A 50160-nucleotide genomic window follows, 5' to 3' on the forward strand; every position below is an offset into this window, starting at 1 on the left:
TTCGCTGACGTCCGTACTCACTTAAGGAAAGTTTTGAATATGTCTTTATCTTCAATCTAAGCATTTTCAAATCTGAAAATGCTTTTCATTCTAACTAACCTGTTGCTGAGCTGTCTGCATCTTGTAGTACACACCTTGCGCTTGCATTAGCTCTTCATGAGTGCCATGCTCAACAATATCGCCATCCACCATGACAAGAATCATATCAGCATTTTGAATGGTCGATAAGCGGTGAGCAATGATAAAGCTGGTCCGTCCCTTCATGAGCTGATTAAAGGCATCTTGAATCAAGACCTCAGTCCGAGTATCGATGGAGGATGTCGCCTCATCCAAGATTAAAATCTTAGGAACTGAAAGGAAAACCCGCGCAATCGTTAAGAGTTGGCGTTGTCCTTGAGACAAAGACTCTCCAGCATCTGAAAGATAGGTATCGTACCCTTGTGGCAACTGCCGAATGAAGAAATCTGCATTGGCTGCTTTGGCCGCTTCTATGACTTCTTCTCTAGTTGCATCTGGACGAGAAAAGGCGATATTTTCATGAATCGTCCCGACCTTAAGCCAAGTTTCTTGCAGGACCATACCAAACTGTTGGCGGTAAGAAGCACGGGTGTAGTCCGTAATTGGCACCCCATCAATCGTGATCTCTCCAGAATTAACAGGGTAGAAACGCATGAGCAAATTAATCAAGGTCGATTTTCCTGCTCCAGTAGGCCCTACAATGGCCACTTTACTGGCAGCTGGAACCTGAATGGTTAGATCTTTGATCAAGGTCCGACCCAAATCATATCCAAATGTGACGTGTTCAAAACCAATCGCACCTTTAACATCCTGACTTTCCAGGACCCGTTGCCCCGTCTCTTCGACCTCAGCTTGATCCAAGACGCTGTACAAGCGCTCTGCGCAGGCAAGGGCACTTTGGAGTTCTGACAAGACAGAGGAGATATCATTAAAGGGCTTGGTGTATTGGTTGACATAATTGAGGAAGGTCACCAATTGACCGACAGTGAAGTGAGATCCCGAAATAATGCGTACAGCACCAAATCCAGCCACTACTGCATAAATCAAGGCATTCACAAAGCGAGTGGCAGGGTTGACAGTTGAAGAATAAAAGACAGCGGATTGGGAATAATTGGCATAGCTTTCATTAGTCCCTTTAAAAGCCTTACGGAATTGATCCTGAGCGTTAAAGGACTGGATCAAGCTTTCCTGGGTCAAAGACTCTTCGATCAATTGAGTTTGAAGACCACGCGCCTGGGTCTGCTTTTGGAAAAGCGTATAAGAACGCTTGGCAATAAAACGAGCAATCACCAGGGATAAAGGGGTCAAGACCAGAACCGCCACCATCATAAAGAAATCCAATTCTGCCATGGTCACGATGGTCACAAGAATGGTTAAGAGACCAACAAAGAACTGGTTAAAGACCATCAGAAGACCACTGTTAAGTTGCTCTACATCGGTCGTGAGGCGACTGACGAAGTCCCCGCTCCCTTGTTTATCTAGATAAGACAAGGGCAATCGGTGTACTTTTTCCATCACTTCTGCTCTCAGGCTTTGGCTAAACCGATAGACCAATTGATTGTAGACAAGAGGATTGATCCATTGGATCAGGGTATTGGCCACAATGACCAGAACCATTTGGATCAAGACAGGCCATAAGACTGTCATCCCTTGAGGATTGATGACTAAATCAACTGCATGTCCGATCAGGATCGGTAACCAAACCGTTAAGGCCACTTGAGCGATGGTTCCGAGACTAGCTAGAATCAGAAGCCCGGGATGGTTGGCAAAATCTCTAAACAGACGTTTTAAATAACTAGAACGTTTTTGACTCATGCTTCCTCCCTCCCGTGTTGTGAATAATGAATTTCTTGATAAATCTCATTGGTAGACAAGAGGAAATCGTGATTTCCCAGTCCAACTTGATGTCCCTTGTTCAAGACCAAAATCTGATCAGCAGACTTGAGACTATTGGTTCGTTGTGATACTAAGATCAAACTCGTATCACTCAATTCTTCTTTAATCGATTTTAAGAGACGAGCTTCCGTCAAATAATCCAAGGCAGAAGTTGAATCATCCAAAATCAAGAAAGGAGCCTTCTTCAAAAGGGCTCGCGCAATGGTCAACCGTTGACGTTGGCCACCTGAGAAATTTCGACCAAAGGCTTCCACTGGCTCATCGAGTTGTCCTTCTTTTTCACGGACAAAATCAGCCGCCTGAGCTGTTTCTAGTGCCCACCACAAATCTTCATCCGATAGATTTTCTTCCATCCCAAGTAAGAGATTCGAGCGGATAGTCCCTCTAAAGAGCTCTGCCTTCTGTGGGACAACAGCTACCCACTCCCGCCACTCCTTAAGAGTTTTAGGAGAGTAGCCTTGATGATAGAGGGCTAATTTCCCCTGACTCACGGTATACAAGTGACTCAATAACTGGACCAGGGTGGACTTCCCAGATCCTGTACCACCGATAATTCCCAACATCTGTCCATGATCCAGATCAAAGGAAATATTTTCTAGAGCTGGGTTTGAAGCCGTTGGGTAAGTGAAAGAAACTTTCTCTGCGCTGATTGCTTCTTGCTCTGTTGCAGTTTCTACTGGCAAAGCTTCTAAGAGGTCTTCTTCCTTCAAATCGAAAATCTCTTGGACACGCTTGGCTGAAATATAGCTGACATTTAAAGACGTGACCAGCATAGCCAGTTTGATCAATTCTGTTAAAATTTGTAATAAATAATTGACCAAAGCGACCAACATCCCTTGGGTTAGAAGACCAGCAGAGATATTCAATTGTCCTTGCCAAATGACACAAACCAAGGTCGTATTGACCACAAGGAAGGTCAAGGGACTCACCAAACTAGACCAGATACCAGCACGAATTTGCCAGATCTTGTAGTCTTGATTGACCTCTCTAAAATCTTCTAATTCACCAGGCTGTTGTCCAAAGGCCCGAATCACCCGCATCCCTTGAAATTGCTGACGCGTCACCGTGACCATTCGGTCTGTAATTTTACGAATCTTAGCAAAGAGCGGATTGACAATCCGAGACATGATCACAATAATCAGGGTTAAAATCGCCACCATCCCCAAAAACCAAAGAGTGAGTTTAGGACTGATGGTGAAGGCCATGATGATAGAACCAAAGACAATAATCGGTGCTCTCAAAAAGAGGCGCAAGAATTGGTTGATCCCAACCTGGATTTGATAGGTATCAGAAGTAAGACGGGTTACCAAACTAGAAGTCCCGATCCTATCGCGCTTGTCCTTTGGAAGCGATAAGATCTTCTCATACAAATCCTTGGTCATCTCGCGGGTAAAGCCGACAGCTGCTTTAGAAGAAAAATACTGGGCCGTAATAGCTACGACAACACCAAAGCTCGCAAATAAAAACAAAACACCGACCGTCATCACCACTGCGCTCGTTTCCTTTTTCGGAATGACCTGATCGACTAAGTGGGCGATGATTAAGGGGACACACAATTCAAAAATAGCTTCTAAAAGCTTAAACACGGGCCCTAGAAAAGTTTCCCATAGATAGCCCTTAAAATACTTCAATAATGATTTCATACAACTCGATTCTTTTTAAATAGGATATACCTATTTTACCACAATTATAACTGACAAAAAAACTCTCCCTGCCAAGCAGAGAGTATGAGAACGTAGACAAACTGCTCTTTTATACAAATTAATTAACTTCTATAAAGATAAAATAATTTTATTTGTTAGAGCTATTCAATCATCTACTGAAACTTTCCGCTGTGAGAAAAGTGCTAGAAACACCATTGTTTCTAGCACTCGGAATTATTGAGACCTTAGGCTCAATAATTAGTCATGGAACTTCTTCGAAGTTCGCTGACGTCCGTCCTCGCCTAAGGAAAGTTTCTAAGATGACTTTGTCTTCAATCTTACTATTCCTACATAGCATAGAAGGATTGTTCAGTTTTTCTGCTATTTAAATCTTGTTAGACTCAAGAACCCTATAAGTTTTATTCAGTCTTTGTCACCTCGCTTAAGGTCTTGCCCATTCTCCCTAAACCAATCAGTAAGAGAGGGAAAGATAGGAATGTTATAAGGCCTAGCACAAGAAAGACTGCTACAAATCCACAAGTATCGATCAACCAACCAGTCAGTGGGAAAATCACGATCATAGATAGACTAAACATCATGGAATTGATACTCAGCATGGTTGCTCGTACACTAGATGGCAGATAAGCTTGTAAATCATTGTAGTAGATGGGTTGATAAACTGCATAAAGGGCATTGGTCAAGATATAGACACTCAAATAGGCGAATGGAGTCTTCACACCTACCAAAAACAAGGCCAACCCAGTCAGTGCAACCAGAATCGGAAAGACTTGATTACTATTCCATTTTTTCCCGATTTGACTGGCCAAATAAACCGCTAGTAGATTGAATCCACTACCAATCAACATGATAAGCGAAACTTGCCAACTAGTTAAGTCACTAATTTTCTGTTGGTAGTAAAAATAAAACATACACATGATGTTCCCTACCAACTGATAGGTGAGCATCCAGTAAAACAAGACTGGTTTTTCCTGCCATTCTTGTTTCACTACCTCCAATATCCGCTTTAAGGTCAAGTGACTTCTTTCATCACTCTTGCTCTCAGGCTCCTTCATTAGAAAGATCAAAAGAATGGAAAGCAAGGAAAGCCCAATAGCAATATAATAGGTCCAAGCCAATGCTCCGTGAATAAAGAAGCCTGCCACAACTGTACCTAAAGTTCGGGTGACTTCGGCCACACCAGACAAGAAGCTAGAAATCTGAAGATAACGGTCTTTTTGACCTGCTTCCACAGCTGAATCAAATAAGAAAGCTGTACTGGTCCCCGAGTCAAAATTATAAGACCAAGCATTGACCATCATGGCAATGGCATAGATCCAAAAATTCCCCTGACCAAATAAAATCAAGATCGAGGATCCAATACTGGACAAGCGAGCCAAGTAGAGATTAGTCTTGTAGCTAAAGCGATCGGCCAACATACCAGATGGGATCTCACACAAGAGACTTGTCCCATGAAAGATACTCTCTAATAAACCAATCTGAAGCAAAGAAAGACCATTTTGAATAAAAAAGAGAATCCAAAAACTGGTGATTCCAAAATAAGATGTAAATTCCAAACCTGCTAGGAGTGAAATATTGCGTTTGTAAGTTCTTTTAAACATTGTTTTTCCTCTTTCAATAGATTATTTGAGTGTTTCTAAAAGACTTACTTAGAGTTGCCTACATTTTCTCCACCTCTTTCATTCTTTCTTGATTTAGTTCTTGACGCAATTGGGTCACTTGATTAGACAAGGATACCAACAATTCGGTTTGCAACTTTTGAATTTCCAGCAAATCCGTCTGGTCTTGTTGCACCATATGGTCAATCTTCGTATGCAACAAGCGAATTTCTCGTTCCGACTCCATATTGACGTTAAAGTCATTTCGCGCTTGCAGGCGATCGTAATCTGCCGCCCGGTTTTGGCTCATCATGATCAAAGGAGCTTGAATCGCCGCAATAGTGGAAAGCGCAAGATTGAGCAAGATGAAAGGATAAGGATCAAAATTCCAGCCAAAGGGATGCAAGACATTAATCAACATCCAAATAGCCATCATCAGGATAAAACTAATGATAAAAGTCCATGAACCACCAAAGCGTGCGACAGAATCCGCCACCCGCTGGCCGAAGGTATAGCTGGCTGTCAAGCGGTCTTCAACGTTAAAGGGACGCTCGCTTTCAGGCATGACAGCTGTCACCTGCTGTTTAATCGCTTCGTTTTTATCATTGGCACGATCAATAATCTGACCTAGATAATCCATACAATATTGGCTCAAATTTTTATACGTGATAAAATCATCCATTTGACTTTCAGGATAGGAAGTCTTGAGCATCTGTTGAATGGAATGGTCCAGATCCGCAATCAAAGATCCTTGGCCTTCTTCGTATTCTTTCCCATCAATGATGTCTATTTTCAGCATTGAGTTTCCTTTCATAGTTTTTTGAAGCAGATAAAAGTGAAAAACGCCTAATGGCGTTTTTACGTCTATTAAGGTTTGATACGGTGCAACATACGTGGGAATGGAATAGCTTCACGGATGTGTTTAGTACCAGCTGCGAAGGTTACCATCCGTTCAATCCCAATACCAAATCCACCGTGTGGGACTGTACCGTATTTACGAAGATCAAGGTAGAATTCATACTCTGTACGATCCATGCCAAGTTCATCCATTTTTGCAACAAGGGCATCGTAGTCTTCCTCACGCATAGAGCCACCGATGATTTCTCCATAGCCTTCTGGGGCAAGCAAGTCTGCACAAAGCACACGGTCTGGGTTGCCAGGAACTGGCTTCATGTAGAAGGCCTTGATAGCTGCTGGGTAGTTCATGACAAAGGTTGGCACACCAAAGTGGTTTGAAATCCAAGTTTCATGTGGTGAACCAAAGTCATCTCCATGCTCAAGGTGCTCATAGTCCGCATCTTCATCATTTTCATGCTCTTGCAAGAGATCAATGGCTTCATCATAGGTGATCCGTTTGAATGGCTCAGCAATGTAGCGTTTCAAGAGCTCTGTATCACGTTCCAAGGTTTCCAAAGCTTGAGGAGCACGGTCAAGAACACCTTGAAGAAGAGCTTTGACATAAGCTTCTTGCAAGTCAAGTGACTCATCGTGTGTCAAGTATGAGTACTCAGCATCCATCATCCAGAACTCAGTCAAGTGACGACGAGTCTTAGATTTTTCAGCACGGAATACTGGACCAAAGTCAAAGACGCGACCAAGAGCCATAGCACCTGCTTCCAGATAAAGCTGACCTGATTGGCTCAAGTAAGCTGGTGTTCCGAAGTAATCTGTTTCAAACAGTTCAGTAGAATCTTCTGCCGCATTTCCTGAAAGAATTGGGCTATCAAACTTCATGAAGCCGTTCTTATCGAAGAACTCATAAGTTGCATAGATAATAGCATTACGGATTTGCATCACAGCGACTTGCTTGCGTGAACGAAGCCACAAATGGCGGTTGTCCATCAAGAAGTCTGTACCGTGTTCTTTTGGAGTGATTGGGTAATCTTGTGATTCACCGATCACTTCAATATCTGTGATATCGAGCTCATAACCAAATTTAGAACGCTCGTCTTCTTTAACAATCCCTGTCACATAGACAGATGTTTCTTGGCTCAAGCGTTTGATGGTGTCAAATTTTTCAAGACCTACTTCTTCTCCAAATTTTTCGATAAAGTTTGGTTTGAAAGCTACACCTTGGAAAAAGGCTGTTCCATCACGCAATTGCAAGAAGGCAATTTTTCCTTTTCCTGACTTGTTAGCAACCCAAGCACCGATAGTCACTTCTTGACCAACGTAGTCTTTTACTTCGATGATAGTAATCCGTTTTGTCATCATTCATCTTCCTTTTCTCGTTAAACTTGTCCGAAGACATTATCTTCTTAATTGTATCATAAAAAGGCTTTCAGTGCTACGTTCTACCTGTGAAAACCAAATTTTTTTTAAAGAAAAAGATCCTCAGCTCATTACTAAGGATCTTGTAATTTTATTTTTCCATAAAGGCCTTGAGTCGGCGAACAGCTTCTTTCAAGGTATCCAAATCTGTCGCATAAGACAAGCGAACATTTTCAGGGGCACCAAAGCCAGCTCCCGTTACTAAAGCAACCTCTGCTTCTTCTAAAATTGCTGTGGTAAATTCCGTCACATCTGTATAGCCCTTCATCTCCATGGCCTTCTTGACATTTGGGAAGAGATAGAAGGCTCCTTGAGGTTTGATGGCTTCAAAACCAGGTACTTCATTCAAGAGAGGATAAATAGTATTCAAGCGTTCTTCAAAAGCTTGACGCATGATCTCAATAGAAGACTGATCCCCTGTGAGAGCTTCGATTGCAGCATATTGGGAAACGGTTGTTAAGTTGGATGTTGTTTGGCTAATCACCTTGGCCATGGCTCCAATAATCTCTGGATCACCCACTGCAAAACCAACCCGCCAACCAGTCATAGCATAGGTTTTAGAAACTCCGTTAATCACGATGGTTTGCTTGCGAATTGCTTCTGATAAGCTAGAAATGGGCGTAAAGGTATTGCCATTATAGACCAAACGACCATAGATATCGTCTGCCAAAATCAAGATGTCATGTTCAACAGCCCAATTTCCAATTGCTTCTAGCTCTTCTTTACTGTAGATCATTCCTGTTGGATTGGATGGCGAATTCAGTAAGACCACCTTGGTCTTGTCTGTCCGTGCTGCTTCCAGTTGCTCTACCGTTGCCTTGAAGTGATTTTCTTCTGTTGTTTGGAAAGTAACAGGTGTGCCTTCTACCATCTTAACCTGGTCTACATAAGAAACCCAGCAAGGGGTTGGAATGATGACTTCATCACCTGGATTGATGACAGAAGTAAAGAAGGCATAGATGATAAACTTAGCACCAGTACCGACCACAACCTCATTTCGATTCACTGCATAGCCATAAAACTCTTTCATGTAGTCGCTAATGGCATCCTTCAATTCTGGAAGTCCAGATGCTACCGTATAAAAGCTAGCGCGACCATCCTCGATCGATGCGACTGCTGCTTCTTGAATATTTTTTGGAGTCGCAAAGTCAGGTTGACCCAGGGTCAAACTTAAGATATCACGACCTTCTGCTGCCAAAGCTTTGGCACGCGCATTTGCAGCCAAGGTCACACTTTCTTCAATTTCCAATACACGATTTGATAATTTCATATTTCCTCCTCAAATCTTAAAAAACACCGGTGACTTTTCCAGTCTTGAAATCCACCACATAATAAGAGCTCCCAGCCTTAACTTCCCAGATCGGTTTGCCTTTAAAGCGTCCAAAAATGACACGATCAATCGCGTCCTGACTCTTCTCTTTGACGACGGAAGCTGCCTCTTTGGAGCTAACTCCTTCTTTCAAAGGGTAGGTATAGACTGCTTCATCCGCCTGCGCCACCAAAACCGCTAGATCTTGCCCCTCTTGGTCCTTGCCAATAAAGGAAAGATAGGCTTCTTTGCCATGAAAGAAACTCTCCGTCTCAATGGTCGCAATCGAAGAGTGAGACAGAGCTATTTTTCTTGCTTGTGCCATTTGATCCTGCAAGCGATCAGAAGTTTTTTCAGCAAGAAATAGCCAAGAAAAAAGGACCGTCAACACTAAGATACAGATTCCTATTATATGTTGCCATATTATAAAAAGATTATTTTTCTGTTTCACTCCCTCATTATACACCAAAGCTACCTAGAATTCTATAGATTTTCAAGAAAGAATTGTTACTAATATTTCATACCTGTTACAATGTTTTAGTATAAAATTGTTTGATAAACAAAGTAAAATTAACATCTATGCTATCATTTGTTCATAGTTTAATAAATTTGTCACAATTTTGTAACTAATTTGAAAATAAAATTAAACGACAGAAATACTATTTATTGATAAAATATAGATATGGAAAATTTAAAGAGATTATTCAAAGAAGCAAACGTAGATTTAAAAACCATGATCGTCTTCCACAAGGCAGAACGATTGATCCGTGCGTCTGAGGCTCATATCTTTAAAAAGCACCAGTTGACACCAACTCAATTCTCTGTACTTGAAACCTTGTACAGCAAAGGCGATCTTCGCATTCAAGATCTGATTGATAGCATTCTTGCGACCTCTGGAAATATGACTGTGGTTATTCGTAATATGGTCCGCGATGGTTGGATTACACGCGAAACCGATCCAGAAGACCGCCGTGCTTATCTTGTATCTATTACAGATGCCGGTCGTAAAAAGATCGAAGAAGCTCTTCCAGATCATATCAAAAATATTCAACGCTTGATGCAAGTCTTTAATAGTGGTGAGCAAGCTGAGTTGACAGAACTCTTGAAGAAATTCAAACATATCGCCTAAGCCTACTGCTCAAGACGATTCTGACTCCAAAATCCTCTATTTTGGAGTTTTCATCGTGCATTCTCTTTATCTAATAGATCAAAAAAATATTCCTGACGCTTCTCAGGAATATTTTTATTTATTCTTTCACAAAGACCCATTCCTTCTCTTGCGATAAATCCTCACGATAAGAGAAACCTGCTACTTCTAATGATTTCAGATCTTCTAGATGGATGATTTCTTCCTTCATCATAGCTGTCACCATGGCCCCACGTGCTTTTTTTGAAATCGTCGAGTGAATCTTCAGGGTCCCACCACGATTCTCCATGAATTTGATCCGAATCATTCGCTCACGAATGGCTTTTGAAAAGACTTGTTCAAACTCAGAAGACAAAAGAGATAAGATCTGTTCTTCATCTTCTACTGCCCGATCATAGTCCTCTTTCCAGAGTACCTTTAGAGATTTTCCAGCTGGTTTTAGCTTCATCATAAAATCCAAGCGATGGGGAGCAATCCCTTCATAGGCTGGTAGCACACCATATAAAGCAGTCGTGATTAACAAATGCTCCTGCAGATAAGCCTGCTCTTTTTCGGATAAGTCTTGACGCTCGATACTACGGTACATAAGGCCATCAAACAGTTCCAAAGCAGGATAGGTTTTAGCACTCCCAGCTAACAAAGCCTCAATTCTTTCTTTTTCTACTTGAGCTCTTTCCTCTGAGATCCCGTAAAAGGTCGCTAATTCTTCTAGGGAGAATGCCTTCAAAGCTTGGAGGATGGTTTTTGTGTTCTCTGACAAGGGTTGGGGCTCGACGATACGAGCCTGTTCGTTCAGTTCTTTGGCGGATGGAATTAATAGTTTCATAGGTCTATTGTACCATATTTTTCAAATTTTCTTGACAGGAGTTTTTATAAATGTTATTATCTAGTTATGAAAACTAGATTAAAGAAAGGTGAAGATTTCGTGTCCACTTTTTCCTATCCAACGTGGGAGCAACTACCTGAGCTAGATCTCTATCTCGATCAGGTCCTTCTTTATGTCAATAAAACCTGTGCACCTGTTCTCTCTTCTTCTGACAAGGGCTTGACGGCTGCCATGATCAACAATTACGTAAAACATGGCTATGTCGAAAAACCAGATAAGAAGAAATACCAGCGTAGACAGGTGGCTCGCTTAATCGCTATTACAACCTTAAAAACGGTCTTTTCTATTCAGGAGATCGCTTCTACCTTAAATTTCTTGCAGGACCAGGCGAGTTCAGATCTTCTCTATAATAGCTTTGTCGCTTATCTCAATGAGCAAAAAGAGCCGATCGCTCCTATCATTCGCTCTGCCTGTCAGACAGTTCAACTCTATCTTGAAACCCTATCTTATATTCAACCAGTAAAAACGGAGGAAGAAACTGATGAATTATACCATGAAACTAAGTAAAAAATTATCCTTTGGAGAAGAGATCGCCAATAGCGTACCCCACGCTGTTGGCGCCCTCCTCATGTTGATCTTACTTCCGATCTCAGCAGTCTATAGCTTTGAGCAACACGGTCTGCTCAGTGCTTTTGGGACTTCTATCTTTGTGATCAGTCTCTTTTTGATGTTTCTGTCTTCGACCGTCTACCATGCCATGTCTTACGATTCACCTCAAAAGTATGTGCTTCGTATTATCGATCATTCCATGATCTACATTGCGATCGCAGGAAGTTATACACCGGTTGTCCTTACCTTGATGAACAACTGGATGGGCTACAGCATTATCTTGATCCAATGGGGGACCACCATCTTTGGTATTCTCTACAAAATCTTTGCCAAAAAAGTCAATGAAAAGTTCAGTCTCGCTCTTTACTTGATCATGGGCTGGTTGGTCATCTTTATTATTCCCCAAATCGTTAGCCAAACCAATCCGATCTTCTGGGGTCTCATGCTCATGGGCGGTCTGTGCTACACGGTTGGAGCTGGCTTTTATGCCAAGAAAAAACCATATTTCCATATGATTTGGCACCTTTTCATCCTTGCCGCTTCTGCCCTTCAGTATTTAGCCATTGTTTACTTTATGTAATACTGCCGCCACTCTTCGGAGTGGTTTTTTTGTGATTTTTTCTGTACAATAGAAAAAAACTGTATGGGGACAGTCAGGATGAAGACGAGCAAATACCAACAAATTATCGATTTCTTAAAAAAAGCTATTCAACAAGGCCAGCTCGAAACCGGACAGAAAATTCCTTCTGTTCGTCAGTTAGCTAGTCAATTTTCTTGTAGTAAGGACACGGTGCAACGAGCCTTGCTGGACTTGACTTACCAGCACTTCCTCTATGCTAAGCCTCAAAGTGGCTACTATGTTTTGGAGCAAGAACCTAATCGACATGAGGATCTTCCACTAAAATTAGAGAAAGACCGCAACCAGGCTTTCGAGGACTTCCGGACCTGTATCAATGAAACCTTGATTGGACGGGAGAATTATCTCTTCAATAACTTTTCGGACCAAGCAGGCTTACTAGAAGTACGCCAATCCATTCAAGGCTTATTAAAGGAGGAAGGTATTTATACGACTGCTGATCAGATTGTTTTGACTGCTGGTACTCAGCAGGCGCTTAATATCCTCAGCCAGATTGACTTTCCCAATAAAAAATCTCAGATCTTAATCGAGCAACCGACTTATCACCGGATGAACCAACTCCTTGATTCGCAGCAACTTGCTTACCGTACCATTCAACGAAATTTAACGGGGATTGATCTCGAGGAACTTGAAGAGATTTTCAAAAGTGGGCATATCAAATTCTTCTACACGATCCCTCGTTTTCACTATCCGCTCGGTCATAGCTATTCGACCAAGCAGAAAGAAGCGATCTTGCAACTAGCTGACCAATATGATGTCTACCTTGTTGAGGACGACTATTTGGGAGATCTTGATAGCAGCAATGCTCCTTCCTTTCATTATTTGGATCAAAAGGACCGAGTTATTTATATCAAGTCTTTTTCGACCAATCTTTTTTCTGCTCTTCGCATTACGTCCATGATCCTTCCCCAAGCCCTTCTTAAACCTGTCTTGACCTATAAGACAATTCTGGACTATGATAGCAATCTCATCATGCAAAAGGCCTTAAGTCTCTACATTGATAATGGTATGTATCTGACCAATAAAAAACGACTCCTAGCCAGAAAAAAAGAGGAAGAAGAAAGATTGAAGACCTTGATGGATCAGTCTTCTCTTCTCCCTCATCTGACCCTGACCCACGATGGGATCCTACTAGATCTTCATCAGGTCAAATCTCTTGCTGCCTTAAAACACAGTGGACTCCCGCTTGATTTCTTTGAAGCAGCCTACATCACTTCTTGTCCTTATCAACTCGTTAAGATCAAATCGGCAGATGTGGACAATGTTTTACCAAAGCTGACGACTTTTTTTGAAAGAGAAACCCTCGTATAGACTATACGAGGGTCTTTCTTATTTCTTCAATTGCTCATAAAGAAGTTTGGCATTTTGAAGGCCGATCCGATAATCGAGACGAATTAGGCGAATCGCTTCCATCTCTGGTTCTTTGAGGTATTTCTCTCTTTGTTCCTTAGAAATACTACCTGGTTTAAGAAGATAGTGAGTGAATTGATTTCTGACTTTATTGAGCTCAACTTGAAGAGTGAAATAAAGTCCAAATAAGACAATGACAACTCCCATCATGATCAGATCGTTTGACATGGTGTATGCTCCCTTTTTCTGTTCTTTTCTATATTTTACAGCTTTCAAAGAAGAAAAACAAGAGAGTGGGACAGAAATCGGTAATTCGTTAGAATTCGATTTCGTCGTCCCACCTCTGCACAGTTGAGTAGGGCTGTAAAAGCTGATGAAATCAGCGTAGTAGAGCCCGCTCAACCACTGCGTCTTGCTCGACAATCCAAAGATAATTGAGAGGCTAGGACTTTTGTCCCAGTCTCTTTTTTGTCCTTATTTCATCATACCAGCCTGGAGGTCATACATTTTCTTATACGTTCCTCCTAGAGCAATGAGTTGATCGTGGTTGCCTGATTCGATGATTTTTCCTTTATCGAGAACATAAATGCAATCGGCATCTTGGATGGTAGAAAGGCGATGGGCAATGGCAATGGTTGTCCGCCCTTGGCGCATCTTCTTCAGAGAATTTTGGATCATCTCTTCCGTCTCTTGGTCGATATTGGCAGTGGCCTCATCCAAAATGAGGAACTTAGGCTGGGCAGCAATGGTCCGGGCAAAAGCCAGAAGCTGACGCTGACCGGTCGATAAGGTAGAACCCCGCTCTGTTACCGGATGATCATAGCCACCAGGTAGACTCTCAATAAAGTCTGCTACATCCACAAATGCAGCTGCTTGTCGGATTTCCTCATCTGTCAGTTCTTCATGGTACATCCGGATATTAGAAGCAATGGTTCCATGATAGAGGAAGGGTTCCTGCAACACTAGACCAATGGACTTGCGCAAGGCTTCCTGGCTATAGTCCTTGATATCCTGTCCATCAATCAAGATCCGGCCACGATCAAATTCATAAAAGCGCATGAAGAGATTGATAATAGAGGATTTACCAGAACCAGTATGACCAACAAAGGCGATGGTTTGTCCGTTTTTGACCTCAAAGGAGATATCTTTTAGGACATCCCGTTTGCCATCATAAGAAAAAGATACATGCTCAAAACGAATATCTCCCCGCTCAATTTCTTTCAGGCTACCAGCTTGCTTAGGCTCATAGTCGTCTCGATCCATCATCTCAAAGACACGCCCTGCAGAAATGGTCGAGGTCTGCAAGGTTGCAAAATTTTGGGTGACATCAATCAAAGGCTGGAAAAGCTGGCTAACATACTGGATAAAGGCATAGATAAGACCGGCTGTAAAGCCAGAAAACTGCCAATTTAGGCCGAAAAAGGTCAGAATAACCGCATAAGCCAGGACCTGTAACAGGGTCATAGCTGGCCTCAAAAAGAGGGAATTGACATCCACAGATCTGTTGGCGTAATCCAAATGTTCCCCATTAATCTGTTCGAATTCATCCGTCAAGCGCTTTTCTTGACGAAAGGCCTGCACGATCCGCATTCCTTCGATAGATTCCGATAATTTCACATTGATATCTGATAATTTTTGTCGGGTCATCTTGACCAAGCGATTGGATAACTTGCGATAGAGACGGATGGAAAACCAAATGATGGGAAGAAAAGGCAGGATCCAAATGGTCAAATGCCAGTCCAAGCTAAACATGGTTACCAGGGTGACTAGAAAAAGTAAAAAGGATGAAACCAGGCTTGAAAAGACCGTAGAAAACATATCTGCGACTGCCTGTGTATCATTGGTCACCCGCGAAACAATCGAACCTGCTGCTGTCTGGTCATAAAAGGACATGCCCAGCCTTTGAAGATTTTGGAAAATATCTAGACGAATGTCTCTTACGATAGAATTGGATACACGCGCAAAGGTTAACTGGCTCAGGTAGGTCGCTAGCACGCGCCCAATGAATAACCCATAGTAGAGAATCAAAAACTGAAAAGCTGTCAGTACTGGAGAGCCGGTTTCTGTTGGATCCACTAGGTGGTCAATATACCAGCGAGCTGCAAGAGGGATCGCCGTCAATAAAAGACTCGTCAGGAAGGTAAAGGCCAAGGCTAGAGCTGTTAACCATTTATAACGCCACATGTAAGTTAAGAGCCGCTTCATCACATGAGCTTCAGATGTTTTCATTCAGCTTTCCCTCCATTTCTTCTGATAATTGTTGGGCTTGGTAGGTTTCATAGTACCAACCTTTTTGAGCCATTAATTCCTCGTGATTTCCTCGCTCCTTGATCTGTCCATTCTCCATTACCAGAATCAAACCCGCATGAACGATCGCTGATAGGCGATGGGCTGTGATGATGGTTGTTTTCCCCTTGCGTTCCTGCTTCATATTTTCAATGATTTGGTGCTCCGTTTTAGCATCTACTGCAGACAGGGAATCATCCAAGATTAAGATCTCAGGATTCATGACCAAAGCACGACTCATGGCAATCCGTTGCTTTTGCCCGCCAGAAAGAGAGACCCCTCGCTCTCCCAGCACTGTCTCCATCTGGTCTGGCATGGCCAGAATATCCTCATAGACTCCACAAGTTCTAAGAGCCTTCATCACCTCTTCTTCCTTGATCTGTGGATCTGAAAAAGCGACATTCTCGCGAATGGTCATGGCAAAGAGGATCTGATCTTGAGGGACATAGCCAATCAAGCTTCGAAGATCTTCTAAGCGATAATGTTTGATGGAGATCCCATTTAGCAAGATAGCTCCCTGCTCCAAGTCGTGCTCTCTAAGCAAGAGACGTAACAAGGTGGTCTTTCCAGATCCAGTTGGACCAACAATTCCAAGGGTTTGCCCTTTTTCTAAATGAAAGACAACCTTTTCAAGGACAGGCTCATTCTCATAGGCGAATTCTTCAATGTCATATTCCAAATCTCCGTTTTGAATGACTGTAACTGGTTGACTTGGATCTTGGATATCAGGTATTTCTGCTAAAAGTATCTCAATCCGATCATAGGAGACGCTAGCACGCTGACTAATATTAAACAAGAAGCCCATGGCTTGAAGGGGCCAGACGAGCATATTGAGATAGGTAATAAAGGTTACGATTTGTCCAATCGTCAGGCTCCCTTCCTGAACAAATAGCCCCCCGAAGTAGAGGGTCAGAACATAGGAGAGACCGACAAAAAGAAGAGTAGTCGGATCAAACAAAGCATTGTAACCGGCTGAAGTCATATTTTTTGAAAAGACCATTTGATTGGTTTTTTCAAAAGCACGAATCTCATCTGCCTGAAAGCCAAAGGATTTGGTCACTTTGACTCCTGATACTGATTCCTGGACAAAGTTGTTCAGCTCTGAGAAGCCTTCTTGGGCTTCTTTGAAGGCTTTGTGGTTTTTGCGTCCAATGGCGGAAGTCACTACCACCATAACCGGTAGAGGCAAAATAGCTAAGAGGGTTAAGCGCCAATCAATCATGAAAAACATGCTGACTAGGGTCACCAAGGCTGTCACAGAAGCATCTACAGCAGACATGACTCCACCACCAGCAAACATGGTTACCGCATTGATATCATTAGTGGCATGGGCCATGAGATCCCCTGTCCGATAACGCTGATAAAAAGACGGAGACATGAGCGTAAATTGCTTGAACAAACGGTAACGCAAGATCCGAGCCAACTTATTGGCCGTCCCAAAAATATAGCGTCTCCAAACAAAACGAAGGCCATACATAGCAAGAGCTGCGAGGACCAAAAGGGCAATATCCACAACTAACTGCCCCAATGTCAGCCTTCTTTTATCGATCAAATCGATCACAAGTCCCATGATTCTTGGAGGAATGAGATTTAAAAAACTAACCAAGATCAAGGACCCTATCCCGATCAAGTATCGCTTCTTCTCTATATTAAAAAACCAAGATAATTTCCTCAACAGATTCATCTTATTTCCCCTTTTTGGTGAGTTGCCAGCTACTATCCACTAGAGCAAACAACTCCTCATCAACAATTGTTCCATCTAAGGGGATACTCACCCAATATTTTTTATTCATATGAAAAGCTGGATAAATCCCCTTCTGCTGGATGAAACGGGCTACTTGATCAGACTTAACATTCAAAACTTCTATTTTCCCAGACTTGCCAGCATCTAGTTTTTTCCAATCAATGGTCATAAAGACACCATACCACTTGAGGGTGTCTCGGTGGCGAATGGCACCAGATTCTGGAGATCTCTCCCACAAATACTCAATCGTTCCCTGATAGTACAGAGAGATATAGGCCATGAGACGCTTGGCTTGAGGATAGAGAAATTTCTCTACCTCAAAACAAGCTTGGCGAATCCTTGCAAGACTTTCCTGACAAGCTTCTCTGACTTGGCCAACGAAATTTCCTTGTAGCTGTTCCTGATGGATCTGGATATACTCGTCCCCTGTATCCTGATCATAGACCTGAAAAGATATCTTCTGGTCGCAGACACGGACCTTTAAGAGAAAAGAGTCCGATAAGACGGGACACTGGTACTCATAGCCTGCCCCTCTCTTTTCAAATCCAAAAGCCAATCCCTTTTCTGGCTGAAAGGTGTATCGGTCAAAATAATGCTCTAAAAACATTTTCTCTCCCTTATTCATTTTTGCACTAGAAGAGGCTGGAAACAACGTCTCCAACCTTGATAACGGATCTTCAAAACTACTTCAGGCAGTGAGCGTTTCTTTTTTAAAACACGATGCGCGTGCCATGCAGTTGACAAACACCCAATTGCTCCAAAAAGAGCTGACGATTGTCAAGGGTCACACCTCCACCTGGTAGGATCTGAATCTTTCCCTTAGCCGCATCTAATAAACGATGATAGTGTGCAAAACGTTGCTCTAGTGGGTCACCTGGACTTCCAGCTCGTGTTAAAATGCGGGCTACACCCTGATCAGAAAGCCACTCAATCGCTTCTAGCTGATCTGTATGAGCTAACTCATCAAAGGCCATATGAAAGACCACCTCTGCCTCTCCACAGGCTGCAAGTAAAAGCTGCATGACCCTCTTGTCCAACTTTCGATCACTCGTCAGCGCACCCAGCACAAAACAAGTAATCCCTATTTCTTTCGCAGCACGAATATCCGTCAGCATAGCTTCGACTTCTGGATCAGTGTAGACAAAATCTCCACCACGGGGCCGAATGATCACACATAGATCCACGGACTTCTCTCTTGTCAGTTTGATTGCTTCATTGATCACACCTATACTCGGTGTGGTCCCGCCTACTGCCAGGTTGTCACACAGTTCAATGCGACCTGCCCCAGCAGCAATCGCCTTATCAATAAAAGTTAAATTCTCTGCACAAAATTCAAAGACAAGCATGACAACTCCAATTACAAAGACTTAAAACAAGGATATACTAACGGTTACCTTAGCATTGCCATTTTCCACTCTCGCTTTTGAGATACTATAGCCTGCTTGAGGGATCTCAAGGGTGATTTGATCACCATTAACCGTGAAGCCACTTCCATTTTGATTGGATTGATCCTTCAAATAGTTGAGAACCAAGAATTTTGGAATGGGCATTTTCCCTAATTTAGCACCGGTCACAGTCAAATTCATGACATTGTTTTCGACTTGACCGGTCATGGTTAAATCTAGATAGCTTTCGACTGGCCCTAAGGAAACCGGAACTTTGACGTGAAGGTCATTGCCATCCATTCCTAATGCCATCTTTTGAAAGTCAGAATTGTCAAGAGCAGATCCAGCACTTGTTTTTATGACCTGACTCAATTGCACAGAATTGAGACTCAACTCAGTTGAGAGCCCTTCAGTGCTTACAGAAGCATTTGAAACTGCATTTTGAGCCAGTACAATCAAAGAGCTCCCTGCCTGCACATTTCTCAGCTGCTCCCCTTCAGGGATGGATCCAGGAACCAACAAGATTACTAATAAAATAAATAAAACGATCACCATGCCAATCAGGCGTCTCATCCACTTAAACATCTGCTCCTCCAATACGTGAAAAGTTGTATTCTTATTGTACCTTAAATCCAAAGAAATTGCGACTAAGAGGGGCCTTTACAAAGCAAAAGAGAGCGTGGGACAGAAATCGGTAATTCGTTAGAATTCGATTTCGTCGTCCCACCTCTGCACAGTTGAGTAGGGCTGTAAAAGCTGATAAAATCAGCGTAGTAGAGCCCACTCAACCACTGCGTCTTGCTCGACAACCTAAAAATAATTGAGAGGCTAGGACTTTTGTCCCAACCTCTCTCTGTGCATTATTTCGATTTAATGTAGTTAACACCATCTGCTTTTGGTGCAACTGCTTGTCCGAAGAAGGCTGCCAAGACAACCATGGTCAAGACGTAAGGCGCAATTTGCAAGTAGATGGATGGGATACCTTTAAGCAAAGGCAATTGATTCCCGATAACTGCCAAACTTTGTGAAGCTCCAAAGAAGAGACTAGCCAACATGGCACCGATTGGGTTCCATTTCCCGAAAATCATGGCCGCAAGGGCGATAAATCCAGGACCTACAATAGTAGTTACCGCAAAGTTAACAGAAACTGACTGAGCGTATATGGCTCCTCCGATACCTGCTAGGGCACCTGAGATCATGACTCCTAAGTAGCGCATTTTATAAACATTGATTCCCAATGTATCTGCTGCTTGTGGGTGTTCACCAACTGAACGAAGACGCAAACCAAATTTTGTCTTGAACATGACGAACCAAGCAAAGAATGAGAAGAGAATTGCAACCCAGCCGATGATGCTGGCATTGTTGAAGAAAATATCCCCAATCACCGGAATTTTAGATAAGACCGGAATGGATGTTTTCCCGAAGGCAACTTTGATATTATCAGTTTGCCCCTTGTTGTACATAGCTTTAACTAGAAAGACGGCTAATGGTGGTGCCATCAAGTTCAATACCGTACCTGAGACGATATGGTCAGCGCGGAAATGAATAGTTGCTACCGCGTGGATCAAGGAAAAGAATACTCCAATCCCAGCAGCAACAATCAAGGACAACCATGGTGTCAAATTCCCTAAGCTAGGCTCAAAAGTCAAGTTAAAGACAATACCTGAGAAGGCTCCCATAACCATGATTCCTTCCAAACCAACGTTAACAACCCCAGCGTGTTCTGAGTATGCTCCTCCGATACTTGTGAAGATCAGCGGCGCCGCATACACAATCATAGAGGAAACAAGAATACTTAAAATCGTTACAATACTCATTAGTTTGCTCCTCCTTTTTTAGCTGATCGCATCGAGATCATCTTTTCGATGATGTAGTGGGCACATACGAAGAAGATAATCGATGCTGTCACAATTTGAACAACTTCTTCAGGGATGGCAGCTGGCTTCATACCAACTCCACCGATTTGAAGCGCTCCAAACAAGAAGGCAGCAAATGGAATACCAATTGGTGAATTCATCGCAAGAAGGGCAACGGCCATTCCGTTAAATCCAACACTCATTGAGCTAGTTTGAACATAGACATTTGAGTAAATACCCAGACCTTCTGCTACCCCACCGATACCAGCAAGAGCACCAGAAATGATCATAGAAAGGATAATGGTCCGTTTTGCAGACATCCCTGCGTATTCTGCCGCATTCGCATTGAGACCAACGGCACGGATTTCAAAACCAAGTGTTGTTTTCTTCATCAAGAACCAGATGACTACCACTGCGATGATGGCAAAGAAAATCCCGATGTTCATTTGAGATTTATCCGTCAAATTACGCAACCACTCCGTCTGGTAGACAGCATTGGCTCCCACATCAATAGTTGAGTCCTTGTTTTTCATCAAGGAAGCTGGGAAGCTATGGATCAGGGCATTCCCACCATAGAGAACAATGTAGTTCATCATAATGGTGATAATGACCTCACTGGTTCCGAGATAGGCACGAAGGAAACCTGGAATCGCTCCAATAAATCCACCGGCAATAGCCGCAATCAAAACGGTCATCGGAATCATCAGTAAGCGAGGCATATTTGGGAAGGAAAGGGCAAACCAAGTCGCCATGATCCATCCTGCAAAAGCCTGACCAGGAAGTCCAACGTTAAAGAAACCGGCCCGGCTAGCTACTGAAAATCCAAGAGCAACTAAAATCAATGGCCCCATAGCACGGGAAATATTACCCCAACTCTTAATCGAACCAAAGGCTTTCTTAAACAGCAATTCATATCCCCAAAGGGCATCATAGCTGAAGGCCCACATAATAATGGCACCCAAGACCAATCCTAAAAGGACAGACACCAATGGAACGGCAATTTGTTTTAAATTCTTATTCATTTGATGCTCCCTCCTTTACTTGTCCACCTGCCATGAGGATTCCAAGTTCTTGCTTATTCGTTGTTTCAGGGGTTACGATCCCTTGGATCTTCCCATCATGAATAACCGCAATACGGTCAGAAACATTCAAAATTTCATCCAATTCAAAGCTGACAACCAGAACGGCTTTTCCATTATCCCGTTCTTGAATCAAACGTTTGTGGATATATTCAATCGCTCCGACGTCCAAACCACGAGTTGGCTGGCTGACGATCAAGAGATCTGGATCGCGATCGATTTCCCGAGCGATAATGGCTTTTTGCTGGTTTCCTCCAGAAAGAGCCTTAGCTGGTACCACTTCACTAGCTGCACGAACGTCAAACTCTTCCATGAGCTTCTTGGCATAAGAGGTAATATTTGGATAATTCAAAATACCATTCTTGCTAAGAGGTTCTTTATAGTAAGTTTGAAGAGCAAAGTTTTCAGAGATCATCATATCAAGGACCAAACCATCCCGGTGACGGTCTTCAGGGACGTGTCCTACCTTCATTTCTGTGATTTGACGTGGGCGAAGTCCTACAACATCCTTGCCTTTAATCTTGATTGAACCGGATTTTACCTTCCGCAGACCTGTAATGGCTTGGATCAACTCAGATTGACCATTTCCATCAATCCCTGCGATCCCAACGATTTCACCAGCACGAAGTTCTAAGGAAAGATTCTTAACAGCTGGGACTCCCCGATTTTCATTCACGACCAAGTTTTCGATCGACAAGACCACTTCTTTTGGTTCAGAAGGACCTTTTTCAGTCTTAAAGGAAACAGAACGACCGACCATCATCTCGGCCAAATCTTGGTTGGTTGCTCCACCAATCTCGACTGTTTCAATAGATTTCCCACGACGGATAACCGTTACGCGGTCTGAAACAGCACGGATTTCATCCAACTTGTGCGTAATCAAGATGATTGATTTTCCTTCATTCGCCAAGTTCTTCATGATTGTCATCAATTCTTCGATTTCAGCTGGTGTCAATACTGCAGTTGGTTCATCGAAGATTAGGATGTCGGCTCCACGATAAAGCGTCTTTAAGATTTCCACACGTTGCTGCGCACCAACGGAAATATCCTCAACTTTAGCATTTGGATCTACTGCCAAGCCATATTTTTTAGACAATTCAAGGATATCTTGACTGGCTTTTTTAAGGTCCAAAATACCATGCTTCGTGGTTTCAGAACCAAGGATGATATTTTCAGCAACAGTGAAGGCTTCAACCAACATAAAGTGTTGGTGCACCATTCCAATTCCTAAAGAAGCTGCTTTTGAAGGTGAGTCTAGGTTAACAGTATTTCCATTTACCACGATGTCTCCGCTAGTTGGTTCCAACAAACCAGCCAGCATATTCATCAGGGTAGATTTTCCCGCACCATTTTCTCCAAGAAGTGCATGGATTTCACCTTTGCGCAACTGAAGATTAATCTTGTCATTTGCTACAAAGTCACCAAATTTTTTGGTAATCTCACGCATTTCGATGACATATTCATGTGTCATGTAGGTGTTTCCTTTCAAAAATTTTTTATTTCAATAAAATCTGTTAGACAACTAACAGATTTTATTGAGACAAAAATGTCTCACTTTAAAAGAAACGGCCCTTAAAGGGAGGGCCGCCCAATCAAATATTATTTTTCAGGAACTTTAAGAGATCCATCAAGGATTTTAGCTTTGGCATCTTCGACAGCTTTTTTAGCATCTGCAGAAAGGTTGTCAGTTGTCAAATCAACTCCACCATCTTTCAAGCTATAAGTAATCACTTCACCGCCAGGGAATTTACCGTCAGCAGCTTTTTTAGCCAAGTCTTTTACTGATTCTCCGACTTTCTTCAAGCTTGAAGCCAAGACAAAGTTAGATTTTTTACCATCTTTAGAAGTGTATTCACCTTCAGCTTTTTGGTCACGGTCAACACCAAGAACCCAAACTTTTTCGTCTTCATTTTTCTTCTCGTTCAAGTCTTTTGCTTCAGAGAAGACACCTGCTCCAGTACCACCAGCTACTTGGTAGATAACATCTGCACCTGCAGCGTATTGTGCAGCAGCAATTGTTTTACCTTTAGCAGAGTCACCGAATGAACCAGCGTAGTCTACTTGAACTTTGATAGATGGGTCAACAGATTTAACACCAGCTTCAAATCCAGCGCGGAAACGAGTGATAACTTCACTTTCCATACCACCTACAAAACCAACTTGTTTAGTTTTTGTAGTTTTCGCAGCAGCGATACCAGCAAGGTAACCAGCTTCGTTATCGGCATAAACAGCAGATGCTACGTTCTTTTGTCCTTCAATACGATCATCAATGATGACATAGTTAACATCTTCGTTGTCTTTTGCAGCTTTTTTAACTGAGTCGCTCAAGGCAAAACCAACACCAAAGATCAATTTGTAGTCGTTAGAAACAGCTTCATCAAGGTTTGTCGCATATTGAGATTCATCTGTTGATTGGAAGTAGTCGAATCCGTTCCCTTTAGAAAGACCGTTTTCTTTCCCCCAAGCTTGCAAACCTTCCCAAGCAGATTGGTTGAATGATTTGTCATCCACACCACCAGTATCGGTAATAATAGCAGCTTTCAAATCAGTTTTTGATTCTGAGTTTGCGCTATCTTTTTTAGACGCACGATTTCCACATGCTGCAAGTCCGATAGCAGCGACAGTTACTAGACCAAGGCCTAGCCATTGTTTCTTGTTCATTACTGAACCTCCTAAATTATTGTGCAACATTGTTGCGAAGTATTGAAAGGGTCAAAAGACCGCCTCACAGACCAACTAAGTCAAATCTGTAAAGGAATATGGAAGTAATTCCTTGACCGTCATCACGACCGTCGATTTATCTTTAGATACCAAAGTTACAGGCAGATCAGGCTCAAAAAATTCAGCCATGACCTGGCGACAAGCACCACACGGAGAGATGGGCTTTTCTGTTTGCCCATAGATAATCAGCTCTTTGAACTCGCGAGCTCCCTCAGAAACTGCTTTAAAAATAGCTGTCCGTTCCCCACAGTTGGTTAATCCAAAACTGGCATTTTCGATATTGACACCTGTATAGATCTGGTCATCCTTGGTCACAAGGACTGCACTAACTGGGAAATGAGAATAGGGCACATAAGCATGCTGGCTCACTTCTACTACCAAATTGATCAACTCAGTAGTCGCCATGAGCCACTTTTCCTTCCATGATAGCTACACCAGAGGAAGTTCCGATACGGGTCGCACCAGCTTCGATAAATGCAAGAGCATCTTCATAAGAGCGAGCTCCACCAGAAGCTTTAACACCCATGTCTGGTCCAACCGTTTGACGCATTAAGGCTACATCTTCTACCGTCGCTCCTCCAGTTGAGAAACCAGTTGAAGTCTTCACAAAGTCAGCTCCAGCTGACTTAGCAATCTGACAAGCAACGATCTTTTCATCGTCTGTTAAGAGACACGTCTCAATGATGACTTTGACCAGCTTATCACCGCTTGCTTCGACAACAGCTTGGATATCTTCTTCAACTAGTGCTAAATTCTTAGACTTCAAAGCACCGATATTAATGACCATGTCAATTTCATCGGCACCATTTTGAATAGCATTTTTTGTTTCACACGCTTTGACAAAAGGGGTATTTGCTCCCAAAGGAAAACCAATGACGGTACAAACTTTAACGTCTGAATCGCGCAAGCCCTCAGCCGCAAAATTCACCCATGTCGGGTTCACACAGACACTCGCAAAATCATATGCCTTAGCTTCTTCGATCAATTTTTCGATCTGTTCTTGTTGCGCATCTGGTTTTAAAAGAGTGTGATCGATATATTTATTTAACTTCATACAATCTCCTGAGCTACTTAAGATATTATTTCAATAATTTCTTTAACGCTTTCAGCCCCTTCTAGTATTTTAACATTTTTTTTGAATTCTGTAACGCTTTCTTGTGAATTTTTTTCATTCACGAAAATACGAGCAATGCGTTCCCCTTTTTTAACCTGCTCTCCCACTTTTTTGTCAAATACAATCCCAGTTTCATAATCAAGCGGATCCGATTTGACAGCACGACCAGCACCAAGTCGCATGGCTAACAGGCCAAATTCCATGGCAGGTAAAGCCGCAATGACGCCATCTTGATCTGCTGTTACTTCAAGGACCTGATCTACTTTGACGGGACGATGCAAATCCTCTAAGTCTCCACCTTGTGCCACGACCATTTCTTCAAACTTGGCTAAGGCTTGTCCATTGCTCAAGTGTTCATGAATGGCTTCAATCGATTGATCTACATTGGCCAATTTCAACATGATTTGTGCTAATTCACAAATAAACTCTGTGACATCAGCACGCCCCTGTCCTTTTAGAATATCCAGGGCTTCCAAAATCTCTAAACGATTGCCAATACTGGTTCCCAAAGGTTGGCTCATATCTGTAATGACAGCGATTGTCTTGCGCCCTACGGCATTACCGAGATCTACCATGGTACGAGCTAGTTCACGCGCCTCTTCAATGGTCTTCATAAAGGCCCCTTCGCCAACCGTCACGTCTAAGAGAATAGCGTCTGCACCAGCTGCAATTTTCTTACTCATGACGGAGCTAGCAATCAACGGAATGGTATCCACTGTCGCCGTCACGTCCCGAAGAGCATACAAGAGTTTATCTGCTTTCACAAGTTGATCAGATTGACCAATAACCGATAAGCCGATCTCCTGCACCTGCTGGATGAATTCTTCTTGAGTCCGCTCAATTTGGAAGCCTTTAATCGATTCCAATTTATCGATGGTTCCACCCGTGTGGCCTAATCCACGACCGCTCATTTTAGCAACTGGCACTCCGAAGCTTGCAACCAGAGGTACCAAGACTAAGGTTACCTTGTCTCCCACACCACCAGTTGAATGTTTGTCTACCTTGATTCCTGGAATAGCTGACAGGTCAAACTGTTGCCCTGTTTGGACCATCTTCATGGTCATATGGGAGATTTCTTCTGTCGTCATCCCTTTAAAATAAACGGCCATAGCAAAAGCGGACATTTGGTAATCTGGAACTGTTCCAGCCACATATCCCTCAATCAGCCATTCAATTTCTTCTTTGTTTAAGGCAAGACCATCTCTTTTTTTCTGAATGATATCTACAGCTCTCATGATTCTTTCTCACTTCTTAAAATATAATAGCCTTTGTCTTTTTTTACGATCTCACAATTGCCAAACGTCTCTTCCATCTTGGCCTTAGCACTTGGAGCACCTTGCTTTTTCTGAATGACAATGGTCAAGTCTCCACCTGGCTTCAAATGATCAAAACTACCCGTAATCACCTGATGCACCACTTTCTTACCGGCTCGGATCGGCGGATTACTGATCACATGGTCAAAGACCCCTTCAACCGCTTCATAGACATCCGAAGAAAAGATCTGAGCTTCCACGCCATTTCGGCTGGCATTTTTCTTAGCCAAGTCTAGCGCCCGCTCATTGACATCCACCATGGTCACGGCGACTCCCTGTGCTTTAGCTAGAGAGAGGCCAATTGGACCATAGCCACAACCGACATCAAGAACGCTTTCCCCTTCTTGGAAATCCAGGGCTGATAAGAGCACCTGGCTTCCATAATCAATCATTTTTTTACTAAAGACGCCCGCATCTGTATAGAAATTCATCTTTTGTCCCAATAAAACAACAGCCAGATCATGAATATCATGGGCTGCATCTGGGTTTACATCGAAATACATTTTACTCATAAGGTTATTTTATCATAATTCACTCCTTTTTTAAATCGTTTACATGACCTCTAAAAATTGGTATACTAAAGACTACAATAGGAGTGACATATGGACAAAGAATTTCTACATTTTGAAAAAATTAATCGGGAAACGTGGCAAAATTTGCACCGCAAAACCACCCCACCTCTCTCTCAAACAGAGCTCAATTCTATTAAAAGCTTTAACGACCGCATCAACCTCCAGGATGTACGTGACGTCTACCTGCCTTTGACAAACCTGATTGGAATCTACAAGCGTTCCAAAGAAGATTTGGCCTTCTCAAAAGGTATTTTTCTTCAAAAAACGAGTGAACGCCAACCCTTTATCATTGGGGTTTCAGGGAGCGTTGCGGTTGGAAAATCCACCACTAGCCGTCTCCTTCAAATCCTGCTGTCACGAACCTTTGAAGGCTCGACAGTAGAATTGGTGACAACGGATGGCTTCCTCTATCCAAATGCTATCTTAAAAGAACAAGAGATCCTCAATCGAAAAGGATTTCCGGAAAGCTATGATATGGAATTGCTCCTTGATTTTCTCAATCAAATTAAAAACAACAAGAGCGTAGAAATCCCTGTCTATTCCCACGAAATATACGATATTGTTCCAGATGAGAAGCAAACCATTTTACCAGCTGATTTTGTCATTGTCGAAGGGATCAATGTCTTTCAAAATCCACAAAATGACAGTCTCTATATGACCGATTTCTTTGATTTTTCGATCTATGTGGATGCTGCAGTGGATGATATCGAATCTTGGTATCTCGATCGCTTCCAAAAACTCCTTACATTAGCTCAGAATGATCCCAATAACTACTACTATCGATATACAGAGCAACCCCTAGAAGAAGTTTTAAGCATAGCCCATCAGGTCTGGGAATCCATTAATTTAGTCAACTTGCAACATTACATCCAACCAACCAGAAACCGGGCTGATCTGATTCTCCATAAAGCAACCAACCATGAAATCGACGAAATTTATCTCAAACGTTAGATAAAATGGCCTGTTAACGGTACTTTTTTAAGGAAAAGCTATTTTAGGCTTGTCAAATCTTAACTTTTCATATATAATGAGATAGTTAGATTATCAATGGAGGTGAATAACTTGGCAAACATTAAATCAGCTATCAAACGCGCTGAATTGAACGTTAAACAAAACGAAAAAAACTCAGCTCAAAAATCAGCTATGCGTACTGCAATCAAAGCTTTTGAAGCAAACCCATCTGAAGAACTTTACCGCGCTGCTAGCTCAGCTATCGATAAAGCAGAAACTAAAGGTTTGATCCACAAGAACAAAGCTAGCCGTGATAAAGCACGTCTTGCAGCGAAACTTGGTTAATCAAGAACAGCATAAAAATCAAGCTCTCCGGAGCTTTTTTTGTGCCTATTTTTTGAGAGGTGCTTATGAAAATTGTTATTATCGGCTATTCTGGATCTGGAAAGTCTACTTTGGCTGAAAACTTAGCCCGCCACTACTGCATTCCCAAGCTACATATGGACACCCTTCAATTTCAACCCGGTTGGATAGACAGTGACCGGGATTGGATGGAAGGTGAGATGAGACAGTTTCTCAGCGATCATAAAGACTGGGTCATTGATGGTAATTACTCTTGGTGCTGCTATGAGGAAAGAATGGAGCAAGCCGACCAGATTATCTTTCTCAACTTCTCTCGTTGGAACTGCCTCTTTAGAGCCTGGAAACGATACCGCCGTTATAAAGGCCAGGTCCGTGAGAGTATGGCGGCAGGTTGCCCCGAACGCTTTGACTGGGAATTCATCCGTTGGATCCTTTGGGACGGACGAACAAAAAGTGCCAGAGAAAGGTATCAAAACATCCACTCCACCTACCCCGAAAAATTTATCTCTCTCAAGAACCAAAAAGAGCTGGATGAGTTTCTAAAAAACATACAATAAAAAGGTTGGGATATCTATCCCAACCTTTTCTTATTTATCAACGTAATCGCCACCGGTAAAGCCATAGTATTCTTCCAGACTCAAGCCTGAATCTGCGATATCTTGTGCTTCTTTTCCGATATAGCGGAGATGCCAGCTTTCTGGCATGTAGCCTGTCACTTTTTCTTTTCCTTCTTGGTAACGAACCACAAAGCCATATTTAGCGGCGTTCTTGAGCAACCACTTACTTGGTCCAGGTTCTGTCACCAGATTCCCACTGGTATCGATCAAGTCAAAGGTCAAACCAGTTTGGTGTTCACTATAACCCGGTCTTGCAGAATAACGATCGGCGGCTTCCTGACCATCTTGATTGACATAGTTTTGATAGAGGCCAACTTGGGTATCGTAACTACGAAAACCACTATATTGGTCACTGATCGGATAACCTTCTGCCTGCATAGCTGCGATTAATTCATGAAGAGCTGAAACAGCTTCAGGATCTTCACCTGGATTAAAGTCAGGCGACAAGGGATAATGTTTGTTGGCGATCATGACCTCACCATATTTCCCTTTGACACTATAGTAAGAACCATTGTAGCTGACACCAGAGTCCACTTTCACATCTGACTTACCAGCTTTTGACGACTCTTCTTTGCCAGTCTCTTTTGACGTATCCTTTGCTGAAGACATTTCTTTGGAAGACTTGGTTTGCGTTTGTTTGGTTTCTTCTTTTGCAGAAGATTTAGAACTAGTGGATTGAGATTGGGAGCAAGCTGTCAGGGTTAACAAGGCAACTGTCACCAACGTTAATTTGGAAAATCTTGCTTTCATGGAAATCTCCTATGATTCTTTTGTTACGACAATATCCGTGATCACATAACTTGCACCTACTTTTTTCAAAGTATAAGTTTTGTACTTGCGGTTTTGTGAATCTGGATGACTATCTGTATAATGCACAGTAAAGTCTTCATAAGTCTTGATCGTCACCACACCATTTTCTTCAGTGACACTTTGAATATCCAAAGCTCCTGGAGTATAGTAGTCAATTTTAGCCTTTCGAACACCATCACCCGTTGTGAATTCAACCATGTCTTTGTAGGCTTGACTTTGTGTGTCATAGTATTTAGAGTAAGTGTTATTTCGATTTGAAACTGAGCTAAAGACAGCGTCGCGGTACTCTTTCAAGAACTCTTCTGCCAAGGTTCGATTTTGTTCTTCTTTGGCTGCTTGCGCTTTCTTAGCATCTTGAGCACTCTTGATGCGTTTTAAGGTATCTTTGGCTAGTTTGAGTTCGATCGGATCGTTCTCACCCTCTTCAATCGTCACCTTAGCCTTTTCAGTTGTATAGGTTTCCCCATTCATGTTGAAGACAGCATGTACTTCAATTTCTTGATAAGGGATGCTATCCACTTCAAAGGTTGTGCTGGTTCCGACTTCTTTGCCGTTGACCACAACCTTCACATCCGTTGGGTTTTCAACTTCATCTGGGAACTCAACTTCTAAATTGCGTTTCTCAGAATTCAACTGCAATTCTAAGTTATTCTTTGTTGCTTTTTTAGGATTGAGATGGATCTTAGAAGTAACATTTCCGACTTCAGTTTTAGCAGTCAATTCCATTTCTTTTGTATTGTAATGGAAAGAACCAAGGTCTGTCACTGCATCTTTCTTCAAGGTCACGGTTTTATTGGCAGCCACTTTGAGTTTGGCTTGGTCCAAATTGGTCTTGACCTTCACTTGCACTGGATAGCTGGCCACACGGTATTCTTGGAAGATTCCAAATTTCTTGTCCGCCTTTTCCAAACCAAAAATCTTGTTTCCAGATTTATCCGTATAGCTGCCTTCTCCACCATTATCGATGATCTTGTTCAACTCTGTACCGATATCGATCCCTTGATCTTCCATGCTGGTGATAAAGCTTTCGGCTTCATCCTTTGTCCATTTATCGTTATCGGTTGAAAGCAGATCTGCTGCTTCGCGATAATCCTTGGTGTCCACTGCCTTAATAAATTTATCTGCAGTCACTTCGACACGTGTTGTAGACTGGAAGTAAAAGAAGGATGCCACCAAAGCGATCACAAGGACTGCAATAGCAGAAATAATCCCAATTTTCTTCTTGGAAAGTTTCTTTCCACCCTTCGTTTTAGGGGCCTTTTGTTTTTTCTGAGCTGGACCTGCTTCTGTGACATTTGGACCAGCAAAGACCTGCGTTTGCTCAGCAGCAAGTGGAGTCGTAAACTCTTGAGTCGGCTGTTGAGGGACATATTCCTGTGTTTCTTCTGTTGCATCTGGGGTCGCAAATTCTGCTTCAGGCACAGGTCCTACAAAAAACTCGAAGTTTTGACTTTTAGCCGCGGTAAATTCTTCTGCACTTGGCTTGCGGCCATAGGTTTCTTCAAAATGTTGCAACCAAGCCTGACGAGCTGCTAGAAGTGGATCGACATTCTTCACTTCTTCAACTGGTTCAACCACTGGTTCCTCGACAGGAGCGACTTCCTCAGATTGTGCATTTCCTGCGATAGACTGAATTTGTTTCAAATCAAATCCACAAGCTTTCCCAGCCATAAACTCTTCTGGTGACGGTTTGCGACCGATCACTTTTTCAAATAATTCAACCCATTTCTTTTGCATGGATCTCTTCTCCCTCATTATAAAATAGGGAAAGTGGGTTCCCCCACCTTCCGTTTTGTGATATTGTTAGAATCCAAAGTTAGAGAAATTTGGAGCACTTGGAATAAATCCTACGGCTACTTGTTCTAAAATACGAGCATTCACATAAATGACAAAGATGGCAATGAGAAGCAAGACAACAGATGATGCTACTAGAAGCAAGAATTTATCTGCTTTAAAGCTTGTCTTATTCAATCCTTGATGAACGACATAGCATGTTCCAACAAAGAACAAGAAGAAAATAAGGAAGTTTACAAAGCCATAAAATTCATAAACTTTTACAAGACCTACTAAGAAAGCAAGAAGGGCAAGTGGCAAAGTGTAAACAGACAAACGTCCAAACTCTTCAAATGAACGACCGTAACTGTATTCCTTATCTTGAAGAACCACACGACGAACAAAGAATCCAGCTACTTGGAAGGCGTAAACGCTAAAGAATAGGGAAATCAATGTCAACATAAAGGCACGGAAATCCATTCCATAACCACCTGTAGCTCCACTAGCTGTGAAGAAAGTTGATAGGGTCAAGACAAAAGCAGTCAAGACATACTGTAAAATTCCGTTAAGAGCTTTTGGATTTTCTACAGCCGTTGGACGTTTCAAAGCTGAAAGGAACCAATTCCAGTAACCACCAACGGCTACACCAAATTGACTTGGTTGGACAGGATAAGGTTGCCCTGGTTGACCTTGGTAAGGAGCTTGTTGATAAGCTGCTTGAGTAGGTTGTTGGTAGGCTTGTTGTGGAGCTTGTTGGAAAGCAGGTCCATTCGCTGGAGCAGCTTGAGGGGCCGGTTCTTGAACTGGAGCTGCTACTGGTTCTTCAACAGGTGCAGTTGGTGCTGCGACAAACTCTGGAGCTTGAGGAGCTGCTACTGGTTCTTCTGTAGGTGCAGTTGGTGCTGCGACAAATTCTGAAGCTTGAGGAGCTGCTACTGGTTCTTCAATAGGTGCAGTTGGTGCTGCGACAAACTCTGGAGCTTGAGGAGCTGCTACTGGTTCTTCTGCAGGAGCTGCTGGTGCTGCAACAAACTCTGGAGCTTGAGGAGCTGCTGGCGCTGCAACAAACTCTGGGGCTTGTGGAGCAGCAACTGGTTCTTCCACAGGTGCAGTTGGTGCTGCGACAAATTCTGGGGCTTGTGGGGTTTCTGGAACCACTACTTCTTCTTGAAATTCTCCTGCAGCCAGTGCTTGAGCAATTTCTTCTGCACTAGCAGAACGACCATTTACGGCTTCGAAATAATCCAGCCAATCTTGTTTTGACATAATGAATCTCCTTAACTATTGTTTATACTAGGGTATTATACAAAATTTCTGAACCATTTTCAATGAAAGACTGGAAAATCCCTGTAATATCTTTTGAAAAACATACAAATTCTACTCATTTTTAGAAATTAGTAAAGAAAACGACCTCTTTTCAGAGGTCGTTTTTTAGGATTCAAATGCATCCATGCCACCTTGGACGTTGGTCACATCATAGCCTTGCTCTTCCAAAAATTGGCAAGCACGTGCTGATCGACGACCTGACTTGCAGATGACATAATAGGGATGATCCTTCTCTAATTCCTGGTAGCAATCTGCTAACTCAGATAAGGGAAGAAGGCGAACCCCATCTAAGTGAAGGGCATCATATTCCTCCTGCTCGCGTACATCAAGAACGTGTATGTTCCCTTTTTGATAAGCTTGGTAAAAGCTTGAAAATGGAATTTCTTTCATGATTTCTCCTTTGTTATGGAAGGGTTAGGATTTCATAGTTAAAGCCAATAGACTCTAAAAATCGGAACAAGTCTTGGGTTTTAATAAAGATCGTCTTTTCATTGGTATTGGGATGGAAGGTCATGATCTCCTCTGACACAATATCTTTATCGAAATAGACCCGAATATCTCTTTCTTCATTGTTCAATAAACCAAATGGAGAAACCGTTCCTGCTGGTAATTGCATTTTTTCAGCTAAAGAATCTGCTGAAGCCATGCGGATCCGGTTGGCTTCCACTTGCTCTTTGAAATCATCCATATCCAATGGCTTCTGGTCATCCATGATCAGCAAATAGTATTGAGTTTTCTTCTTGTTGGTCAAAAACATGGTCTTGGTCCGGACACCTTCTAGGCCTTCAATATAAGAATCCGCTTGCTCCGTCGTGAATGCAGGTGGGTGTTCCACCACGTCAAATGAAATTCCTAACTCGTCTAATTTTTCTTTAACTTGTTGATAAGGATCCATAACCTTTCTCCTTTATTTTTGAATGATCTTTTGAACCAATGCTTGCAATTCTGGGACCACTTCTGCCTCAAACCAAGGATTTTTAGCCATCCAGATTTGATTGCGAGGGGAAGGGTGAACAAGTGGAAAATAGGTTGGCAAATAATCTTTAAAATGGTGAACCCGTTCGGTTACCTTGCCACTAACCTTTTCATGAAGGTAGTATGCTTGGGCATATTGTCCAATTAAGAGGGTTAACTCAATATCCGGACACTCCTTGAGAAGTTGAGGGTGCCACTTTTCCGCAAAGCCTTTGCGAGGTGGAAGGTCACCAGATTTTCCATGCCCTGGGAAATAAAAGTCCATAGGAATGACCGCAAACAAACCAGAATTATAAAAGGTGTCTTCGTCAACTCCTAACCATTCGCGCAGGCGGTCACCACTCTTATCCTTCCAGTAAATCCCAGCTTCCTCCGTCTTCATTCCTGGAGCCTGTCCAATAATATTGATACGAGCAGTTTTTGGAGCTGCAAAGAGTGGCTCAATTCCTTTATCCGTATATGCTTTATTTTGAGGATCTGCCATAATGGCTTGTTTAATGCTTTCAATCGTTGACATAAGTCCTCCTTCGATGGAAAAACTCAGCCAGAAAAACTGGCCGAGTAGTGGATTATTTGATTAGTTCATAGATAGCTTCTGCGTAAATTGCAGCTGCACGATAGAGATCTTCGACATCTGCGAACTCATTAGCTTGGTGCATGGTATTGACATAGTCTGGGAACATAGCACCAAAGGCAACCCCACGTTTCAAGAGACGACCAAAGGTACCACCACCGATCACTTGTTCGTGTCCTTTGAGGCCAGTTTGTTTTTCGTAAACACGCAAGAGAGTGGATACCAATTCGTCATCCATCGGAACATAGTGAGGTGTGTGACCATGAGCGGACAAGCTTACTGTAGCTACTCCTTCAATCTTTTCAAGGGTGGACTTGATGGTTTCAGGATCTGTACCTTGAGGGTAACGGATATTGAGGGCAATAGTGTTGTCTGCTTGGCTGTCATCAAAATGGAAGACACCTGCATTCATACTCAATGGTCCCATTTTGGCATCTGTATGGGCAATTCCTAATTTTTCACCAGCAAAATCTTCGTGAAGAAGTGAAGCTGTCACATGAAGGTAAGCCTTAGCAGCACCACCAAAATCAAATTGGTTCAACAAGAGAGCCAAGTAGGTCGCACCATTAATTCCATCTTCAGGAGTTGATCCGTGAGCAGATTTCCCAACAATCGTAACGGTATAGGTTTCTTCATCGACAGTTGAAATTTCATACTTGAGTTGGTGTTCCTTGGCAAAGGCATCTAAGAGGCCAGCAAGATCTGGTAGTTGTCCAGAAACTACTGCAGTCGCTGACTCTGGTACCATGTTTTCACGAAGTCCACCTGTAAAGCTATGGAGATGAGCACTTCCTGTGTTATCATTTCCAAAATGAAGGTACTCAGTGATGTTTCCTTTTTCTCCATTGATGATTGGGAATTCCGCATCTGGTGAGAAGCCAAAATCTGGCTCAGGAAGTCCGACGTTTTTGAAATAGTAATCCATGTCGCCCCAGCCTGATTCTTCATCCGTACCGACAACAAAGCGCACGCGCTTAGAAACAGGGAGTCCTAGGTCTTTAATGATCTTCAAACCATAGTAGCAGGCCATTGTAGGCCCTTTATCATCAGACGAACCACGCGCATAGAGCTTGCCATCGATAATTTCTGGTTTGTATGGATCCGTCTTCCAGCCACTACCTGCAGGCACGACATCCATATGGGCAAAGATCCCAAGTTCTTCTTCTCCTTCACCAAAGGTAAAGTGACCGGCATAATTGTCGACATTCTTGGTTTCATAGCCATCACGTTTAGCAATTTCCAAGAATTTTTCAAGAGCTTTTACAGGACCAGGTCCAAAAGGATGCTCTGCATCTGCCTTGCTGTCATCGCGTTCAGAATTGATTTCCAAGAGGCTGTATAGGTCAGCCATCATCTCATCGCGACGTTTTTCTACTTCTGCTTTAAAGTCAACTGTTGTCATGAATTCCTCCTCGATCTTCTATTTGCTAATTGGCTTAGCGTTTGTCAATGATTTCGTCCACTGGTAAGCGATAGCTTGGCTCTACTTTTTCAGCCGCATAGCCAACCGTAATCAAGACTTCCGGACGGAAACGCTCTTCGATGTCCAATACTTCATTGATTTTCGATTTATCAAATCCCAAAATAATATTGGTTCCAATGCCTTGGTCTGTCAAAGCAAGTACCAAGTTCATAGCCACAAGACCGGCATTCAAAGCCAAGTAATCACTTGTTTGTTGGGCATCATAGCGCGCAAATTCAGCAGGAAGATTTTGCATAAAGTATTGCAACTGCTCATCTGTGAAGTTTTTCACCCCACCGACACGTGCAATCTTGCGAGCCCGTTTTTGCAAATCAGTATCTGTAAAGAGGGCGATGGTCACAGGAGCTTCCATGACTTGATCGTAGTTTGCACCATAGGCTAATTTTGCCAATTCCGCATTTTTTTGACGAACGACCACAAATTTCCAAGGCTGGCTATTGTGGGCACTAGGGGCCAAGGTTGCGATCTCAATGGCAGTCCGTACATCCTTTGGATCGACCGGTTGGTCAGTGAAATGCTTGATCGCATGGCGTTTTTTATTGAGCTCTAGAAATTTCATAAGCTTCTTCCTTTTCTATTTCTGTTACCTCTATTTTAACACAAAATGAAAGAGCTTGCAGGGTTTTACAGCCTAAGATTGTGAAAAAAGAAGCGGACATTTTGAAGATCCGCTTCTTTTTTATAGATTGAATACACAAGAGATCTACCTATGATTCATTGGAAAGATTGAAATAGGCAGCTACTTCTTTGCCATAACCGTATTTCTCAATTAAGCTAGTTAGGAGCTCGATGTTATGGCCCCGATAGTTATCCTCGCGTCTCAATTCTTCGTACATCTCAATAAAAGGAAGACCTTTGTCCTTAGCATCTTGGAGCTCTGCTTCATAGTCATAGGCCACCTTACGAAATTGCAGGTTGGTCACTCCGTCTTCTTCGACATCGATTAGAGCATACTGAGCTCTGTGGTTTTGAATTGGTTCCCAGTCAAAATAAGGCATGCCAATAGTCCCCGGATTGAGGATCTGCTGACCCTGGCTGCCATAGCGAAGCAACTGCTTGTGGACATGACCGTAGATCGCCATATCCGTCTGGTCATCCAGCAATTGGTCAAAGTTCTCCGTCGCATTTGCTGGACGTAAATCTCCACCATAATTCTTTTCTGGCAAATTGTGGGTCAGTGAAAAGCGAATACCATTGACCTCCTTCTTCTCTACCAATGGAAGGGCGCGAAGCCAATCGATCCGCTTAGGATCTAGTCCTTCCATGAGGTACTGAGTAAGACGGAGAAGCTGGATCTCCTGTGGATCCTCAAGTCCGTACTCGCCATCCAAGGCCTCTAGGACACAATCGTCCCAATTTCCACGAACAGCCGCTGTAATCGGAATCGCATCCAGTAACTCAAAAAGGTCATCTCTTCCAGGCCCCGGAAGCAAAATATCCCCTAAAAGCCAGTATTCCGTCGCGCCTAGAGCACGCGCATCCGCAATCACTGCCTCCAGGGCTGTCGTATCTCCGTGGATATCAGATAAAATAGCGATTCGATGGTTCATTTTAAACTCCTTATGATTGGTATGATTCAGAATCCTCCGCCACTTCCATCAAGAGACTTGCTTCTTCTTGCTTTCCTTGATGGAGCTTGGCTTGCACTGCCTCCGCTACTGCTCGTGGGATGCCGACTGTGACAATCTCATCTACAGTGGCCTCTTTGATCTTGGTCAGTGACTTAAAGTGCTTCATCAGCAACTGCTTGCGTTTTGGTCCCAAGCCTTCAATGCCATCTAGCTGAGAAGAGAAGGAATTTTTAGAACGAAGCTGTCGGTGGAAGGTGATGGCGAAACGGTGGACTTCATCCTGGATCCGTTGGAGGAGGAAAAATTCCTGCGAAGTCCGAGAGAGTTCGATGACTTGAAGGGGATCACCGAAGAGCAATTCATGGGTCTGGTGCTTGTCATTCTTTTGTAGCCCTGCAATGGGAATATCTAGCCCCAACTCGTCTTGGATCACTAGCTTAGCAATATTGACCTGGCCCTGACCCCCATCGATGACGATCAGATCTGGTGGCGTCAGGCCATCCCGCATGACCCGGCTGTAGCGTCTGCGGATGACCTCCCGCATGCTAGCATAGTCATCTGGTCCGACGACGGTCTTGATCTTGTACTTGCGATAGTCCTTTTTGCTTGGCTTCCCATTGACAAAGACCACCATGGCTGAGACCGGACTGGTCCCCATGATGTTGGAGTTATCAAAGGACTCAATGCGCACAGGGGTTGGAATTTGCAGGAGTTTTCCAAGGTTTTCAATAGCACCTTGAGTCTTTTCCATGGATTTTTCAAGGAGATTGAACTTCTGCTCCAGACTGACACGCGCATTCTTGATGGCCAGATTGACCAACTGCTTCTTCTCCCCTCGCTGGGGCTTGAGGATCTTGGTATCTACTAGGGCCTTGACCGCTTCCTCATCGATATCTTGAGGGATCAGGATTTCATTGGGGATCAGGTGGGATTTCTCCTGATAAAACTGCCCCACATAGGTCAAGAAATCCTCGTCCGGATCATTGTAGTATGGGAAAAGATTGACGTCGCGCTCGATCAGCTTGCCCTGACGGACAAAGAAGACCTGCACACACATCCAGCCCTTGTCCACGTAGTAGCCAAAGACATCCCGGTTCTGCAAATCCTTGGCCATGACCCGCTGTTTGGTCCGCAGGGTCCCGATGGCCTGGATCAGATCACGATACTCAGCCGCCCGTTCGAATTCCATGTTTTGCGCAGCAGTATTCATCTTGAGCTTGAGCTCATCGATAATCTTGTCATCCTGCCCCTTTAGGAAATCAGAAACCTCCTGCGCCATACCCTTGAAATAGGCCTCGTCCTTGTGGCAGACTGTGTGGGCCATACATTGCCCTAAATGGTAGTAAAAGCAGACCTTGGAAGGCGGATTGGTACACTTGCGGAAAGGGAAAATTCGGTCCAAAAGCCTCTTGATCTCATTGGCCGCTCCCACATCCGGATAGGGACCGAAATAGAGACCACCGTCCTTTTTGACCTGGCGCGTGATGATGAGACGCGGATAGCGCTCATTGGTAATCTTGATGAAGGGATAGGACTTGTCGTCCTTGAGCATGATATTGTACTTGGGCTTGTTTTCCTTGATGAGGTTGATCTCAAGAAGCAAGGCCTCAATATTGGACTCAGTGACGATAAACTCAAAATCTACAATCTCAGATACCAGCGCTTCTGTCTTGGTATCATGGCTCCCTCTGAAATAGGACCGCACCCGATTGCGGAGATTTTTGGCCTTCCCCACATAGATGATGGTACCATTCTTGTCTTTGTGAATGTAACAGCCCGGACTCGTCGGCAAGAGCTCGAGCTTGGATTTAATCAAGTTATTCATACTCTCTATTATATCAAAAAAGAGAGGCGCTTACCTCTCAATTGTATGTATCCAACTTTACATCCTCAGCCTTTGAGATTAGCCATCTGGAAGATCGGAATCACATAAGGAACAATAGACATCAGGATAGTGAATAGCACGAAGAACCAGAACCAGAAGGAAGCGAGGGCACGCTGGAAAACTCCCGGTTGAGGTTTATTGGCTTGAATATAAGCCTTGATAGCTGGCCATTTAGTCGCAAGAACCACTATCATGACAATGGAACCAATAGCTAAAACACCAATTTGGAGCCAATTCGCTAGTCCCTCGTCCACATGATAGGCCACATAATGCAAGCCTTGGGAAATCACAAAGTTATTGAAAATGTGATAGAAAATAGCCCACCAGATATTGTATTCAAAGGCAATGTAGCCGAAACCTAGACCAATGATACTTGCGAAAAAGAGCTGGTCAAAATTGGCATGGAAGAGACCAAACAAGATAGCCGTCATGACAATAGCAAAAATCTTCCCATACCGTTCCAAGCCTCGCAAGCCGGCCCCACGGAAGAAGAATTCCTCTGTGATAGGACCAAAAAATCCAGCATACAAGAGCATGGTCCATGATCGCTCAATCGTATCTCCTAGATCTGGTGTTGGAGAATGAAGGCCAATGGTCTCAAACATGCGCTCAATCACTTGTGTCATCACAGATGAAAAGACTTGAGAAAAGCCAAGAAAGGCGAGAAGAATAAAGAAGACTGAAAGTGTCATCTTACGTCCCTTATGCTTAAGATCATATTTATAAAGGGCCTTCTTGCGATAGGCATTAAAAAGAAAGAGTCCAATGGAAATAGAGATGAGGTAGGGAATACCAGCCCAAACATTCAGGGCGTTTAGTTTCTCCGTTACTTGACTTGGATCTTTTCTGAGAGAGCCTGCTATGGTCAATCCAAGGAGGACTTCCCACAGGACGGTTACCAAGGTCATTACCAAGAGATAAATGGCAAGTGTCCCGGAATACCTTCCTATATCTTTTTTAGGGTCTAATAATCGGTTGTATTGGTTCATTTCTTCCTCCTAGAAAAGAGATAAAAACTCGCACACATTCCTTCGTATAAGATAAAGAAAATCAAAAAGGCATGCATAAAGTAGTCTTCTGGTAATGCAAGAATAATCGAATCCACGCGCGGATCAAAGAGCCAAGTATTGTCCCCAGCAAATAAGACCTGATGAAAGAGCGTAAAGAATTGATCAAAGCCAATCATAACAGCCACCACTGCAATCACCACTGGTAAAACCATCATACAAAAGAAGAGACTACGGTACAAGGTAAGGTAGCCTTTTTTGACGACTGTCCGCATAAACTGGATAAAACCAGGGAGAGTGACTATGAAAACGACCGTCACTAAGTGAAATAGGTACTTGACAGCCTCAAAATGGTGCAGTCCATTTTTTGAAGAGGGGAATTGAGGCATCTTCAACACCCATTGAAACGGATTAGTCAAGTAGTTCATCAAGACATTAAAATTCTTCATGATGACAGTAGCCGAAAAACCAGTCCGGCTTTGAATCCCCAACCAATGAATCTCCATGGGATAGAGGGCCCAAGCGAGAGCAATGGTGAGAAGGATGGTAGCTGACAAGATAAAGAAAAATAGGTTAATTGATTTCAGACTTTTAAGCATCAAAATCCCACTCCGCTAGACTGGCAACAACATGTGTCGGTGAAATTGGTAAGGTTGGCACTTCTTCTGGTTTGGTAAAACCTGTCGTTACCAAAAGGGTTGGAATCCCATTGTCAATACCTGCACGAATATCTGTTAGGTAGTTGTCGCCAACCATAACCACTTCTTCTCTTGCAAGACCCAGGTGTTCAATGGCCTTATCCATAATGATGGCCTTTGGTTTGCCAATGATCACAGGCTCGACCCGTGTCGCAGCCTCTACAAGCGCAATCAAGGATCCTGCACCTGGCAGCAAGCCACGCTCTGTTGGAATGTTCAGGTCCGGATTGGTCCCAATAAAGTGCGCTCCCTTTTGAATCGCCAAGGTCGCAAGAGCAAACTTCTCATAATCCACTTGCCAATCGAGGCCAATCACCACATAATCAGGTGCTTCTTCATCCATGATATAGCCAGCTTCTTCAATAGCATCTTTGAGCCCCGCTTCTCCGATCACATAGACCTTTTTGCCCAAATTTTGGTCATTCATGTAGTCAATGGTCGCAAGGGTAGCTGTATAGATAGTCGAAACTGGGGTTTCAATATTGAAATGAGTGGCCAGCATATCCCGAACAGTCTCTGGTGTGCGGGTTGTATTGTTGGTCACAAAGAGATAGGGAATCTCACGCGCCTGCAGTTCATGAACAAAAGCTTCTCCTGCAGGAATTCGTGATTTTCCTTTGTAAATAGTGCCATCCAAATCAATCAAATAGCCCTTATAGTGCATTTATTCTTCCCTTTCTGTGTCAGCTTCTTCATGAAACTTCTCTGCATCGACTCGTCCACCAGAACCATATAAGAGCAATGCTCCAGCATAGAGGACAAATTGTAACACCAAACCTGTAAAATTAATCCCTTGACTTCCCGATTGGGTGAACAAGAAGGATGCTACCATGAGGATGACAATGGTCAATAACAAGCCTATCACGGTTGCCTGATCCACACTGATTTGATAAACCGTGCGTTTAGTGCTCCGATTTTTCCCGTCAGACTTAGTTTCTGGTTGCAAATTCTCGACAAAATCCGTCACTAAGGTCGCAGCGAGGCTGACTGTTGTGCTAAAGAGCACGCCTTGAGACAAGCGGTGATAGAAATTGGACCAGAAGGATCCTGATTGGCTAGTAATCCCAATCGAGAAGATCATGACCGGTAAAAGAAAGGCCAAGGTGAAATGGATCCAGACCCGATACCAGCGTATATCTTCTCTTAAAAAGCGATTAAAACTCTCTAAATTCAAGCGATAGCGGAAAAATTTATAAATTTCCTCTACCAGGATGATGCCCAAAGCACAAAGAGTCAAGAGCCAATCTCCCAACATGTACAAAGGGTTCTTTTGACGCTTGGCATAGGCCACAACCCGTTTTTGATAGCTTTCAAGTTCCTGTTTTTTATTTTTTAATCTTCTACTTTCCATAATTCCAACCCTTTTCTTCTACTTCTTCCCACTCAATTTCAGCTTGGGCATTGATCTGACTATCTGAAGTAATTTGGTGCTGAGTTTTCAAGCCCTCTTGTTCATATTGAGAGGTGATGAGACCTCCTGCTAGCACTTCTTTGACATATTTTAGATGAACTTTTTTCGGGATATGATGGGTCAAGAAGTCTGCTCCCATCACCTCAAAAACCCAGTCCAAGTACTTGCTATTGTTGACATGTCCGTTCATATCCAAGTCGTAAAACCGAACCCGGTATTCTTGTTCCACGCCACCTTCTAATTCTTTGAAACGGGGACCGCGGAGCATGGTTTTTGAAAATTCAGAGTCAAAGGCATCCGTGATTTCACTCATAACAGGATGAACCTTGCGTGTATCACGATCCATCAAGACAAAGGTCGCGACCATCTCAATGATAGTATTTCCTGCTTCATCCTTGATATTAAAGGCCCGGTAGCAGAAAAGTCGATTGTGACTCTTGGCATAGGTTTCAATAGTGATTTTCTCATCAAAAACAGGGAGACGCTCGATCTTCATATTGTAATCCGTGATAATCCAGACTAGATTGTAATTCTCTAGAATGTACATATCACTCATGCCCAGCTCAATCGATTGCATGCCTGATACCTGCAAAGACAGCAAGATCAATTGCGGAATTTTTATAAATCCATTGACATCGCTCATATCAAACGGAATTTTCATGCTGTATTCAAATGTTTTTGCCATTTTCTACTCCAAAATAAACTTCTCTGCTACAGTGTCTCCTAAAAAGAGACCTTTCTTGGTCATTCGTACAATGTCCTTGTCAGGTACCAAAAGGCCCTGCTGGATCAATTTCTCAACCACTGATCCATATTGTTGGTCAAAATTCACACCAAACTTTTCTTCAAAACGCTTCTTGGAAACGCCTGTTTTCTTACGTAGTCCTAGAAACATCTCTTCCTCCATCATTTCTGTCTGAGTCAGATGCTCTTCTTGGACACGCGCATTTCCCTCTTCGACAGCCTGCATATAGTGACGAATGGGGCCATGATTCTTGTAGCGAATCCCATCGACATAGCCGGATGCTCCAGCTCCCAAACCATAATACTCGGCATTGTCCCAATACATGAGATTGTGCCGACTTTCAAAACCAGGCTTGGAGAAATTAGAAATTTCGTAATGCTCAAAGCCCGCACGCTCCATCTCCTGAATAATGTATTCAAACATCTCCGCTTCCATCTCCTCTTTAGGTAGAGGAAGCTTGCCCCGTCTCATGCGATTCATAAAGACCGTGTGATTCTCCAGAATCAAGCTATAGAGACTCATATGGGGAATATCAAGGGCAAGAGCCTTAGCGACATTTTCCTGGACCTGCTCCATGGTTTGCGTCGGAAGCGCATAGATGAGGTCGATCGAAATATTGTCAAAACCAGCCAGCTTCAGACGATCGATATTGTCATAGATATCCTGCTCCTGATGGCTCCGACCAATCTTTTTGAGCAAGCGATTATCAAAGGTCTGTACGCCCAATGAAACCCGATTAACCGGCGAATCCTTCAAGACAGCAATCTTATCCGGATCCAAATCACCAGGATTGGCCTCGATAGTCAGCTCTTCCATCTGAGACAGATCAAGCGACTTAGTCAGCTCCTTGAGCAGATAGGCTAGCTGATCCGCAGTTAAGGCTGTCGGTGTCCCACCCCCAATATAGAGAGTCCGTAAATTTGTGATTTCTTCCCGACGAAATTCTTGGATCAAATGATCCAAATAAGCATCGACCGGTTGGTTCTTGATAAAAACCTTCGAAAAATCACAATAAAAACAAATCTGGGTACAAAATGGGATGTGGACATAAGCGGACGTTGGTTTTGTATGCATACCTTTAATTATACCATAAAATCCCCCTAAGTCCGAAAAGAAAAGGGAATAAGAAGCTAGGAATTCCTTGACAAGAAGGAATAAAAGGAATAGAATGAATTTAATCATATTCGGAGGTAAGGAGATATGAACAACTAAGTTTCGTTAAATAAAATACTTTATTTAGTGGACTGCTTGTTCTATCTCTTTTTGTGTACCCTCTTGCCTATTCTCCAACTTCTTGTTGGCTATATTAGATCTTTTTCTGTTTGGGTTCCACTTGAATACAGCTCTACTAAATAGGTAGAGCTGTTTTTTGTCCCAGTAGAAAGGAATCTTATGCTAAAACTATCCCACCTCACCATCCGCCATACAAAAGATTTACGCGATCTGGTTCGCGATCTGTCCTTAACCATTCATGAAGGAGAAAAAGTTGCCATTATTGGCGAAGAAGGAAATGGAAAATCTTCTTTGCTTCATGTCCTCATGTCCCCAAAATCCCTACCAGATTATCTGACAATAGAAGGCGAAATCACCACTTCCTTTCACTCCTATGCCTATATTCCCCAGTCTTTGCCAGAAGCATTGAAGGGAAAAACATTGGAAGAATATTTTTTTGGAGAAGACGAGCTAGACTATGCCACCCTCTACAGACTGGCTGATCAATTGCATTTTGATAGCGACCGCTTTGCAAGCGACCAAGCTATTGGAAGTCTATCTGGAGGAGAAGCCCTCAAAGTTCAACTACTTCACGAACTTTGTCGTCCTCATGAATTACTATTTTTAGATGAACCTTCAAATGATCTGGATTTGAAAACCCTGGACTGGCTCCAGCAGATGATTCAAACAAGCCCCCAAACCATCCTATTTATTTCCCATCATGAAGATTTTTTGACGCAGACGGCGGATACGATCATCCACCTAAGACAGATCAAACACCGCAAGGAGGCTGAAACCATTGTAGAGCACTTAGGTTATCAAGACTACAGTAGCCAGAGGGAGCAACAATTCAAGCAACAGACTCAGCAAGCTGCCAATGATCAACGAACCTACCGAAAAACAATGGAGAAGCATCGTCGCGTCCGTCAGCAAGTCGAAACTTCCTTACGAAACACCAAGGATAGCACTGCCGGACGTCTCCTAGCAAAGAAAATGAAGTCCCTCCTCTCACAAGAAAAGCGCTACGAGCGGGAATTCCAATCCATGACTTCCCAACCCTATGATGAGGAAGTCATCAATCTGCATTTCCCTCCCCTCACTCCCTTGTCTCCTAAAAAACGATTCCTTCTCTTAGATCAGGAAGAGCTCACAATTGGTGATCGGGTCCTGGTCAAGGACCTCTCCCTTACTCTTCAAGGGCAGGACAAGATAGGAATTATCGGTTCCAACGGTGTGGGGAAATCCACTTTCCTAAAAATGATATGGAAAAGTCTACAGAAGAATGAAAGTATCCGCACTGCCTATATGCCTCAAGATTACACTGAACGCCTCCCTCTGACTCAGACACCCGTTCAATTCTTACAGCATTCAGGCGATCGTGAAGAAATCAACACCATTCAATTGCATTTAGCCTCCCTCAACTTTACCTATTCTGAAATGCACCATCCGATCTATGAACTTTCTGGTGGCCAGCAAGGAAAACTCTATCTCCTTCAACTAGTGCTCACAAGTCCCCAGTTTCTGCTCTTGGACGAGCCTACTCGCAATTTTTCCCCCACTTCCCAACCAGAAATTCGACGCCTTTTCGCAGACTACGCAGGCGGACTAGTCACGGTCTCTCACGACCGGACCTTCCTCAAAGAAGTCTGCCAAAAAATCTATCGTCTGACCGAAAATGGTTTGGTAGAAATAGAGTCGCTCTAACGTAAAAAAGATTGGCAAAAAAACCAATCTTGGAGAACGTAGAAAAAATGTTCTATTATACAAATCCTATAAAAATATATTAGTCAGTGTTATCCAATCCTCTATTGGAACTTTCCGCCGTGAGAAAAGTGCTTGAAACAGGATTGTTTCAAGCACTCGGGAGTTTTGAAGCCTTAGATTCAAAACTAAGTCATGGAACTTCTATGAAGTTCGCTGACGTCCGTTCTCACCTAAGGAAAGTTTCTAAGAGGACTATATCTTCAACTTGAAAGATTGGTAAAAACCAATCTTTTTCTATTCCTTCGCTGCCTCTTGTCCCATTTCTTGGGTACGTTTATAGGCTGCTTCCACTCCAGCAATGATGTCGCCCCGTATGCCGACTTGTTCCAGGCGATTGACTCCTGCAATAGTAGAGCCACCTGGGCTACAAACTGCATCTCGCAAGCGGGCTGGATGCTCGCCTGTCTCTAGGACCATTTGACTGGCTCCTTGGAAGGTCTGTGCAGCCATCTGCAAGGCTTGCTCTCGTGAAAGTCCTAATCCTACTCCTGCATCTGCCATAGCTTCAATCATCTGATAGACAAAGGCTGGCCCACAGCCTGCGACAGCAGTTGCAGGATCCATCAATTTTTCTTCAATTTCATAAAGAACCCCTGCTCCTGCTAAGAGCTGGATCACTTTAGCTACCTGCTGGTCTGTCACTGCTTGGGAGCGGGCCAGACTGATAACACCTTGACCAATGGCCACAGGCGTATTGGGCATGATGCGAACGAGACCCACCTGGTCGTTCTGGATCACGTCAGCCATCTTTTCTAGTTCCAAACCTGCAGCCATGGAAACCAGTAAGAGATTAGAGCGTTGGGCCAAGATGCCCTGGTACTCTTCTAAAAGAGGGCAGATCTGATAGGGTTTGACCCCTAAAAAGATTACTTCAGCTTCTTGAAAGACTTGTCCAAGATCAGACGCCGTTCCCCCATACTGGCTGATAAACTCTTGCACCTTTTGAGGAGAACGATTGAACAAGAGCAGGTCTTGCGCGTCCACTTCTTTTGCGACTGCTTTGGCTAAACTAGCCCCCATGTTTCCAAGACCGATAAATGCAACTTTCATTTCTTACCTCACTTGACCATTTCCACTGACGATATATTTGTAACTGGTCATTTCCCGTAGTCCCATTGGTCCACGCGCATGGAGTTTTTGGGTCGAGATCCCCATTTCACAACCTAGGCCAAATTGACCCCCATCTGTAAAGCGTGTAGAAGCATTGACATAAACCTCTGCTGAATCTACTTGCTTGGTGAAACAAGCGGCTGTCTCAGGATTTTCAGTCACAATGGCATCCGAATGATGGGTGCTATGAGCTTCAATGTGGTCCACCGCTTCCTCCACTCCGTCAACAACCTTGACTGCTAAAATATAATCTAAAAATTCGGTATCAAAATCCTGTTCCTGTGCTGCTGTCCCAGAAATGATTGCCTGAGCTTGCTCATCTAGGCGCAACTCAACGGATCTTTCCCGATCATCCACTAAACGCTCTTTGACCAAAGGCAAGAAATCAGACGCGATCGCTCGATCCACCAACAAGACCTCCATGGCATTGCAGACGGATGGGCGGCTGGTCTTAGCATTTTCAATAATGGCGAGGGCTTTCTGGAAATCAGCCTCCTTGTCCACATAGACATGGACTATCCCAGTTCCTGTCTCGATCACAGGGACAATGGCATTTTCAACCACCGCTTGGATTAAGCCAGCACCACCACGTGGAATAAGCAAATCTAGATAGCCCTTAGCCTTCATCATAGCAAGGCTAGAAGCTCGACTCGTATCTTGGATCAGTTGGAGAAGATCTGGATTCAGTCCTGCTTCTTCCAATCCAGCCTTGAGAGCTGTCACGATTGCTTGTGCAGAATGAAAGGCATCCTTTCCAGTACGAAGGACTACTGCATTTCCACTCTTGATGGCAAGCGCTGCAGCATCTGACGTTACATTTGGACGGCTTTCATAAATGATCCCGATGACGCCCATAGCGACTCGAACTTTCTGGATTTCAAGACCATTTTCCAAGACTTCCGTATCCAGCACTTCCCCAATTGGATCTGGCAGGTCTATTAAAGCACGAATTCCTTGTGCCATACCGGCAATCCGCTCTTGATCAAGAAAGAGGCGATCCAGCATGACTTCAGAAATCTTCCCGCGTGCCGCTTCCATATCGATTTGATTGGCTGCTAAAATGGCTTCAGTTGCTTTTAAAAGCTGGCTAGCCATGGCCTCCAAGGCCTGATTTTTAAGAGCTGTACTGGATGTATTGATGCTTTTCTTAGCTGATTTCGCTAAGGCTAATTGTTCTTGTGTTGTTCCCATACGTGTTCCTCTAGAATTCTGTAAAGAGTAGGTCAATCTCAGGAGTTACCGAGATCCAATCATCCCGGTGGATGAGGATTCCCTTAGCTTTTTTAGATTGGAGCAGATCGCGCACAGCTGATTGGCCGAGACGGACCTTGCCTTTTCCTAGTAATTGACCAGTCTCTTGATGATAGACGCTGACAATTTCGTGATAAGAAAAATCTCCTTCTGCCTTGGTCACACCAGAAATCAATAGACTCTTTCCATGATCCAACAGGGCTTGCGCTGCTCCAGCATCCACCCAAACGGCACCTTTGCTTTCTGCATAAAAGGCTAGCCATTGCTTCTGGGTTTTTAAACCCTTATCCTCTGCAAGGAAGTAACTTCCATCTGCTTGCTCTTCTGCTGCTTCGATCAAGGCATCAGACTTGAGAGACGAGCAAATATAGACAGGAACCCCTGACTCGGTCGCAAGGGTGGCTGCCTTGAGTTTGGTCATCATACCGCCAGTCCCATTGCTACTGCCAGCACCACCTGCCATCTCGATCATCTCGCGAGAAATGTGGTCGATTCGATCCAAGCGCTTAGCTGTTGGATCCTGAGAAGGATTGGCTGTATAGAGGCCATCTACATCTGTTAAAAGCACCAAAAGATCAGCTTGAACCATGGCTGCAACCTGCGCACTCAAGGTATCATTGTCACCAACTTTTAACTCAGCAATCGAGACTGTATCGTTTTCATTGATAATCGGAATGGCCCCACGATTAAGCAAGACAGATAGGGCATGGTGGGCATTCTTATAACGGCGCTGATCCGCAAAGTCATCCTGGGTCAACAAAATCTGCGCAGAAACAATGTTGCGTAAGACCAGGTTGGCTGTATATTCTTCCATCAGTAAGCCTTGCCCAACTGCCGCAGAAGCTTGCTTGTCTGCCACCTTGGTCGGCCGTTTCTTAAAACCAAGGGCACCAAATCCAGCAGCGACAGCCCCTGATGAGACCAAGATCAACTCATGATCTGATTCATGTAAGAGAGCCAACTGCTGGGTAATGATCTTGACCTTTTGTCTGGAGAGACTCCCGTCTGGATTGGTCAAAGACGAGGTCCCTACTTTAAAGACGATTCGTTTTGCTTTCATCGCTGTGTTTCTTTCTAATACTATTTATTTCGTATCTAATGAAAGTGAGGCTGGACAAAAACTGTCCAGCTCTCTATGTTTGATAGTAATAACTGCATGACGCAGTGGTTGATTGGCATCTTTGTTCGCTTTTTAGGCTCCAAAGATAACCTAATCAACTGTGCGGGGGTGGGAAAACGAAC

49 protein-coding genes are annotated in these 50160 nt (G+C 43.3%); 8 read left to right on the forward strand and 41 right to left on the reverse strand.

Annotation, left to right across the window (positions count from 1 at the left end):
* Nucleotides 1-90: 90 nt before the first annotated feature.
* The 7 genes from HMPREF2893_RS07800 to HMPREF2893_RS07830 all read right to left on the reverse strand — a co-directional run bounded on the left by HMPREF2893_RS07800 (nt 91) and on the right by HMPREF2893_RS07830 (nt 9144).
* Nucleotides 91-1833, reverse strand: coding sequence for an ABC transporter ATP-binding protein (locus tag HMPREF2893_RS07800; RefSeq protein ID WP_070675566.1), 1743 nt, complete (start codon nt 1831-1833; stop codon nt 91-93).
* On the reverse strand, nt 1830-3557 hold the full coding sequence (locus HMPREF2893_RS07805; protein WP_070675569.1) for an ABC transporter ATP-binding protein: 1728 nt from the start codon (nt 3555-3557) through the stop codon (nt 1830-1832). The genes HMPREF2893_RS07800 and HMPREF2893_RS07805 overlap by 4 nt, the downstream gene beginning before the upstream one ends.
* Before the next feature lie 419 nt (nt 3558-3976).
* On the reverse strand, nt 3977-5176 hold the full coding sequence (locus HMPREF2893_RS07810) for an MFS transporter (RefSeq protein ID WP_070675572.1): 1200 nt from the start codon (nt 5174-5176) through the stop codon (nt 3977-3979).
* Between the two features lie 58 nt (nt 5177-5234).
* Nucleotides 5235-5972 carry a DUF1003 domain-containing protein gene (locus HMPREF2893_RS07815; protein ID WP_070675574.1) on the reverse strand — a complete coding sequence of 246 codons (738 nt, stop codon included), beginning with the start codon at nt 5970-5972 and terminating at the stop codon, nt 5235-5237.
* Between the two features lie 68 nt (nt 5973-6040).
* Nucleotides 6041-7387, reverse strand: a complete 1347-nt coding sequence (gene asnS / locus HMPREF2893_RS07820) for an asparagine--tRNA ligase (protein ID WP_070675576.1) — start codon at nt 7385-7387, stop codon at nt 6041-6043.
* Between the two features lie 148 nt (nt 7388-7535).
* Nucleotides 7536-8714: a pyridoxal phosphate-dependent aminotransferase gene (locus HMPREF2893_RS07825; RefSeq protein WP_070675579.1), complete on the reverse strand. Its 1179-nt coding sequence runs from the start codon at nt 8712-8714 to the stop codon at nt 7536-7538.
* A 16-nt stretch (nt 8715-8730) separates the two neighbouring features.
* Nucleotides 8731-9144, reverse strand: a complete 414-nt coding sequence (locus HMPREF2893_RS07830) for a cell wall elongation regulator TseB-like domain-containing protein (RefSeq protein WP_070675582.1) — start codon at nt 9142-9144, stop codon at nt 8731-8733.
* Between the two features lie 291 nt (nt 9145-9435).
* Here HMPREF2893_RS07830 and HMPREF2893_RS07835 point away from each other — a divergent pair, with 291 nt between their 5' ends.
* Nucleotides 9436-9882: a MarR family winged helix-turn-helix transcriptional regulator gene (locus tag HMPREF2893_RS07835; protein WP_003001765.1), complete on the forward strand. Its 447-nt coding sequence runs from the start codon at nt 9436-9438 to the stop codon at nt 9880-9882.
* A 118-nt stretch (nt 9883-10000) separates the two neighbouring features.
* On the opposite strand, the gene yaaA is transcribed toward HMPREF2893_RS07835, so the two are convergent.
* Nucleotides 10001-10726 carry a peroxide stress protein YaaA gene (gene yaaA, locus HMPREF2893_RS07840; protein ID WP_070675584.1) on the reverse strand — a complete coding sequence of 242 codons (726 nt, stop codon included), beginning with the start codon at nt 10724-10726 and terminating at the stop codon, nt 10001-10003.
* Between the two features lie 66 nt (nt 10727-10792).
* Between yaaA and HMPREF2893_RS07845 the strand changes: the two genes are divergently transcribed.
* The 3 genes from HMPREF2893_RS07845 (at nt 10793) to HMPREF2893_RS07855 (ending at nt 13283) form a co-directional block, all read left to right on the forward strand.
* The gene (locus tag HMPREF2893_RS07845) at nt 10793-11293 is read left to right on the forward strand and encodes a DUF1836 domain-containing protein (protein ID WP_070675587.1); all 501 of its coding nucleotides are present in this window, start codon (nt 10793-10795) and stop codon (nt 11291-11293) included.
* Nucleotides 11268-11915 (forward strand): PAQR family membrane homeostasis protein TrhA, encoded by a 648-nt coding sequence (locus HMPREF2893_RS07850; RefSeq protein ID WP_070675590.1) that lies wholly within the window; start codon nt 11268-11270, stop codon nt 11913-11915. The genes HMPREF2893_RS07845 and HMPREF2893_RS07850 overlap by 26 nt, the downstream gene beginning before the upstream one ends.
* A 63-nt stretch (nt 11916-11978) precedes the next feature.
* Nucleotides 11979-13283 (forward strand): aminotransferase-like domain-containing protein, encoded by a 1305-nt coding sequence (locus tag HMPREF2893_RS07855; RefSeq protein WP_070675593.1) that lies wholly within the window; start codon nt 11979-11981, stop codon nt 13281-13283.
* A gap of 18 nt (nt 13284-13301) precedes the next feature.
* Here HMPREF2893_RS07855 and HMPREF2893_RS07860 read toward each other — a convergent pair whose 3' ends face one another.
* The 14 genes from HMPREF2893_RS07860 to HMPREF2893_RS07925 all read right to left on the reverse strand — a co-directional run bounded on the left by HMPREF2893_RS07860 (nt 13302) and on the right by HMPREF2893_RS07925 (nt 27332).
* Nucleotides 13302-13550, reverse strand: coding sequence for a hypothetical protein (locus HMPREF2893_RS07860; RefSeq protein WP_070675595.1), 249 nt, complete (start codon nt 13548-13550; stop codon nt 13302-13304).
* Nucleotides 13551-13796: 246 nt separating this feature from the next.
* The gene (locus HMPREF2893_RS07865) at nt 13797-15551 is read right to left on the reverse strand and encodes an ABC transporter ATP-binding protein (protein ID WP_070675598.1); all 1755 of its coding nucleotides are present in this window, start codon (nt 15549-15551) and stop codon (nt 13797-13799) included.
* Nucleotides 15538-17292 carry an ABC transporter ATP-binding protein gene (locus HMPREF2893_RS07870; protein ID WP_070675601.1) on the reverse strand — a complete coding sequence of 585 codons (1755 nt, stop codon included), beginning with the start codon at nt 17290-17292 and terminating at the stop codon, nt 15538-15540. The genes HMPREF2893_RS07865 and HMPREF2893_RS07870 overlap by 14 nt, the downstream gene beginning before the upstream one ends.
* Nucleotide 17293: 1 nt before the next feature.
* Nucleotides 17294-17959, reverse strand: coding sequence for an MmcQ/YjbR family DNA-binding protein (locus HMPREF2893_RS07875; protein WP_070675604.1), 666 nt, complete (start codon nt 17957-17959; stop codon nt 17294-17296).
* A gap of 103 nt (nt 17960-18062) precedes the next feature.
* On the reverse strand, nt 18063-18698 hold the full coding sequence (locus tag HMPREF2893_RS07880; RefSeq protein WP_049514728.1) for a copper homeostasis protein CutC: 636 nt from the start codon (nt 18696-18698) through the stop codon (nt 18063-18065).
* 21 nt (nt 18699-18719) lie between these two features.
* Nucleotides 18720-19322 (reverse strand): hypothetical protein, encoded by a 603-nt coding sequence (locus HMPREF2893_RS07885; RefSeq protein ID WP_070675607.1) that lies wholly within the window; start codon nt 19320-19322, stop codon nt 18720-18722.
* Between the two features lie 275 nt (nt 19323-19597).
* Nucleotides 19598-20554, reverse strand: coding sequence for an ABC transporter permease (locus HMPREF2893_RS07890; RefSeq protein ID WP_049491812.1), 957 nt, complete (start codon nt 20552-20554; stop codon nt 19598-19600).
* Entirely contained in the window at nt 20554-21615 is a 1062-nt protein-coding gene (locus HMPREF2893_RS07895) for an ABC transporter permease (protein ID WP_003007621.1), read from the reverse strand. The genes HMPREF2893_RS07890 and HMPREF2893_RS07895 overlap by 1 nt, the downstream gene beginning before the upstream one ends.
* On the reverse strand, nt 21608-23143 hold the full coding sequence (locus tag HMPREF2893_RS07900; protein ID WP_049485438.1) for an ABC transporter ATP-binding protein: 1536 nt from the start codon (nt 23141-23143) through the stop codon (nt 21608-21610). The genes HMPREF2893_RS07895 and HMPREF2893_RS07900 overlap by 8 nt, the downstream gene beginning before the upstream one ends.
* A gap of 128 nt (nt 23144-23271) precedes the next feature.
* On the reverse strand, nt 23272-24333 hold the full coding sequence (locus HMPREF2893_RS07905; protein ID WP_021153357.1) for a BMP family lipoprotein: 1062 nt from the start codon (nt 24331-24333) through the stop codon (nt 23272-23274).
* A gap of 75 nt (nt 24334-24408) precedes the next feature.
* Nucleotides 24409-24798: a cytidine deaminase gene (locus HMPREF2893_RS07910; RefSeq protein WP_070675610.1), complete on the reverse strand. Its 390-nt coding sequence runs from the start codon at nt 24796-24798 to the stop codon at nt 24409-24411.
* Entirely contained in the window at nt 24785-25447 is a 663-nt protein-coding gene (gene deoC / locus HMPREF2893_RS07915) for a deoxyribose-phosphate aldolase (RefSeq protein WP_021153359.1), read from the reverse strand. The genes HMPREF2893_RS07910 and deoC overlap by 14 nt, the downstream gene beginning before the upstream one ends.
* Nucleotides 25448-25464: 17 nt before the next feature.
* On the reverse strand, nt 25465-26742 hold the full coding sequence (locus HMPREF2893_RS07920; RefSeq protein ID WP_070675612.1) for a pyrimidine-nucleoside phosphorylase: 1278 nt from the start codon (nt 26740-26742) through the stop codon (nt 25465-25467).
* Nucleotides 26739-27332, reverse strand: a complete 594-nt coding sequence (locus HMPREF2893_RS07925) for a class I SAM-dependent methyltransferase (RefSeq protein ID WP_070675615.1) — start codon at nt 27330-27332, stop codon at nt 26739-26741. Before HMPREF2893_RS07925 ends, HMPREF2893_RS07920 begins: the two co-directional genes overlap by 4 nt.
* A gap of 90 nt (nt 27333-27422) precedes the next feature.
* Between HMPREF2893_RS07925 and coaA the strand changes: the two genes are divergently transcribed.
* From coaA to HMPREF2893_RS07940, 3 genes are all read left to right on the forward strand, one after another.
* Nucleotides 27423-28343: a type I pantothenate kinase gene (coaA, locus tag HMPREF2893_RS07930; RefSeq protein ID WP_070675618.1), complete on the forward strand. Its 921-nt coding sequence runs from the start codon at nt 27423-27425 to the stop codon at nt 28341-28343.
* Nucleotides 28344-28439: 96 nt separating this feature from the next.
* Complete coding sequence (gene rpsT, locus HMPREF2893_RS07935; protein ID WP_003007640.1) at nt 28440-28688, forward strand: 30S ribosomal protein S20; 249 nt, start codon at nt 28440-28442, stop codon at nt 28686-28688.
* A 65-nt stretch (nt 28689-28753) separates the two neighbouring features.
* On the forward strand, nt 28754-29263 hold the full coding sequence (locus tag HMPREF2893_RS07940; RefSeq protein WP_070675621.1) for a DNA topology modulation protein: 510 nt from the start codon (nt 28754-28756) through the stop codon (nt 29261-29263).
* A gap of 30 nt (nt 29264-29293) precedes the next feature.
* Here the strand turns inward: HMPREF2893_RS07940 and ldcB are convergent, their stop codons facing one another.
* From ldcB to hemW, 16 genes are all read right to left on the reverse strand, one after another.
* Nucleotides 29294-30073: an LD-carboxypeptidase LdcB/DacB gene (ldcB, locus tag HMPREF2893_RS07945; protein WP_024055653.1), complete on the reverse strand. Its 780-nt coding sequence runs from the start codon at nt 30071-30073 to the stop codon at nt 29294-29296.
* Between the two features lie 9 nt (nt 30074-30082).
* Nucleotides 30083-31870, reverse strand: a complete 1788-nt coding sequence (locus HMPREF2893_RS07950; RefSeq protein ID WP_024055652.1) for a TcaA second domain-containing protein — start codon at nt 31868-31870, stop codon at nt 30083-30085.
* Between the two features lie 66 nt (nt 31871-31936).
* Nucleotides 31937-33172, reverse strand: a complete 1236-nt coding sequence (locus HMPREF2893_RS07955) for a DUF6574 domain-containing protein (RefSeq protein ID WP_070675624.1) — start codon at nt 33170-33172, stop codon at nt 31937-31939.
* A 165-nt stretch (nt 33173-33337) separates the two neighbouring features.
* Entirely contained in the window at nt 33338-33622 is a 285-nt protein-coding gene (locus tag HMPREF2893_RS07960; RefSeq protein WP_024056128.1) for a rhodanese-like domain-containing protein, read from the reverse strand.
* A gap of 13 nt (nt 33623-33635) precedes the next feature.
* Nucleotides 33636-34127 carry a prolyl-tRNA synthetase associated domain-containing protein gene (locus HMPREF2893_RS07965; protein ID WP_070675626.1) on the reverse strand — a complete coding sequence of 164 codons (492 nt, stop codon included), beginning with the start codon at nt 34125-34127 and terminating at the stop codon, nt 33636-33638.
* A gap of 12 nt (nt 34128-34139) precedes the next feature.
* Nucleotides 34140-34724: a uracil-DNA glycosylase family protein gene (locus HMPREF2893_RS07970; protein ID WP_070675629.1), complete on the reverse strand. Its 585-nt coding sequence runs from the start codon at nt 34722-34724 to the stop codon at nt 34140-34142.
* A 52-nt stretch (nt 34725-34776) separates the two neighbouring features.
* Nucleotides 34777-36183, reverse strand: coding sequence for a dipeptidase PepV (pepV, locus tag HMPREF2893_RS07975; protein WP_070675632.1), 1407 nt, complete (start codon nt 36181-36183; stop codon nt 34777-34779).
* A 34-nt stretch (nt 36184-36217) separates the two neighbouring features.
* Nucleotides 36218-36823 (reverse strand): nitroreductase family protein, encoded by a 606-nt coding sequence (locus HMPREF2893_RS07980; RefSeq protein ID WP_003001591.1) that lies wholly within the window; start codon nt 36821-36823, stop codon nt 36218-36220.
* Nucleotides 36824-36971: 148 nt separating this feature from the next.
* A complete protein-coding gene (locus HMPREF2893_RS07985; protein ID WP_070675635.1) occupies nt 36972-37814 on the reverse strand; it encodes a metallophosphoesterase family protein in 843 nt (280 codons plus the stop codon).
* A gap of 10 nt (nt 37815-37824) precedes the next feature.
* Nucleotides 37825-39660: an excinuclease ABC subunit UvrC gene (gene uvrC, locus HMPREF2893_RS07990; protein WP_070675638.1), complete on the reverse strand. Its 1836-nt coding sequence runs from the start codon at nt 39658-39660 to the stop codon at nt 37825-37827.
* 65 nt (nt 39661-39725) lie between these two features.
* Nucleotides 39726-40709 (reverse strand): CPBP family intramembrane glutamic endopeptidase, encoded by a 984-nt coding sequence (locus HMPREF2893_RS07995; protein WP_049485450.1) that lies wholly within the window; start codon nt 40707-40709, stop codon nt 39726-39728.
* Entirely contained in the window at nt 40706-41326 is a 621-nt protein-coding gene (locus HMPREF2893_RS08000) for a TIGR01906 family membrane protein (RefSeq protein ID WP_070675641.1), read from the reverse strand. Before HMPREF2893_RS08000 ends, HMPREF2893_RS07995 begins: the two co-directional genes overlap by 4 nt.
* Nucleotides 41319-42089 carry a TIGR01457 family HAD-type hydrolase gene (locus HMPREF2893_RS08005; protein ID WP_070675644.1) on the reverse strand — a complete coding sequence of 257 codons (771 nt, stop codon included), beginning with the start codon at nt 42087-42089 and terminating at the stop codon, nt 41319-41321. The genes HMPREF2893_RS08000 and HMPREF2893_RS08005 overlap by 8 nt, the downstream gene beginning before the upstream one ends.
* Complete coding sequence (locus tag HMPREF2893_RS08010; protein ID WP_021153378.1) at nt 42090-42776, reverse strand: hypothetical protein; 687 nt, start codon at nt 42774-42776, stop codon at nt 42090-42092.
* Nucleotides 42766-43521 (reverse strand): acyl-ACP thioesterase domain-containing protein, encoded by a 756-nt coding sequence (locus HMPREF2893_RS08015; RefSeq protein WP_049491865.1) that lies wholly within the window; start codon nt 43519-43521, stop codon nt 42766-42768. Before HMPREF2893_RS08015 ends, HMPREF2893_RS08010 begins: the two co-directional genes overlap by 11 nt.
* Before the next feature lie 3 nt (nt 43522-43524).
* The gene (hemW, locus tag HMPREF2893_RS08020) at nt 43525-44655 is read right to left on the reverse strand and encodes a radical SAM family heme chaperone HemW (RefSeq protein ID WP_003007699.1); all 1131 of its coding nucleotides are present in this window, start codon (nt 44653-44655) and stop codon (nt 43525-43527) included.
* Nucleotides 44656-44973: 318 nt separating this feature from the next.
* Here hemW and HMPREF2893_RS08025 point away from each other — a divergent pair, with 318 nt between their 5' ends.
* Entirely contained in the window at nt 44974-46497 is a 1524-nt protein-coding gene (locus HMPREF2893_RS08025) for an ATP-binding cassette domain-containing protein (RefSeq protein WP_070675646.1), read from the forward strand.
* 294 nt (nt 46498-46791) lie between these two features.
* On the opposite strand, the gene proC is transcribed toward HMPREF2893_RS08025, so the two are convergent.
* From proC to proB, 3 genes are read right to left on the reverse strand one after another with little or no spacing between them, the layout of a single operon-like run.
* A complete protein-coding gene (gene proC / locus HMPREF2893_RS08030) occupies nt 46792-47607 on the reverse strand; it encodes a pyrroline-5-carboxylate reductase (RefSeq protein WP_070675649.1) in 816 nt (271 codons plus the stop codon).
* A 3-nt stretch (nt 47608-47610) separates the two neighbouring features.
* Nucleotides 47611-48858, reverse strand: coding sequence for a glutamate-5-semialdehyde dehydrogenase (locus HMPREF2893_RS08035; protein WP_070675652.1), 1248 nt, complete (start codon nt 48856-48858; stop codon nt 47611-47613).
* A gap of 10 nt (nt 48859-48868) precedes the next feature.
* Complete coding sequence (gene proB / locus HMPREF2893_RS08040; RefSeq protein ID WP_070675654.1) at nt 48869-49978, reverse strand: glutamate 5-kinase; 1110 nt, start codon at nt 49976-49978, stop codon at nt 48869-48871.
* Nucleotides 49979-50160 lie beyond the last annotated feature (182 nt).

Origin of the sequence: Streptococcus sp. HMSC072C09 (assembly GCF_001813105.1) — a bacterium.
GTDB lineage: Bacteria > Bacillota > Bacilli > Lactobacillales > Streptococcaceae > Streptococcus.

Bases quoted from the DNA above. Each gene is read 5' to 3' on its own strand.
- HMPREF2893_RS08000 (WP_070675641.1), bottom strand. From the start codon at position 41,326: ATGCTTAAAAGTCTGAAATCAATTAACCTATTTTTCTTTATCTTGTCA.
- HMPREF2893_RS07910 (WP_070675610.1), bottom strand. From the start codon at position 24,798: ATGGCGACTACTGAGTTGATCAATTTGGTAGTAGAAGTGAGCCAGCAT.
- proC (WP_070675649.1), bottom strand. From the start codon at position 47,607: ATGAAAGTTGCATTTATCGGTCTTGGAAACATGGGGGCTAGTTTAGCC.
- deoC (WP_021153359.1), bottom strand. From the start codon at position 25,447: ATGAAGTTAAATAAATATATCGATCACACTCTTTTAAAACCAGATGCG.
- HMPREF2893_RS07955 (WP_070675624.1), bottom strand. From the start codon at position 33,172: ATGTCAAAACAAGATTGGCTGGATTATTTCGAAGCCGTAAATGGTCGT.
- HMPREF2893_RS07880 (WP_049514728.1), bottom strand. From the start codon at position 18,698: ATGCTTGTCTTTGAATTTTGTGCAGAGAATTTAACTTTTATTGATAAG.
- HMPREF2893_RS07800 (WP_070675566.1), bottom strand. From the start codon at position 1,833: ATGAGTCAAAAACGTTCTAGTTATTTAAAACGTCTGTTTAGAGATTTT.
- yaaA (WP_070675584.1), bottom strand. From the start codon at position 10,726: ATGAAACTATTAATTCCATCCGCCAAAGAACTGAACGAACAGGCTCGT.
- HMPREF2893_RS07835 (WP_003001765.1), top strand. From the start codon at position 9,436: ATGGAAAATTTAAAGAGATTATTCAAAGAAGCAAACGTAGATTTAAAA.
- HMPREF2893_RS07825 (WP_070675579.1), bottom strand. From the start codon at position 8,714: ATGAAATTATCAAATCGTGTATTGGAAATTGAAGAAAGTGTGACCTTG.
- HMPREF2893_RS07995 (WP_049485450.1), bottom strand. From the start codon at position 40,709: ATGAACCAATACAACCGATTATTAGACCCTAAAAAAGATATAGGAAGG.
- HMPREF2893_RS07850 (WP_070675590.1), top strand. From the start codon at position 11,268: ATGAATTATACCATGAAACTAAGTAAAAAATTATCCTTTGGAGAAGAG.
- HMPREF2893_RS07970 (WP_070675629.1), bottom strand. From the start codon at position 34,724: ATGTCAACGATTGAAAGCATTAAACAAGCCATTATGGCAGATCCTCAA.
- HMPREF2893_RS07985 (WP_070675635.1), bottom strand. From the start codon at position 37,814: ATGAACCATCGAATCGCTATTTTATCTGATATCCACGGAGATACGACA.
- HMPREF2893_RS07960 (WP_024056128.1), bottom strand. From the start codon at position 33,622: ATGAAAGAAATTCCATTTTCAAGCTTTTACCAAGCTTATCAAAAAGGG.
- HMPREF2893_RS07950 (WP_024055652.1), bottom strand. From the start codon at position 31,870: ATGCAAAAGAAATGGGTTGAATTATTTGAAAAAGTGATCGGTCGCAAA.
- pepV (WP_070675632.1), bottom strand. From the start codon at position 36,183: ATGACAACAGTTGACTTTAAAGCAGAAGTAGAAAAACGTCGCGATGAG.
- HMPREF2893_RS07900 (WP_049485438.1), bottom strand. From the start codon at position 23,143: ATGACACATGAATATGTCATCGAAATGCGTGAGATTACCAAAAAATTT.
- hemW (WP_003007699.1), bottom strand. From the start codon at position 44,655: ATGCATACAAAACCAACGTCCGCTTATGTCCACATCCCATTTTGTACC.
- HMPREF2893_RS07805 (WP_070675569.1), bottom strand. From the start codon at position 3,557: ATGAAATCATTATTGAAGTATTTTAAGGGCTATCTATGGGAAACTTTT.
- HMPREF2893_RS08025 (WP_070675646.1), top strand. From the start codon at position 44,974: ATGCTAAAACTATCCCACCTCACCATCCGCCATACAAAAGATTTACGC.
- HMPREF2893_RS08015 (WP_049491865.1), bottom strand. From the start codon at position 43,521: ATGGCAAAAACATTTGAATACAGCATGAAAATTCCGTTTGATATGAGC.
- HMPREF2893_RS07965 (WP_070675626.1), bottom strand. From the start codon at position 34,127: ATGGATCCTTATCAACAAGTTAAAGAAAAATTAGACGAGTTAGGAATT.
- HMPREF2893_RS07885 (WP_070675607.1), bottom strand. From the start codon at position 19,322: ATGTTTAAGTGGATGAGACGCCTGATTGGCATGGTGATCGTTTTATTT.
- HMPREF2893_RS07875 (WP_070675604.1), bottom strand. From the start codon at position 17,959: ATGTTTTTAGAGCATTATTTTGACCGATACACCTTTCAGCCAGAAAAG.
- HMPREF2893_RS07845 (WP_070675587.1), top strand. From the start codon at position 10,793: ATGAAAACTAGATTAAAGAAAGGTGAAGATTTCGTGTCCACTTTTTCC.
- HMPREF2893_RS08010 (WP_021153378.1), bottom strand. From the start codon at position 42,776: ATGGAAAGTAGAAGATTAAAAAATAAAAAACAGGAACTTGAAAGCTAT.
- HMPREF2893_RS07865 (WP_070675598.1), bottom strand. From the start codon at position 15,551: ATGAAAACATCTGAAGCTCATGTGATGAAGCGGCTCTTAACTTACATG.
- proB (WP_070675654.1), bottom strand. From the start codon at position 49,978: ATGAAAGCAAAACGAATCGTCTTTAAAGTAGGGACCTCGTCTTTGACC.
- HMPREF2893_RS07895 (WP_003007621.1), bottom strand. From the start codon at position 21,615: ATGAATAAGAATTTAAAACAAATTGCCGTTCCATTGGTGTCTGTCCTT.
- HMPREF2893_RS08035 (WP_070675652.1), bottom strand. From the start codon at position 48,858: ATGGGAACAACACAAGAACAATTAGCCTTAGCGAAATCAGCTAAGAAA.
- HMPREF2893_RS07925 (WP_070675615.1), bottom strand. From the start codon at position 27,332: ATGAGTAAAATGTATTTCGATGTAAACCCAGATGCAGCCCATGATATT.
- HMPREF2893_RS07905 (WP_021153357.1), bottom strand. From the start codon at position 24,333: ATGAACAAGAAACAATGGCTAGGCCTTGGTCTAGTAACTGTCGCTGCT.
- HMPREF2893_RS07810 (WP_070675572.1), bottom strand. From the start codon at position 5,176: ATGTTTAAAAGAACTTACAAACGCAATATTTCACTCCTAGCAGGTTTG.
- HMPREF2893_RS07890 (WP_049491812.1), bottom strand. From the start codon at position 20,554: ATGAGTATTGTAACGATTTTAAGTATTCTTGTTTCCTCTATGATTGTG.
- HMPREF2893_RS07815 (WP_070675574.1), bottom strand. From the start codon at position 5,972: ATGCTGAAAATAGACATCATTGATGGGAAAGAATACGAAGAAGGCCAA.
- rpsT (WP_003007640.1), top strand. From the start codon at position 28,440: ATGGAGGTGAATAACTTGGCAAACATTAAATCAGCTATCAAACGCGCT.
- HMPREF2893_RS07860 (WP_070675595.1), bottom strand. From the start codon at position 13,550: ATGTCAAACGATCTGATCATGATGGGAGTTGTCATTGTCTTATTTGGA.
- HMPREF2893_RS07855 (WP_070675593.1), top strand. From the start codon at position 11,979: ATGGGGACAGTCAGGATGAAGACGAGCAAATACCAACAAATTATCGAT.
- asnS (WP_070675576.1), bottom strand. From the start codon at position 7,387: ATGATGACAAAACGGATTACTATCATCGAAGTAAAAGACTACGTTGGT.
- ldcB (WP_024055653.1), bottom strand. From the start codon at position 30,073: ATGAAAGCAAGATTTTCCAAATTAACGTTGGTGACAGTTGCCTTGTTA.
- coaA (WP_070675618.1), top strand. From the start codon at position 27,423: ATGGACAAAGAATTTCTACATTTTGAAAAAATTAATCGGGAAACGTGG.
- HMPREF2893_RS08005 (WP_070675644.1), bottom strand. From the start codon at position 42,089: ATGCACTATAAGGGCTATTTGATTGATTTGGATGGCACTATTTACAAA.
- HMPREF2893_RS07940 (WP_070675621.1), top strand. From the start codon at position 28,754: ATGAAAATTGTTATTATCGGCTATTCTGGATCTGGAAAGTCTACTTTG.
- HMPREF2893_RS07870 (WP_070675601.1), bottom strand. From the start codon at position 17,292: ATGAATCTGTTGAGGAAATTATCTTGGTTTTTTAATATAGAGAAGAAG.
- HMPREF2893_RS07980 (WP_003001591.1), bottom strand. From the start codon at position 36,823: ATGAAATTTCTAGAGCTCAATAAAAAACGCCATGCGATCAAGCATTTC.
- uvrC (WP_070675638.1), bottom strand. From the start codon at position 39,660: ATGAATAACTTGATTAAATCCAAGCTCGAGCTCTTGCCGACGAGTCCG.
- HMPREF2893_RS07920 (WP_070675612.1), bottom strand. From the start codon at position 26,742: ATGAGAGCTGTAGATATCATTCAGAAAAAAAGAGATGGTCTTGCCTTA.